Here is a 57,671-nt window from a genome sequence, read left to right as displayed (position 1 = left end):
TCCTCGGAACGGCGCCGCTCCTGCTATGGTTGGAGAAGCTGCCCCCCGGTTCCCTCCTCTCGGGGTGGTCGCGGCAGCTCTACGACTGGGTCGTCGTGCTCGTCCCCGTCGGTTCGGCGGTCGCTGTCGTCGTGGGTCGCTGATCGCTTGCCCCTCACGAATCGCACGGGCACGACTCGTACAATGTTCCCCCATGAACAACGAGTCCGTCACCCATGATGCGTCGATCCGTTTGCACGGCGTCCGTTCCCACAACCTGCGCGGGTTCGATCTCGACCTTCCGCTCGGCCAACTTATCGCGATTACCGGGGTGAGCGGATCGGGCAAGACGAGTCTCGCCTTCGACGTCCTGCATGCCGAGGGCCAACGCCGCTATATCGAGACCTTTCCCGCGTTCGTCAGGCAGTTTCTTCCGCGCCTGGAGAAGCCCAACGTCGACGCGATCGACAACGTTCCACCCGCCATCGGAGTTTCCCAACGGGCCGCGCCGGGGAAACGTCGACTCGTGGAAGCCGCCGGATTGGCGAGCTTGATCGAGGCGTTGTTCGCCCGAGCCTCGACGATCACCTGCCCGACGTGCGGCCGTCACATCGAGCGTGCTACTCCCGAAGGCATCGCCGAGGAGCTCGCGGGATTGGCTCCCGATGCCAGGATCACGATCGGTTTTCCCGTCGTGCGATCGGACGACGAGAGTTGGCTCGACACCACGGAGTCTCTCCGCGAAGCGGGCTATGTCCGTCTCGCGATCGGCGATACCATCGAGCGACTCGACCAAGCCACGATCACGGAACCCGCCCCTGAAACGCCGGCGCGTATCCTGATCGACCGTCTGCGGGCCAGAGACCTCAACGAGAACAACCGTCTCCTGCGAACCATCGAGTCGCTCGAGTCCGCGATGCACGAAAGCGACGGAACGGTCGCGATCGATGTCGACGGCAAGTGGAGCGAGCGAAGCGAACGCCTGCGATGCCCTGACTGCGCGATCGACTTTCCGCCGCCGATGCCGTCGCTCTTTTCTCTCGACAATGACGAGTCGCACTGCGATGCCTGTGGTGGCGGCGGTCACGAGATGGCTATCGACATTGACCGCGTCATCCCCGATCCGACGCGCACACTCCGGCAACGCGGTGTGGCTCCGTTCTGCTCGATCGACGATCCCGAGGCGTGGAGTAAGTTCCTCATCACCGCGAAAGAGAGTGGGCTTCCGATCGACTTGCCCCTTGGCGAGTTCGATGACTCCCAGCGGCGCCTCCTCGTCGAGGGCGTTGCCGATCGGGGGTTTGCGGGAGTCGTTGCCGCCGCGAATGAGCTCGATGAACGTCGTGGTCGTCGCCCCAAGTCCAAACTTGCCGACCAACTCCTCGCCCCCAAGCCCTGCCGACGTTGTCGAGGGCATTGTTTCCGGCCGGAAGTGCTCGCGTATCGCCTCGAGGGATGGAGCATCGGTGATGTCTTGACCCGCGAACTCGGTGAGCTGAACGAGCACCTTTCGAAAGCCTACCAACCGCCCCAGGCAGCCTCGTCGCTCGTCGGCCAGATCCTGCGTCGGCTCGACTACTTCTGCCGGGTTGGACTCGACTATCTTCCGCTCGCCAGGGATTGCGAAACCCTATCGACGGGAGAAGCGCGACGCGTGGCGCTATCGTCGGTCCTGGCATCGGGGATGTCTCGGCTCCTGTGCGTCCTCGACGAGCCGTCGGCGGGCCTCGACCCGACGCATACCGAAGCGCTGGTGGCGTGCCTTAAAGAGTTGAGAGATCAGGGAAACACGCTGCTTGTCGTCGAGCACGACCAACAGGTGATCGAGTCGGCCGATCACCTTGTCGACTTGGGTCCGGGGGCGGCGAAGCGGGGTGGCCGGATTCTCTACCAGGGATCTCCACATGAGCTCGGGGACTCCGAAGGAGGGCCGACGTCGGACTACTGGCTCCAGCCGGTGGACCTCAACGCGTCTCCCCGACCGCCAAGAGGCCAGGTGCGTCTGGAGGGGTGCCGGACTCACCACCTCCGCGACCTCTCGGTCGCCTTTCCGTTGGGAGGTCTGTGCGTCGTCATCGGCCCAAGCGGTTCCGGGAAGAGTTCGCTCGTGATCGACACGCTCGCCCCCGCCCTCTTGGAGAAGTTGGAAGGGTCTCCCCGAGAGGGAGCGATGTTTCGCCGGCTTCATGGCGCGGAACGGATCGACGAAGTGATCGTCTCCGATGCCCGGCCGGTCGGACGGACCTCGCGGAGCAACCCGGCGACGCTGATGAAGATCTTCGACGAGATTCGCAAGCTCTTCGCCCAGACTCTCGATGCGCGGACTCAAGGCATGGGGGCGAGTGATTTCAGCTTCAATGTCGCCGGAGGCCGCTGCGAACGCTGCGAAGGGACCGGCACACTGACGGTCGACATGCAGTTCCTTCCCGACGTCCACCTTCCGTGCCCCGAGTGCGGAGGAACTCGGTTCCAACAGCACGTGTTGAACGTGAAATATCGAGGAAGAAACATCGCGGAAGTGCTCGAACTCACCGCGAGCGATGCGTTTGGCTTCTTTCGCGAGCAGCCGAAGATCCAGGAACGACTCTCTCTCTTGCGGCAGGTCGGTCTCGACTACCTAACCCTCGGCCAATCGGCGACGACGCTCTCGGGTGGGGAATGGCAGCGAATCAAGCTGGCGTCCCATCTGAGTCTCAGCGCCGGCAAGCACCGCCTCTTCCTCTTTGATGAACCCGCCCTTGGGCTTCACCCGGCCGACGTCTCGACCCTCTTGCAGTGCTTCGATTCACTTCTGGACGCCGGCCATTCGATCATCGCGATCGACAACGGGCTCCGGCTCGCCGCGAGTGCCGACTACTTAATCGAACTCGGCCCAGGGGGGGGACGTCATGGAGGCCAAGTCGTGGGCGAGGGCGCCCCTGAACTCGTGGCGAGCCGATCGACGCCCATGGGGTTGGTCTTGCACCGACGGGCCCAAGTGTCGTGACTCAGATCGTCGCGTCACGCTCAGTCCTTGACCACGAACCCGACCTGGAGCAACACGTTGCCCACTTCGCCGGTGAAGGGAACACAAATCGGGGTGACGTCGCTGGGGAACTCGATGAGATGGTCCTCGCCTCGAATGATCGACGGCAAGGAAATGGACAAGTCGTACTCCTCGAGCTGGGCCTTCGCGTTGCCGGCGACCATGTTGACGACCTCGCCCATGCAGTCGACGACGTCTTCGTTGACTCCATCGATCTCCATCTGGAGGAATCGGGAGGTGATGGCAATAGCGGTCGGGTTGTCGACGACGATGGCGACCGTACCGATGGCGCGCCCGGAGAGACCGATAACACCGCTCAGCCCGGAGTGGGCCTGCTCGCGACGGTGCAAGTAGATCTGACCACGCTGAAGTTCCGTGGCTATCATCGTTTTGAAGACGTTGAGCGCGGCTCCCACGAAGGGATTGATGAATTCGACCCGCATCGTCGACATGAATTGGCTCCCGTGCCTCATTCTTCCTTGGCATTCAAGCATTCACCGTTGATTCTAGCTCGAAAACGGCGTCGATGCACAAAGAAGGCGTGATTCCAGGTTCGTCGGTCTTCCATCCCGTGACCCAGGACGCCTGTTTCACCGAAAGTGAAACGAACCCAAACACCTCCCGTCGGCCGACGGCATGGCAACGTCCCGCGATGGTCTTAGATAAATAGCGCACGAGACGCCCATTCCCCACACGGGTCCCGGACGAATCGGACGTGGCGGGCATCAGAGGGGGAAAGGAGAGGAAACGACAACCGTCGCCGGCAGTTGCGTGACGGAAGCGGTCGCCGGTGTCCGTGAAACGGGGCCGGCCTCCGTGAAGCCAGCCCCCAATCGGTCTCGAGATGGTTCCCGCACGGCCGATCTAAGGAAGCTGCGGCGGAGGAATGTTCGGAACCGGACCGCTGAGCCCCTCTTCCATGAAGATCACGAGATCCTTCATCTCATCGTCGGTCAAGTTGAGCTTCTTGATCCGCGGATGAAGATTGGTGTGCGGATGGCCGCCCTGGTTGTACCACTTGACGACATCCATGAGGGTCATCTGGCTCCCGTCGTGCATGTAGGGAGCCGTGTCCTTGATGTTCCGCAGCGAAGGCGTCTTGAACGCTCCCAACTCCTTGTCGTTCTTGCTGATGACCGAACGCCCCTCATCGGGTTTGTCCGCGTTCATCCCGACGCCGATGTTGTAGAAGAGCTCATCGGAGAGGTTGTAGCCGACGTGACACAGGCTGCACTCGGCCTTGCCGAAGTAGAGCTTACGCCCCCGCATCGCGGCCTCGCTCATCGGGTGGGCTTTGTGGTCCGCGAGCTTCTTCTTGATGCTGGCCTGAACGTCTTCGTCGAGTTCCTCGATCTCTTCCGGTTCGAGGCTCAGCCCCGGTTTCGCGGCCTCGTAGTAGTCGTTGGGGGACCCGCCAACCAGGACGGTTCGCTCGAACGCCGCGATCGCGTTGGCGATGTTGTCGGCGTTGATGTCCCCGTAGACCTTGTCGAAGAAGAGCTGATAGCCTTCGATCCCCTTGAGCCGCTCGACCGCCAGGTCGTGGGTGAAGCCCATCTCGATCGGGTTGGCGATCGGACCGAGCGACTGTTCCTCGAGCGACGCCGCCCGTCCATCCCAGAACTGGGTCTTGCCATAGAGGCGATTCATGACCGTCGGAGCACTGCGGCCCCCCTTCTGTCCCCCGATTCCCGTCGAGACGGGAGAGGCATCCGCCCAGCCCATCTCGGGATCGTGGCAGCTCGCGCAAGAGATGGTCTCGTCCTTGGAAAGCCGGGGATCGAAGTAGAGCAACCGTCCCAGTTCGACCTTGGCCCGAGTCAGCGGGCTCTCCTCGGGAATGTACTTCGCGGGATCGTCGAGTCCCACCGGAGCGGCGGGAATGATCGGCTGATGATTGGCGTCGTTGGCGAGAAACTGCTTGATCGCGGCCGCGTCGAGCTTGCTGCTCTTGTCGTCGGCCGCGGGCAGCGTGAAGATCTCCTCGATCTCCACCACCTCGGGTCCGGACGGCTCCGGCGTGGTCTCTTGCGACGCGGGCGCCGGCTCTTGCGTAGCTTTCTCGTCAGTCACTTTCGGCGCGGCGGACTTGCCACACCCAAACAATCCCAGCACCGCCAGGACCATGATCGGTTTGAGACGAACCATCGAATTCCCCACTCCTCGTTAGGCGTTGACCAGTTGTGGAAAGCAGAAACAAACCATTCGCGTGCGGTGGTGGGGGAGGAACCCGAGCGAACCCGTCGCCCTCGGCATCGGATCACGCCAGGTTGGCGGTATCTTGCTTCTCTTGGCATTCGGCACAGAGTCCGCGAAAATGCACCGACACATCCAAGACGCGAAAACTTCCGTCGAGGCCCTTCGGCACCGCGAGAGCATCGAGCTCGCTGGAATGCAAGTCGATCACCCGTTGGCACTTCAGACAAACCACGTGGTGATGGCGGTTCATGTTCGCGTCGTAGCGCGCCGTCGCACCAGGGTGACAGATTCGCTGAATCAGTCCAGCTTCGACCAGCGCCTCCAGCACCCGGTAGACCGTCGTTCGGGACAAACCCGGCAACCGATCCTGCACGGATTGGAAAATCTGGTCCGCCGTCGGGTGGTCGCTTCGCTGGGAGAGCTCCTCAAAGATGATCCGACGCTGGATCGTCAGCGGCATTCCGCACGCACGGAAGAGCTCCTCGCAGGAATCGACATGACGTTCGCTTCCCATTGCCACCTCTTTTGCAACTTTATTGCGAACGGTATTCATTGTCAAAGAATTTCGGATCGCACGGATCCGGCTGGGATCGCGACGAGCGATGGGGAACCCGGACGGATCCATCGCGGGAGCATGTCCGACGGGGTCGGCGCGGCCCTAACCAATGATGATAGCGTGCCGGCCCGATCAGCGAAGGATGGGAAGGAAAGGAGACGAGCGTCGTGGTGCTCTGTTCCGACTTGACGCTTGTGCTGGGGAAGACCTATCCCGTTGTCACTGGCCGACAAGCAGCCAGTGGCACCCGAAGATCTAGTCGGACCAGTGCGTTAGCAGGCCATGCTCGAGGGAGATTCATCCAGATGGCCCGCCACGGGCAAGACGTCGTCGGCGCCTTCCTCGATCAGCGCCCCCTGAACCAGACGCAGGACGCGATCGGTCCGCTTGGCCAACTCGGCGTCGTGAGTGACGAGCACGATCGACAGATTCTCGTCACGCGAGAGTTCACAGAGGAGCTGGATGATCCCTTCGCCCGTCTCGGCGTCGAGGTTGCCCGTCGGCTCGTCGGCGAGAAGGAGTTCCGGATCGCCCAGCAAGGAGCGCGCGATCGCGGCTCGCTGAAGTTCGCCACCGCTCAAGTGAGCCGGACGATGGTCCATGCGGTGACCGAGCCCCACCCGTTCCATCAATTCCTCGGCGCGTTTGCGGATTCCGCGGCGGCGCGTCCAGTAGGTAAAGATCGATTCACGAATGAGGGCCGGAAGCATGACGTTCTCAAGAGCGTTCAGTTCCGGCAGCAGGTGGTAGAACTGAAAGACGTAGCCCACCGACTCGTTGCGGAAGCGATCGCAAGCACGTCGCTTCCGGTGATCGATCTTCTTGCCCCGCCACCAAACTTCGCCCGCGTCGGGAACGTCGAGCGTCCCCATCACGTGCAACAACGTGCTCTTCCCGCAACCGGACGCTCCCACGATGGCGACCATCTCGCCACGCCGGACCTCGAGATCGACGCCACGCAGCACAGGAACCTCGGTGCCACGAAAGTAGCTCCGGCAGATGCCCTTGGTTTCCAGGATGACTTCGGCTTCGTTCGTTTCCGCATCACTCATAGCGCAGGGCCTCCACAGGTCGTAGCTTCGATGCACGAATCGCCGGCAGCACGCTCGCGGCCGCCGCGATAAAGAGGGCACCGGCCACGATCCAGACAACGGTCATCGGATCGAGTTGGGCCGGGATCTCCTTGAAGTAGTAGATGTCGGGGGGGAAGAGCTCAAGGCCTGTCCACTTGTAGATCGTCTCTTCGATCTCGTTGATGTTCAGCGTGATCGAGACGCCGAGAATCACCCCGAATACCGAGCCGACCAGCCCGAGAATGAAGCCGTAGCCGAGAAAGATGTTCATGACCCCGACGTTGGAAGCGCCGAGCGCCTTGAGGATGCCGATGTCCCGCGTCTTCTCGTAGACGATCATGTAGAAGATCGCGAGGATGCCGAAACCGGCCACCGCGATGATGAAAAAGAGGATGATGTTGAGGATGGCGGCCTCGACCTTGACGGCTTGCAGCAACGGGCCCTGCTTGTCCTCCCACGTTTGCACGTGGAAGAAGGTCGGCGGCAGCGCGGCTCGCAAGGCCCCCACCACCGCGGGCGAGTCGGCTTCATCCTTGAGTTTGATCTGGATCGCCGTCACCGCGTCGCCCATGCGGCGCCGTTCCTGAAGTTCCTTCAACGGCATGAAGACGTAGTTGCTGTCGTACTCGCTCATGTCACTGCGGAAGTGATCGACCACGACGAGACGATCGGAGACCGGCTCCGGCTTCCTTCCCGCGGTGACGGTCGTGATCACGACCTCCTGCCCCGGGCGAATCAGGAACTGGTCCTCGAACATGTTCGACCCGCGGAAGGTGGCGATTTGGTAACCGATGATCGATCCGGCCTTCGGAACGCCGAATTTCGGGTCGAAGAGATCGGCGTTTTTCTCGCGCCACTCCTTGCCGTCGGCGCGGAGTTCGAAGGAGGGATCCTTTGAATTGTCGGCGTTGAGCAGGTGATCGCCGAACTCCCCGACGGCCGCCCTACCCTTCGGATCGACGCCAACCAGCCGCACCGGCCGCGTGAAGGTCTGCCCAAGCCCATTGTTCTGGAAGTGGAGCATCCCGAAGACTTCGATCGCGGGTGTCATCGCCTCGATCTTGTCTCCGACCGCTGCGTTGATGCGACTCATGATCTCGTCGGGATGGCGAAACCCATCCATCGTCGTCGATTCGACGATGACGTCCGAGAGGATGCCGTGCAAGCGTTCGAGCATCCGTTGTCGAAACCCACCCATGACGCTGTTGACGACAATCATCGTCGTGACGCCGAGCATCACGCTGACGACCGAAAAGAGCGCGATATAGCGGGTTGTCAGGTAGCGTGAACACAGCAAGTGCTTGTACATCGGCTCCTCCATGAGCGTCTCCGAGACCTGTCGTCATCAACATGGCGACTCGGTGCTCGGGGTCTGTGTACGTGGCCGGGGCTCTCCCCGAGGTCGCGACCTAGTGTCCTGATTGGTTAGTTCATTGCCCAACGAACTCCTGGGTGCCATTCCCACGCTCGCCGTGGGCATTGCGGGACACGCTCGCCGTGGGCATTGCGGGATACGCTCGCCGTGGGCATTGCGGGATACGCTCGCCGTGGGCATTGCGGGATACGCCGGTGATTGGGCAAACTCCCGCACGATCTGAGGGCCAGGATTTCATGTCACGAACGAACCCATCAGGACTGCCAGTCGCTCTGTTCCAACCCAAAGCAGGTGGTGGTGTAACCCTCACCCTTGGCACTGGCTGACAACCAGCCAGTGGCACCCTGAAGTTCCGTTGGCCCGAAGCACTAGTCGCTCTCGTCGTCGAGAACTTCCCCGTCGCCGGCATGCTCTTCGGACGACTCCTTCCCACCCTGCCCGCGTTCGGGCCTCAGCAGCGGGAAGATGATGACATCGCGAATCGTCTGGCTGTTGGTCAGCAACATCACCAAGCGGTCGATGCCGATCCCAAGACCTCCCGCCGGCGGCATCCCATGCTTGAGCGCGGCGATGAAATCGTGATCCATCTTCGCCATCGAGTCCTCTTCCTCTTGCCCTTCGAGCTGCGTGCTGAAGAGCTGTTCCTGAAGAAGCGGATCGTTTAGTTCCGTATAGGCGTTGGCGACTTCCATCCCGTTGATGAAAAGCTCGAAGCGCTCGGCGACGCGTTCGTTGCCGGCTTTGCGTTTCGTCAACGGACAGATCGAAGCCGGATAGTCGATGACGAAGGTCGGAGCGACCAACTCATCCGAGACCCCTTCCTCGAACAGGGCGTCCATGATGACGTCGGGATGCTTTCCGTCGACCTCGATCTCTCGCTTGATCGCCTCGGCGCGTGCTTGTTCGGTATCGTCGAGTCCGAAGCCGTACTTCTCGCGAAGCAGTTCGTCGTACGTCGCCCGCCGCCAGGGGCGGGTCATGTCGATCTCGCGCTCGCCGTAGGGAAGCTTCAGCCCATTGCCCAGCGCTTCGGCCGCTCCGACGATGAGCGACTCGGTCAGCTCCATCATCGTTTCGTAGTCGCCGTATGCCTCGTAGAGTTCGAGCATCGTGAACTCGGGGTTGTGGCTGGCGTCGATTCCTTCGTTGCGCCAAACACGTCCGATCTCGTAAACCCGATCGACGCCCCCCACCAAGCATCTCTTGAGGGGAAGCTCAAGAGCGATTCGCATGAAGAGCTCGATATCGAGCGCGTTGTGATGCGTGACGAAGGGACGAGCCGCGGCGCCTCCGGCGATCGAGTGCATCGTCGGCGTTTCCACCTCGACGAACTCGCGCTGCCCCAGAAACTCGCGAATGAAGCGGACGATCTTCGCCCGGCTTTCGAAGCGAGCGAGGACTTCCGGGTTCTGAATCATGTCGAGATAGCGCCGCCGCAGTCGAATCTCGATGTCCTGGGCGCCATGGTACTTTTCGGGAGGATGGGCAATCGTCTTGGTGAGAAGGGTCAGCGATTCGACGAAGACGCTCGCCTCGCCGGTCTTCGTCCGCCCCAACTTCCCCTCGGCCCCGACCAGATCCCAAAGGTCGAGTAGGCCGACGATGTTCCAGTTCTCTTCCCCGACTTGTTTCTTGCCGATGAAGAGCTGAATGCGACCGGTCTTGTCCTGCAAGTCGATGAAGACGACGCGGCCCTTGTCGCGAAGTCCCAGGATGCGGCCGGCGACGCGAACCACGGTCTCGGTCGTCGTTCCCGGCTCCTCGGGAGCCTGCGACGCCACGTCGGCGATCGTTTGGCGATCGTCAAAGCGTCCCCCCCACGGGTCGAGCCCGAGCGCTCGGATCTTCTCGAGCTTGTCGATCCGGACCTGTTCGAGTTTGGATGCACCTTCGGTCAACGTGAATGCCTTTCCGATTTCAACTTCCTGATGCGTCGCGACGGCATCGTCAAGGACCGCCCAGATAACGGTGGTCCGGTTGACCTGCCCGGTCGGGCTCCACGCGAACGATAGAACTCGCTACCAAACCTGTCAATCGCAGCCGAATGACCCGACCTGACGATGCGACGCGATCTGCCTGTTTTACCATTTCCGCGTGGAAGCATCCCGTCCGAGCAACCGCGTGAAGGCCCATGCCGTGACGTGGAGCTGATTCGGCGACGCCATCGAGGCGGCGCCACGAGCGTGCCCCTACCTATCTTTCGCACTCGAACGCCGTGCCATCGAGCTGTCAACATGGCGTCACTTTGCCCAAATCGACGATCGAACTTTTTGTCGTTTGAGACGCTTGACAGGAAACCGGCGCGAATTAAGGTTTAGCCCGCTTGACGCTCGTCGGGCACGGGAAAGACGGTTCGGGGCCGTTCGTGCTGTTGTTCGGGAATCAATGCGGGGGATGTGCAGATAGGGAAATCTCGCACCGAAGAGGATCCGCATGAATCGAGGAAATATCCTTCTACGAGTTGATGGATCGGCTCACGAAGGTCTCGGGCGTGTCGCCCGCTGTTTGGCTTTGGCGAATGCCCTGCAACGCCGTCGCTATCAAATGACATTCATCTCGCAGATCGACAACCATAGTTGGCCCGATCGTGTTCGTCGCTTCCGCCACGCGGTCGTGCGAACCCAAACCGGCGCCGGCTCTCAAGACGATCGCGAACAACTGATGCGAGAGATCAACTCCCGCAATCCAGTCGTCGTCATCACCGACTCGCCGGACATCGATGAGTCGTATCTCGCCGAGGTTTCGTCTCGCGTTCCGTTGGTCATCAACTTGGATGACGCCGCGAAGCGATCCTTCTCCAGCGACGTGGTGATCAATCCGTTGATGGGGCACACCGTCGACGACTACCGGCTCGCGCCCGGCACCCAGCTCCTTTCGGGTCAGCGTTACGCGATGATCCGCTCGGAATTCCGCCGAGCTCGTAGCGTTCGCGGCACCGAACCGGGTGGTCCGACCCGGGCCCTGGTCGCCCTCGGCGCCGGGGAGGTCGTTCAAGACACGACCCGTGTCGCCAAAGCCCTTCTCAAGACCAAACAGATCGAGCGCGTCGACGCCGTCATCGGCACCGGCCAAGAGGGTCGCGACGAACTCAATGAACTGCTGGAACAGTTCCCCGATCGCTTACACATCGCTCCCGATGTTCGCGATCTGGGGATGCGGATGTCGAAGTCGCACTTGCTCGTCGCCGGGGGTGGCAACACCGCCCTGGAAGCTGCTTGTGTCGGCATTCCGATGATCCTCGTCAGCCGTCACGGCTATCACGCCGCCAACGCCGATGCTCTCGAAGACGTCGGGTGCGCCTATCACATGGGCGGCCACGACAAGTTCGAGCCGGGCCGCATCGCCGAGACGGCCATCATGATCCTCGAGGACAAATTCGAGCGAAAGACGATGAGCCGATCCGGCCGAATGCTCATCGACGGTCGCGGTCCCGATCGTCTCGTGACGGTGACCGAGATTCTGCTTCGTCGTTCGCGTCAGTACAAGCAGGTCCTCGCCGCCGCGGCGTAGTGCCTCCCACCTTTCGACTCTCCAAAGGGAGCGGCCAAGCGGTCGCTCCTTTCTTGTTTCGCGTCTCTTCTGTCTCAAAACATCCGGTACAATCCAAAGGGACAGACTGGTGTTGGCAGCGTCCTAGCCCTTCGTCACCGGCTGACAAGCAGCAAGTGGGGGCGAATTTGCAACAAGCGTTACGGCGCGGTTCCAACTTTCCGAATCACGGCATTGGCGCCGTGCTTGCTCAAACCAAAGCCGTCGACCAAGAACGCGACGACCTCTGGAACTTTGGGTTGGAACACTCTCTCGCCTTTCAGCGAAAAAAACGGTATTCGGAGGCCACCAACCAAACCCCGCTCCTCATCGAAGGTGTAGGTCACGTTTCCTAAAGAACTGCGACATAGCCACACCGACGGCTGACTCCGACCTCCAGACATATTGCGCCGAAGAATCGAAACGAGACCGCCATTCTCCAAAAACTCCTGGATCTCCACTTCGGTCAACCCAGTGACTGGCGTTGTGTCCTTCACGAGCTCGTCTTCCGCTCGCATAACGACGTCAGGCTCATCTGGGTCGTTCGGGATTTCCACCATGAACAGATGTCGCCCGCCAACCCCTATGGGACCGCGGTCCTCAATGACGACCCCTCCCACTACCCGGGTCCCCAGCGGAACTCTCACCTTTTGGCCAACGGTCACATTTGTCATGACTTGCTCACCATGGGGAATTTCCCGTCACATCAGCCAAATGGTCTCTCAAGATTCTATCAAACGCCCTCGCAAGTCCGCGGCAGGTGCTTCTCCACTCACGGACCTGCCGCAATGTCAGACTGCCTACCCCACCGACATTGGCGGGCGAAAAGTCATGGTGCGCGACCGCGTTTCGCCAACCGGTGAGAGATCGCAAACGATCATGCCACGTCTCGCCGTGCGCGAACTGTGTCCTAACCTCGTCCCAAAGGACGAGACCAAACCGATTAAAGTCACTGCCCACATTGCTCGGATTTGGATTGCCGTGCTGGAGTCTTCGACCTCTGACGCAAAGGTCGCGAACCGCTAGACGAACCGGTTGGCTCGGAATCGCCGCCACCCAATGATCACTGCATTCATCATGGAGGTCACGGCAGAACCCCTGAAACTCGGCTGACAAAACCACAACGTAGGTATGGTTGACCTGCTCGGTCGTGAACCGCCGACCCCTTCCTCCTCCACCGACACGCCAATGGAGTTCCTCCATGAAATCAAGCCTCTCCGCACGGGATTGAATCCAAACGGAGAGTGCATTTGACGACATCAGACAAGCTCGATTGGATTGGTGAGGAGACTTTTACGGCTCCCCCCATCCTACATTGATGATCCCATCAGCAAAGCGTTCTCACTCCACATTCGCAAGACAAGGCGCAAAAACGACCAAAGGCCCGCTCATCTTTCGACAAGCGGGCCTTTTGGATGAAAGCCGGCACAAACCTACTCTCGCACCGGTGGGCACTACCATCGGTTCCAAGGGCTTAACGACCGTGTTCGGAATGGGAACGGGTGTGGCCCCTTGGTGTTAAGCACCGGCAATACGGTGCGTCGCCAAGGTGGTGGCGACGTGACTTTTGGGTCAGTGTGTCAAAATGTTCGTAGTATCCTTGAGAGATGAATCAAAGTGGCCAAGCGGTCGACCGTTAGTACCGGTTAGCTAAGACTGTTACCAGCCTTACACACCCGGCCTATCAACCTGGTAGTCTTCCAGGGGTCTTCAGTTCCAATGGAACAAGGAAGCCTCATCTTGGGGTCGGCTTCGCGCTTATATGCCTTCAGCGCTTATCCGGTCCGGACTTCGCTACCCAGCGGTACCGCTAGCGCGATAACTGGGACACAAGAGGTCCGTCCATCCTAATCCTCTCGTACTAAGGACAGAGCCCCTTCAAGCTTCCTACGCCTACGACAGATAGGGACCGACCTGTCTCACGACGGTCTAAACCCAGCTCACGTAACGCTTTCATTGGCGAACAGCCAAACCCTTGGGACCTTCTCCAGCCCCAGGATGCGATGAGCCGACATCGAGGTGCCAAACCTCCCCGCCGCTATGGACGCTCGGGGGAGATCAGCCTGTTATCCCCGGAGTACCTTTTATCTGATGAGCGACGACCCTTCCATTCGGAATCGCCGGATCACTAGGACCAACTTTCGTTTCTGCTCGACTTATCAGTCTCGCAGTCAAGCACCCTTATACCCTTGCGCTCTTTGCCCGATTGCCAACCGGGCTGAGGGTACCTTTGTACTCCTCCGTTACTCTTTGGGAGGAGACCGCCCCAGTCAAACTGCCCAATTAGCACTGTTCCCCACCCGGCTTCACGGGATGGGGTTAGAACTCAAGTACGATCAGGGTGGTATTTCACCAGTGACTCCACGAAGACTGGCGTCTCCGCTTCATCGTCTCCCACCTATCCTACACAGACAGCACCTAAGCCCAATACTAACCTACAGTAAAGGTTCACGGGGTCTTTCCGTCTTGCCGCAGGTACGAGGTATCTTCACCTCGACTTCAGTTTCACCGAGTCCCTCGTGGAGACAGTGCACCAGTCGTTACGCGATTCATGCAGGTCGGAACTTACCCGACAAGGAACTTCGCTACCTTAGGACCGTCATAGTTACGGCCGCCGTTTACCGGGGCTTCGGTTATGAGCTTCATCCGAGGACTAACCCTTCCCCTTAACCTACCGGCACCGAGCACGCGTCACACCCTATACGTCCTCTTGCGAGTTCGCAGAGTGCTGTGTTTTTAGTAAACAGTCGCCAGTGCCACTTTTCTGAGACCCCCAGCAGCGCAAACCACCAGGGGCACCCCTTATCCCTAAGTTACGGGGTCATTTTGCCTAGTTCCTTCACGAGGGTTCTCTCGAGCGCCTTAGGATTCTCACCTAGCCTACCTGTGTCAGTTTTAGTACGGACGCGGTAACTTCCCTTTGGAAGCTTTTCTTGGTTGATCATCAAATGACTTCCGGATCATAAGCGCCGTCCACCTTGCGGTGCGTGGATTTCTAGCCCCACTGCTCACTATCCGATCAACGTCCCTTCCATCAGCATTTACCTACGGTGCAGGAATATTAACCTGCTGTCCATCGACTACGCCTTTCGGCCTCGTCTAAGGATCCGACTAACCCTGGGCGGAATTGCCTTCCCCAGGAAACCTTAGGCTTTCGGCGAACAGGATTCTCACCTGTTTTATCGTTACTCGTTCCGGCATGATCACTTGCACATCGTCCACGAGTCGTTGTCCGTCTCGCTTCAACCTAGCGTGCAACGCTCTCCTACCACCCATAAATGGGTCCGCGGCTTCGGCTTCTTGCTTAGTCCCGTTCATTATCGGCGCAGAAACGCTCGACCAGTAAGCTATTACGCACTTTTTAAATGATGGCTGCTTCTAAGCCAACATCCTGGCTGTCTCAGCATTTCAACTTCCTTTTGCACTGAGCAAGAATCTGGGACCTTAGCCGGCGGTCTGGGCTGTTTCCCTCTCGACCGTGAAGCTTATCCCCCACGGTCTCACTCCCGGAATAGTCGCCATGGTATTCGGAGTTTGGTTCGGATGGGTAGGCGGGTAGCCCCCCATTCCGATTCAGTCGCTCTACCCCCATGACGTAGTGGTCCGAGGCTAACCCTCAAGCTATTTCGGAGAGAACGAGCTATCACCTGGTTTGATTAGACTTTTACTCCTCCCCACAGGTCATCCCCCAATTTTTCAACATTGGTGGGTTCGGTCCTCCACGCGTTATCACACGCGCTTCAACCTGCCCATGGGTAGATCACCAGGTTTCGCGTCTACCGCCCCTGACTTTGCGCCCTATTCAGACTCGCTTTCGCTACGGCTCCGTGGCTTAACCACTTAACCTTGCCAGAAACGGTAACTCGCCGGATCATTATGCAAAAGGCACGCCGTCACCCTGGCCAATGGCCATAGGGCTCCGACAGCTTGTAAGCGTACGGTTTCAGGTTCAGTACCTCCCCTAATAGGGGTTCTTCTCATCTTTCAGTCGCCCTACTTGTGAGCTATCGGTCGCTAGAGAGTACTTAGCCTTGGAGGATGGTCCCCCCAGATTCAGACCACGTTTCACGTGCATGGTCCTACTCGGGTACCGAGCACCAACTTTCTTTCCTTCGCCTACGGGACTATCACCCTCTATGGTCGGCCTTTCCAGGCACGTATCGGCTAGATTCCAGTTGGTGTATGCTCGGCCCCACAACCCCGCCGGCACATGGCCGGCGGTTTGGGCTATTTCCCGTTCGCTCGCCGCTACTAAGGAAGTCGCTTTTGCTTTCCTTTCCTGGTGGTACTGAGATGTTTCACTTCCCACCGTTTGCCACGCCTACCTATGGATTCAGTAGACGCTAATTCGGGAACCCTGGATTCAACGCTTGTTTGACAGCTCAACCAGGATTTTCGCAGCCTTCCACGCCCTTCATCGCCTTCTAGCGCCAAGACATCCACCGTACGCCCTTAGTAGCTTGGCCACCTTGATTCATCCCTCCGACCAATGGCCGAACGAACTCTCTTGGCGGTCAACGCAGTATCACAGGCCCTTTTGCTTGCCCGTGACACCTATTGCCAATCCAACATCCTAAGGACACTACAGAACATTTACATTTGTGGGTGATCCCGCCTTTTGACGTCGCCATCCCCGAAGGAACAAACGACCCCTGCGACGGCGGCATCACCACCAGACACACCTAACCCAATTGTCAAAGATCAACTTGGCCTGCGGAACAATTGTCCCGGAACGCCATGCCAAACAGTGTTCAGCAGCGGAATTTCACGCGAGTGAAAACCCGCTGCCAGTCACTTAACTTGGCCGCCCCACTTCGTTTGCGGGAACTTTTCTTTCTAGGAGAGAAGCGATCCGAGTCAACCGAAGCGAAAGTTTTTTTAACTGTCCGTCTCGGCGGGCCGCTTCAGCCCCTCAAACCAACTCTCACCGCAACTCTTTCATACGAAACGAGTTGCGATCGTCCATGGAGAAGACCGGGATCGAACCGGCGACCTCTGCCTTGCAAAAGCAGCGCTCTCCCAGCTGAGCTACTTCCCCTCGAGCTTCGCTGTCTCAGTGGGCGTACTTGGATTCGAACCAAGGACCTCATCGTTATCAGCGATGCGCTCTAACCAACTGAGCTATACGCCCCGAGGATTCCCAGCGTTGGATGACCGTTGCGTTGGGCTCTCAAACTCAGTGAGCCGCACCAAGCAATGTCATCCGGAGCGTCATTTTCTATCTCGGGAGTGACCTGAGTCAACCAAGTCGATCCGATCGGACGTCCCGATTCGTCGCAACATATTGTGTGGAAAGGATGAACATTTGCGCGGAATCGTTCAGATCCCTCGCCCCGAGCCCTCGAATCCGGGTTTTGCGTGGGGGAGCAAGAGACGCTACCATGGCCTCCTTGGCCTACCGGCGACCATGCGAAAGGAATCCTCCGTGCGCATCCTGCTCTCGATTTGCTTGACCGTCCTCCTCCTTCTGCCACTCGAGAAGGCTCTCGGTGCCCCCGAGGGTGCCCCAAGACCGAACATTGTTCTGATCGTCGCCGACGATTTGGGCTACGGAGACCTCCAGTGCCAAGGCTCCAAGGACATCAAAACCCCGAATATTGACACGCTTGCCCGCGATGGGGTTCGCCTAACCCAGTTCTACGCCAACCATCCCGAGTGCACGCCGACACGCACCGCGTTGCTGACGGGACGCTACCAGCACCGCGTCGGGGGACTTGAGTGCGCCATCGGGACGGGGAACGCCGGACGCTACGACGACGCGATGCGTTTGGCGGCGAAGGGCGAACTTGGGCTACCGCCAAGCGAGACGGTCTTGCCGTCAGCCCTGACGAAGGTAGGCTATCGCGCGGCATCCATGGGCAAGTGGCATCTCGGCTATCCCGAGAAATTCCGCCCGCTCCAGCATGGGTTTGAGACCTCGTTCGGTCCATTGGGCGGCGGCGTCGACTACTTCCATCACACGGAGCCGGTGGGTAATTTCCTCGGCGACGACCTGCCCGGCGATCACGTCTTGGCCAAGGACGACAAGTCATTCGAGGAAGAGGGTTACCTGACCGACTTGATCAGCGCGCATGCCGTCGAATGGATTGAGCAGCAAGAGAAGGGCAAGCCGTTCTTCCTTTACGTTCCCTACACCGCGCCCCACACGCCCTACCAAGGTCCGGATGACTACCGTTCCGAGAAGCTCCAGGCGGAGGAATGGAACAAGGGAACCCGAGCCACATACGTCAAGATGGTCGAGGCGATGGACAGAGGCGTCGGCGAGATCCTCTCGGCCCTGAAACGAATGGGATTCGAGGACGACACGCTGGTGATCTTCTTTTCCGACAACGGCCCGACCAAGCTCGGCGACGCGGGAGATCTTCGCGGCAACAAGGGAAATGTCTTCGAAGGCGGCATTCGCGTCCCGTGCCTGATGAAGTACCCCGGCGTCATTCCTCCCGGCAGCGTCAACGACCAGCCGACGATGAACATGGACCTGACGCGTTCGATCGTTCGCCTCGCCGGCGGCTCCCCCCTGCCCGGCAAATCCTTCGATGGCATCGACTTGGTCGATCACGTGGTCTCGGGGAGCGAACCGTTTTCGCGCGATCTTTTCTGGCGAGCTCGCCGGGGCAACCGGACGCGATGGGCCGTGCGCAGCGGCAACCTCAAGTACATCCGCCTCAAGACAGGCGATCAGCAAGAGGAGTATCTTTTCGACCTGGCGTCGGATCCCTCCGAGTCGACCAACCTTGTCGCCGACCGGCCACGGGACGCGGACCGCTTGAAAAAACTCCTGAAGATGTGGGAGACCAAGGTCCAACACACGCGTGGCCGCGGCACCGAGACCGCGCGGCGCTGACGCGTCGTCGCCGTCCCAGCCGCGCCTTGTTGACGGCAAATCTCTCCGCGCCAAGCCCCCTCTTGGGATTCCTGGCAACCGGCTCCCGTTGGGCAGCACTCGTGAATGATGCTGGGTTATTGCCCGTACGACCGGCGTCGCTTCTCGGCCGCAATCGCCTGAACGCGACAAAGCTGTTCCTGGAGACTCGCGAGCATCTCCTCCGTCGAGGAGTTCGGATCACCTTTCCAGCGTTCGAAGTGAATCCAGATCGGTCCGGCCGTGGGAAACGTCCGGTGACGCGGCCAACACTCGAACGCCCCGGCGATACCGGCAATGACGACGGGCGCCTTCGACTTGCGAGCCAGCAGCAAGAATCCGGGCTTCAACGCTCCCACCGCCCCATCGCTCGTCCGAGTACCTTCCGGATAGAGAACGAGGGCTCGCTCCTTCCCCAGGCACGCAAGCGCGGTGCGAATCCCCGCCGTCGCGTTGCCGTCACGTTCGATCTTGATGGCGTTGAGGGCTTGAATGAGCCGGCCAAACAAGCGGTTCTTAAAGAGCGTGGCCCGCGCGAGATAGCGGATGGGCCGGTCGACACTCGTCCCCATCAGGACTGGATCGAGAAAGCTCTGGTGATTGGCGATGATCAGCAGCTTTCCCGAGTCAAGTACGCTATGGGTCCCACTGACGCGCAAGGGAAAGAAGATGCCCAAAATCACTCGGAACAGAGACTGAGTGGCTCGGTAGATCAACGGGTCGATGTATCGCTCGGCGTGCACCAACGGCTCTCCCATGACGAAAAATTGTCCTTGTTCCGATCGTTCCGAACATCCCACGATGTCGGCATGAGGGCGACTTGACTCTTCCGCCAAGCCAGGAGGACTGGATCCGGCACGATGAGCCTTGCATCGCGGAACGCCGCAACACGGGATCACCACCAGGTTTCTGCCCAATTCTCTGACATCCCCGCCTAGGTTGGTCGCAGTGTTCCTAAAAGGGCAATTCCAGCCCCTGTTAAAGCCGTCAACGCAACTCAAGCGACCTCATAGAGTTAGAAATATGCCATCGCGATACTTGTTTCGGCATATGGCTTGCTTCCCTTCCCTGTGTTTATAAGCAACCTGGGCGAGGTTCGTCGATGAAGGCTTTCCCACCCGGCGCGAGTAGGTCAATACGTTACCGATCGACTCAAGACTAAAGAAAGGGAACTGAGCAGTGACGCCTAGAGAGGTTCTTGCACTCATTCGGGAAAAAGAGGTCAAATCCGTCGACCTCCGATTCATGGACTTTCCTGGCATCTGGCAACACTTCGCCGTGCCTGCGGAGACCATTTCCGAGGAGACGTTCGAAGAGGGCCTCGGGTTCGACGGTTCCAGCATCCGTGGATGGCAAGCCATCAACGAGAGCGACATGCTCGTGATGCCCGACTCGCACACCGCGATCATTGATCCGTTCCTGAAACACACCACGGTCGCGATGATCTGCAACATCCAAGATCCGCTGACCAAGGAAGACTACACCCGCGACCCGCGCAACGTCGCTCGCAAGGCCGTCAACTACGCCAAGTCGACCGGCATCTGCGACACGGTCTACATGGGACCGGAGTCCGAGTTTTTCGTCTTCGACGACGTTCGCTTCGATCAGAACGAGCACGAAGGCTACTACCACCTCGACAGCGCCGAGGGTCAGTGGAACCGCGGTAAGATCGAGTCGCCGAACCTCGGCCACAAGATCCGCTACAAGGAAGGCTACTTCCCCGTTCCGCCGTCCGATTCGATGGCCGATCTCCGCACCGAAATGGTCTTGAAACTCATCGAGTGCGGCATCGAGGTCGAGGCCCAGCACCATGAGGTCGCGACCGCCGGCCAGATGGAAATCGACATGAAGTTCAACGAGCTGATCAAGATCTCCGATCAGCTCCTCTGGTACAAGTACGTCGTCAAGAACGTCGCCCGCTCCTACGGCAAGACGGCGACCTTCATGCCCAAGCCGGTCTTCATGGACAACGGCAGCGGCATGCACACGCACATGTCGCTTTGGAAGGGTGGCGACCCCCTCTTCGCCGGCAGCGGCTACGCGGGCCTCAGCGACATCGCGATGTACGCGATCGGCGGCATCCTCAAGCATGCCAAGGCGATCTGTGCGTTCACCAACCCGACGACCAACAGCTACAAGCGACTGGTGCCGGGCTACGAGGCTCCGGTCAACCTCGCTTACAGTCGCCGGAATCGTTCCGCGGCCGTGCGGATCCCGGTCTATTCGCCGAGCCCGAAGGCCAAGCGGCTCGAGTTCCGCTGCCCCGACAGCTCCTGCAACCCCTACCTGGCGTTCTCGGCTCTGCTGATGGCGGGCCTCGATGGAATCCAGAACAAGATCGACCCGGGCGAACCGCTCGACAAGGACATCTACGACCTGACGCCAGAGGAACTCAAGGAGGTGCCGCAAGCTCCCTCCTCTCTCGAGGAAGCTCTCGACAACCTCGAGAACGACCACGAGTTCCTCCTCAAGGGCGATGTCTTCACCGAGGACGTGCTCAGCACCTGGATCTGGTATAAGCGGGAGAAGGAAGCGGATGCGATCCGTCTTCGTCCGCATCCCTACGAGTTCTGCCTCTACTACGACATTTGATTCGCTTCCCCACGGCCTCGTGCCGTGGCGGGCTTATCGCAGTTTCCCAAGGGCCGGTTGTTCGCCGGCCCTTTCTTTTTGCGCGCTCCCGCGAAAACCACCTGTGCTTTCCCTCTTAGGTGCCTTGTTGCCCGTTTCTTGGGTGCCATGCTCACGCCTGCGTGAGCATGCAGAGAGGGCTCACGCCTGCGTGAGCATGCAGAGAGGGCTCACGCCTGCGTGAGCATGCAGAGAGGGCTCACGCCTGCGTGGGCATGCGAGGGCTCACGCCTGCGTGAGCATGCAGAGAGGTTAACCAGTCCAACCTTCAGAAGACCCGGCTAAAGAGTAGATACCGCAGCACCAACCCGTACCCGACGCCGATAGCAAAGGCCATCATGTTGTGCTGGGGAACCACGGCGAGGATCACCAACAAGACGATTGTCGCGATCACCAGCGCGACGAATTTCGTCTTGTCGAACGCCCGGGGAGCCTCCTTCGCACCACTCTCGCCCCCCGGTTTGAACGGATTGAACACGTTGCCCCCTTTTCGGATCCAATTCGCGGTCCGTTGAAGCCGTCGGCCTCGCTCCTCATAACGAATAGAAGAAGGATCGTTGGCGCCGACCTTCGACCGGTTTCCTTCCGAGACTAACCAAACACCCACTTGTTGAGTCACCCAGATGCCAGAATTCACCGACCAAGTCGCCTTGATCACCGGCGCAGCCCGAGGAATCGGAGCAGCCGCCGCGAAAATCTTCGCCCAAGCGGGCGCCGCGGTCGCGGTGACCGACATCGCCGATGCCTCGGATGTCGTCGCTGAGATCAAAAACGACGGGGGACGAGCCGCCTTTTTTCCCTGCGACGTGACCAAGCCGGACGACGTCGATGCGGTCGTCAAAAAAACGATTGAGGAATTTGGTAGACTCGACGTGGCGGTGGCAAACGCCGCCTTTAGCGATCGGGGGCCCTTTCTCGAGATGGCCCTGGAGGGCTTTCAACGCACGATCGACGTGACGATGTGGGGAGCTCTTCACACGGTCAGGGCGGTCTCACGATCCCTCGTCACTCAGGGCGAGGGCGGCGCAATCGTCGTCATCGGATCGAATCACGCGGAGATTCCCGACCCGGGGGCGATGGCTTACAACATGGCCAAAGCGGCCGTCGACAGCATGGCCCTCACCGCGGCGGCCGAGTTGTTCGACCACCGGATCCGCGTCAACATCATCCATCCGGGTTGGGTCGACACTCCCGGCGAACGAAAGTTCTACTCGGAAGCGGAACTGGAGAAAGGTGGAGCGGGACTCCCCGCGGGACGGCTCTGTCGGCCGGAAGAAATCGCTCGCGTGGCGCTCTTTCTCGCCGATCGCGCGTCCGAGGCGATCAACGGAGCGATCTACCACGTCGACGGCGGCATCAGGCTCCCTCACCAACCGCGCCATCGCTAGGCGACGCGCCAAGACCGCCCTCAAGGATCGTTTTGGAGCCGTTTTCGACCAAATTGCGCCGAAATCGCTTCAAATTCGTCAGAAAAGAGACCAAATCCCGCCTGTTTTCGTCGAAAGCCGACCAAATCAGGCAATATTCAGCTCAAGAACGTCCTCGTCGGCGTGTTCCTGCATCCGCCTGATGGCTTGCCGTTGGAGCTGACGAACGCGCTCCTTGCTCACCTTCAGATCGTCGCCGAGCGCTTCGAGCGATGTCGGCTTCTGCCCGTCGAGTCCGAACCGCCGAGTGACGACGAAGCGCTCTCGGCTGGGTAGCGACTCGAGCAGTTTCCCGATCGTGTTCTCAACTTCGTCCTTGTGATCGTAGTCGGCGACACTGTCCTCGATCGCGATCGGAATCGACCCCTCCATGTTGCCCCGATCGAGGCTGACGGTCGGATTGAGGACGTGCAGCAGTTGCTTGAGCGAGCGGGGCTTGCCCGGAACGCGCTCCTTGAGCTCGACGTTGCTGGGGGCCCGTTCGTGATGGTGGGTGAAAGCGGCTCGCTCGGCCTCGACGCGTCCCAGCAGCGTCTGATCGTGGGCCGACAACGACACCAAGTGCGATTGGCGAGCGCGGATCTGCTGCATCGCCTCGCGGATGTACCACGTCGCGTAAGTCATCAACCGCAAGCCGCGCGCGGCCTCGAAACGGTCGATCGCCTTGAGCAGTCCGCAGACCCCTTCCTGAAAGAGATCCTCCTCCGACACCGCGGATTGCCGCTGCGAACGGGCGAGTTTCGTCACCCAAGGCAGATTCGAGAGGACCAGCGTGTCGCGAATCCGGGTGTACTCGGTCAGATCGGTTTCGACCTTCTTGACGAGGGAGCGTTTCAGTGTGGAACGGACTCGGTAGAAGTAAGTCATGATCTGGTCGAAGTGATCGAGTTTGACATCCTCGGGTGCTTGCCGAAGGACGGGCGCGACGGTGCGCTCGATCCGAGCACGGATGACATCGATCCGAGCAACAAGTTCGGCCTCCTCGTCGGGAGTGAGAACGGCAATGCCCCCATTGAGGGCATAGGGGGAAGGCATCCGATCGTCGGCGATGGACAACTGTTGCGAAGGGAAGCTTTCGCGAGACCGCGCAGATCTCATGGCGACTCCTTGGCCGGAAGAGGAAGATTGATCCCTCAGGACTCCAGGACCACGCCCGCGGATGGCGTCTGGGCGTGACCCTTGGTCGTCGCCCAGCGAATCAGCATTAACTTTGTACTGATTCTAGACCCCGGAATGCGCCCGTCAATCGCTATTTGTGAAACTTTTCACAAACACCTGCCGGGCACCTTTCGACACGACTGCCTCACCCCGAATCCCTTGTGCCACCTTCGCACCGTTGACTCGAACCCTCCCCGCTCTGCCTAAAAAGAGGGCACGGTTCATCGATGATCTCCCGAGGCGTTCCTACTCCCCTTCAGAATCGCCCGATGACTCGAAACTCCATGATTCCAGCAGAATTTGCTGCCTTCGTCGGCGGGCGTCAAAGTCGAACGGACGTCCCGTCGACTTCACCCCCTCCTGAACTAAGTGGCATAACGTGTCGCGAAAGTACGACAGCAACTCCCGTTCCGTCAGTTTCCTGCCTGTCGCGTTGGCAATCGGAGCCAAGAACTCGACACGTGGGTGCTCGTCCGTGTTCAGCGTCCCCGCTGCGTCAAACGACCAATCCCCAATGAACAGATCCGCCAACGACGAACTCGATCGCAAGAGCGGATCGCGCTCGACGTGATCTCGACGGAAGTGCTCCAAGCGTTCATCGAGCCCCGCCGCGTCCAAGTGAATCACGTCATTCGATCCCACGAGGGCGATCACCGGCCACCTCCCATCGAAGTTGCCCCACCACAACGTCACGTGCGGAAAGACCGCCGCCATGCTGTTGGCGATCATCTCGAACTCGCGTTGGCTCACTTGCCACAAGGCGATCCACTGACAAAAGAGCCCCCCCGGAGCCAGTCGCGCCCGGGCGCTCCGGTAGTGCTCCACGGTGTAGAGGTAGCCGGTCTGGCTCTCCCAAGGCACGAAGAGGTCCGACACGATGACGTCGAACGTCTGGTCCGACAGGAGCAGGTGATGACGCGCGTCGTTGACGTGGACCTCGACCCGCTCGTTTTCAAGAAGGTCCCCGTTGGATCCAGCGAAATAGCCGGCCGCCTCGACCACCTCCGGAATGAGCTCGACCACCTCGAGCCGTTCGATTTCGGGATGACGCAGCCCCTCGCTGGCGGTGATTCCCGTCGCGAGCCCGAGGAAGAGCACCTTTCGCGGGCTGGGGTGAAGCAGCAGCGGGATACGCCCTTGCCGCGACTCGTCGGTGAAGCTTCCCGTCGAACCCATCGAGTAGAAGATGTTCTGCCGCAGCCGACGCGAACCGGTTTTCTCGTTGTCGACAACGTCGATCCAGCCATAGGGGCTTCGCCAGCCGCGCACGACGCGTTCGTGTTTCTCCACGATCTGGCCCCGTTCGGGAGCGAAGATCGCTACGAGAAGGACGCCCCCCGCGGCTCCCGCGACTCCCCATCGTGCCGGACGACTCCACGAGCCAAATCGGGTCGCCAAGCTCACGAAGAGAAACGCGACAACCAGGAACCCTCCCCACAGCCCGAGCCACGGGAGGATCACGAAACTCGCCGCCAGAGCGCCGAGGGCTCCCGCCAACGAGTTGATCGCGGTGGGACTCCCGATCGCCACTCCGAGACGCGAGTTGCCCCGATGCAGTGCCGACCAGCAAATCGGCAGCAGCATCCCCAGGAGCGTCGACGGCACCAGCACCACTGCCGCGACGACGCCGAGCACGCCGGTGGCGTAGACGACCAGCCCCCCGCGCGGAGCGACGTAGTCGAACCGAGTCACGAGCCAGAAGACCGCCAACGAGACGGGAATCGACACACCTGCCGCCAGGCAACACCAGCGGGCCAGCCGCTCGGCGACGACTCGCTCGAGTAAGCACGCGGCGAGAAAGGCTCCGACCGCCAGCCCCAGCAGAAAGACCGCGAGGATCGCGCCGAAGGTGTAGACGCTGTTGTGCAGGACCATCGCGAAAAGAGCCGTGTACGCCACCTCGAGGACCAACGCCCCGAATCCAGACGCCGCGACCAGCCACAGCCAGGGGCGCGAGTCATGCGAGGACGGCGTCGGATGAGGCTCGGCCACCGAGGCGACGGCAACGGGCTCATTCGCGGAAAGGAGCCAAGCCGCAACTCCGACGAGGGCCGATATCGTCGCGGCGAGGTAGCTGCTGGAGGTGACACCGATCCAGAGGATGAAGACGAAAGTCGCCAGCACGACACCGACGACAGCCCCCGCCGTGTTGGCGGAGTAAGCGATCGTCGGCAACCGCAAGCTCTCCTCCCGGCCACGCCGCCAAAGGTGCTCGGCCAAGAGCGGAAGCGTCGCCCCCAGCCCGATCGTCGCCGGCAGGAGGATCAACGACGCCGCGAGAAAACGAGCCGGTTCGCGCACCCACTCGGAGGAGTGGTGAATCAGCGGCACCACCGGCGAGCGAGAGATTCCCGCCAGCAGCAGCGGGACCAGGAGAGCCCAACCCGCGACGAGAAGTTCGACCCAGCCGTACCAACGGAGCGGACGCTTCAGTCGTGGGGCGAGTTGCCCCGCGAGGAGATAGCCGAACGTCAATCCGCAGAAGTAGCCGAAAAGAACCACCGCCGCCGCCCGGGCCGTATGCCCGAAGAGCAACCCGATCTGGCGTGCCCAGGAGATCTCGTAGATCAGCCCGGCCGCTCCCGACAGGAAAAAGAGCAGGCAGAGGAGCATCACTCGGAGAGGAGAAGAACTTGGCACCACGCTCTGCTCCGAAGATGATGCTTCCGAAGCAACACAATCGTTCGAGTTCGACAACGAATCAGGATCTCCGTGTACGCTTTAGTTCCCCTCTCCCCGTGGGAGAGGTCGCCATTTGTTCCCCTCTCCCCGTGGGAGAGTTCGCCACTTGTTCCCCTCTCCCGATGGGAGAGGGGTTAGGGGTGAGGGGATTCGTCTTTCAACGAACCACTTCGTTACCCAGATCATTTCGTCCCCTCACCCGGCTCGCTTCGCTCACCGACCTCTCCCACAGGGAGAGGTCAGGAAGAGGCGACGCTTCGAGATCCTTCAACCCGTAGGTCAGGCTACTGCCTGACACGCACGACGATCGACACTCTCTCTTGTTCCCCTCTCCCATCGGGAGAGGGGTTAGGGGTGAGGGGGCTCACTCCGCCGAATCGCCTTGCTTCGCCCGCCGTCGGGTCTCCTCTCGCCGACCGTGGCAGAAGACGGACCTGGCATGGGGACGAGGCCACGCTCGACGAGGAAATCGGCCACGAGCTGCCCCTGGCGATCAGCCCCGGCGGCATTCACGTGCCGACCGTCGCGCCAGAACGCGGGATCGACCGGCATCGCGCTGGCCAACTCGAGCAGCGGCGCGTTCCGCTCCCCGGCGACCAAGCGGATGACCTCGTTCGCCTCGACCACCCCGCGGCGATAGTGCGGCGTGGCGATGTAGTCGCCCTTGGCCGGACACGAGGCCCAGGTCGCAAGGACGATCTCGATCCCGTGAGCCCTGGCGACGCCGATCATCGATCGCAGGTTGCGATCGAAGTGGATGGGCGGATTGCGATCGAGGGCCCGCATCGGATCGCCGCCGATGCGCTCGCTCGGCCCCGATAGGCCCGGATCGCAGGTCGGCGCACGGACGTAGGAGTCGACCCCCGGCAAGCGCCACAAGCCGACGAAGTGTCCAACGACCCGCGCCAGGCACGAATACCGACAAAGTCGCGTCTCGATCGGCGGCGTCCAATGCTGGCGACGACCGCTGTTGTCCGCGGCGTAGGCGTCGGGTCGGACCAGCCGGCAGTGCACGTCGTTGACGCCGTGGTAGACGATCACGAGGTCGGGCTCGAGGTCGAGCACGCGATGCTGGAGGTTGCCCAACGACTCCCACGAGTTGTACCCCGGGCAACCCGCGTTGATCACCTCGATGTCACCGCGGCCGGTCCTTTCCCTCAGGTAGTGCTCCACTCTCGCGGGATAGGTCGCCTCGTCGCGGTCGATGAACTCGCCATAAGTCGTCGAACCTCCCAACGTCACGATGCGTAACGTACCCGGAGGTTTTGGCTGATTGATCTCCTTGCCGCGATAGCCCAAGGAGTTGTGCGACATCATCCCGCGGTGGTAGTTCGGCTGCGGCACATAACAGAGGTAGTGGTGCGGACGATACTTCGCGGCTTGCGGGAACTCGCTGGGGACGGCGAACTTCGGATAGTGCTCGGGACCGGCAACAGTGTAGAGCCATCCGCGCGCCAGCAGTTCGCCCAGGGCGAGCATTCCCAGGAGCGGAACGAAAGCGAAGACGACGCGGCGTTTCCAGGTGATCGGCATCCGGGGCTCCATCCCGAGTCGGGGCGTGAGAACGTCATCGTTGTCTCTACCTCAGGGGAGTCGATGACGCGAGCCCAAGTCGCCGTGGAGCGGCCGCGACGCCGGGCGCCGTCCCTTGATCAGCCCTGGGCTGGGTCTATCATTCACGGACGGACGACGGGAGAATCCAGCCGCGGAACTGGGTTTCTCCGCCCATTGATGAATACTTGGTGAACGCCGCGCCGAATCGTTGACTTCGGCTTGTTCGACTGATACGGTCGACGCGGTCCGCTGGGGCGGCTGCTCAGCTCGCTAAGCGGCGAAGCACATCAATTCCAGTCTTCGCGTCCACGCGTTCACGGGTCTGTTCTTTTGGCCAGGGGAGACACCATGAGCTATCAGTTTCCTGATGCACTCCAACGGATCGTCTCGAGCCGCATGAAGACCGGCAAGTATCGAGATGAAGACGAGTTGCTCCTTGACGCCTTCCGGGCCCTCTCCGACGAGGAGGAAGACATCGCCGCGATCAACGAAGCGATCGGTGACTGGTCGGCCGACAAACCCGGCAGCTCCCGTGGCAGCGTCTTTGAAGCAATGATCGAGGGACAGGACCTCGCGGAGGGATAAGTCGCGGCAAGCGGCCCTACTCGCGATCGACGTTCCCGCACACGGACGTCGCCCCCCTCTGGCCGTCGATAAGACGCGGCGGCCCTTGTCGCTCGCAATCTCCTACACTACCCGGAATGCCATTGGCTGCGTGTCAGCCATCGACGACGAGTGAGAACTCGCAAACTGCGGCACATCCCTTGTTCCCTGGCAAACACGCGAATGGACTCACGTCATGCCTCCCGAAATCATCTATCACGCGGCCAGCACGCTCGACGGCTTCATCGCCACCCCTACCGGTGGCGTCGACTGGCTCGGGCGGTTCGAGCAGCCCGGCGACGACAACGGCTTTAGCGACTTCTACGCCACCATCGACGCGATCGTCATGGGCAGCGCGTCGTATGAGTTCATGCTCAAACTCGACACGTGGCCAATGCCCGACCGTCCAAGTTGGGTACTCACCCGTCGCGAACTTCCCATTGCCGATCCGTCGGTGACACTCACCCGACAAGAACCCGACGAGTGGGTCGAGTCACTCGCCGACGAGCACGAGCGGATCTGGCTGATGGGCGGAGGGAAACTGGCGACCTCGTTCCAAAAGAAGGGACTCATCACCGAGTACGCGATCGCCGTGGTGCCGACCTTGCTCGGCGCGGGCATTCCCCTCGTCGACGCCGCCCATCCCCTCGAGGAACTGAAGCTCGTCGAGTCGAAGCCCTACCCCAGCGGCATCGTCTGGATGCGCTGCCGCCCGTTGGGAACACCCAGCGGTTCGTAGGCTTCCCATGGACTCGCGATGACAACGGCCAGCCGGTGCGCCGGGATCGGCCTAGGAAACGGGGTTCTCTCTCTTCAGCTCTCCTTGGGGGGAGGTCGGCGAGCGACGCGAGCCGGGTGAGGGAGTTTTCTTCCTGGGCGGTAGCCCCGCTAAACCACCATTCTCCGCATGCCCACGCGGGCGTGGTGCCTGGTGGTACCCGAAGTGACCATCAGCCGGAAACCGTGATTCGACCGAATCGCTCACTCGGCGTTGATCATAAAGTCGGCGGTGGGTGGGAAGAACTCGCGGAGCACCGCTTCGGCCTCGGGCGCGAGCTGGGCTTCCGCGAAGGCGTTGTCCATCAACTCGAGCCAACGCTCGCGGGCGGCGGGAGTCACCTTGAAGGGGAAATGCCGACGTCTCAACCGCGGATGACCCCGTTCGCGGATGTACTTGTCCGGGCCGCCGAAGCGATAGATGAGAAAGTCGCGGAGACGCTCCTCCGCCCCGTCGAGATCATTCGCCGGATACATCGGCCCGAGGAGATCGTCGCTTGGCACCTGCTTGTAGAAGGCCGCGATCAGCCGGCGAAACCCATCCTCGCCGATCATGTCGTAGACCGACTTGCCCGTTCTTTCTGACATCGCGTAAAGACGTTCCTAGAGGTTGCGGCGGAAGAGATCGACGGCGAGCATCATCCCGAGTTGCCCGACGGCGGGATCGTAGCGAGCCCCCTCGTCGCGCATGAAGGCATGGGCACAGTTGAACTCGTGCCAGGTGAAGTTCACCGCCGCGTTGTCGAGGGCCTCGTGGATCGTGCGGCGACCCTGCAGAGGGACGTGCGGGTCTTGACGGCCGAAGATCATCATCAGCTCGCCGCGAATATCACCGACCCGTGCGAGCGAGTCGTCGTTGTGTCCCTCGCCGAGGGTCCCGGTGTGGATGTCGGTGGGGTAGAAACAACACGCCGCCCGAACCTCGGGGAGAAAGGCCGCTCGAAACGCGAGGTGGCCGCCGATGCAAAAGCCGACCGCGCCGACGTGGCCGTTGCACTTGGGATGCTTGGGAAGCGCGTCGACGACGACCTTGGCATCGTTGTCGAAGGTCGAGAGCTTGGTGATCTGCTTGTAGCGGTTCCCCTTCTCTTTGTCGACATCGTCGTACTGGAGAACCGTTCCGGGCGGCTCGTGCTCGTGATAGATCTCCGGCACCGCCACGACGAAGCCGTGACTGGCGAACTGCACCGCCAGCCGAGCGATCGGGGGCGTGAGCTGAAAGATCTCCGAGTAGAGAACCAGCCCGGGGAATGTGCGGCGGTCGCTCTCGTCTCCCGGCATGTAGAAGGTCGTCCGCATCGGCCCCGTCGGGGTCTCGAGGTCGATGACGTCTTCGCGCACGATCATGGGTTCGCCCTATTCCAAGAGAGGATCCGTGCGGTCAGGATACGAAGGCCGCGGGGGAAACGAAGCGGCTCACGAGGCGTGCCCGCTCTTCGGATCGCGTCCGTCGATGGGTTTCGGGTGCCGCACGCCGCCCGTCAGCCAGTAAGAACCGCTTGGTCGTGCACCCGCCTGATTGGCGGAGATGCCAAGGGGTTCGGAACAATTCCCACGACTCTACGTCGAGGCCAGCGGCGCGACCAGCTCGCTCACGAATCCCGCGACCGAGGTGACACCCTCGGCATCGCCGGGAGCGACGTTGGCGACCTGGCGAACGATGGCGCTACCGACGATCACCCCATCGGCGATCCCACCAACATGGGCGACTTGATCGGGGCTGCTGATGCCGAAGCCGATACAGATCGGCAAGTCGGTGTGCGAGCGTAGGGTCTCGATGCGCTGCGCGAGGTCTTCGGGAAGTTGGGCTCGCTCGCCGGTGATGCCCGCCACGGAGAGGACGTAGACGAACCCCGAGGCGTGCTCGAGGATTCGCTTGGCCCGCTCCAGCGGCGTCGTGGGCGCGATGAGCTGCACGATGGCGAAATCGTTCTCCTTGCCGAAGCGCCAGACCTCTTCGGCCTCCTCGACGGGAAGGTCGGGGATAATTGCGCCGTCACCGCCGGCTTGTTGGATGCGGGAGAGAAAGGTCGTCCCGCCGTTGCGATGGACCAGACTGTAGGAGACCATCCCGACAATCGGGGCCTCGGTCGACGCCCGCAGCGTCGAGATCGTCTCGAGGACGTCGTCGATGTGCAGATCGCGATTGAGTGCCCGGGTGTACGCCGCCTGAATCGTCGCCCCATCGGCGATCGGATCGCTGTAGGGGAATCCGATCTCGAGCAGGACGGGAACGCCCTTGCTCTCGCAGGTCTCGATGACGTTCTTGGCGATGCTGGTCGCGGTGGGAACGTCGGGATCGCCCGCCGCGAGGAAGGGAACGAAGACCGCCTGTCCGTCACGTCGGGTCTCGGCGAATAGGGCCGCAATGCGTTTCATCAGTGCTCACTCTCATCGTCGATCGACTCGCCGAGAAGACGAGCGACTTCGAAACAGTCCTTGTCGCCGCGACCAGAGAAGTTGACGACCACAATCTCGTCAGCGGAACGCTCCGCGGCGATCTTCCCCGCCTGGGCGAGGGCATGCGATGTCTCCAGGGCCGGGATGATCCCCTCAAGCCGACTGCAAAGCTGGAAGGCTTCGAGGGCCTCGGCGTCGCCGGCGCGGACGTAGCTCGCCCTGCCCGCGTCCTTCCAGAAGCTGTGCTCGGGACCGACCCCGGGATAGTCGAGCCCCGCGGAGATCGAATGGACCGGCGAGGTTTGCCCATCGGAGTCGGCCAGGACGTAGCTGTAGCTGCCGTGCAGGACGCCGGGAGTTCCCTCCGAGAGGGTCGACGCATGCTCGCCCATGGAGCTGCCGCTGCCTCCCGCCTCGACGCCGACCAGCTCGACACGCTCATCGTCGACGAAGGGAGCGAAGATCCCGGCGGCATTGCTCCCGCCACCGACGCATGCGACGACGACGTCCGGGAGCCGACCGTTCTGGTCGAGGCACTGCTGCCGAGCCTCCTTGCCGATGACGGCCTGGAAGTCGCGAACGATCAAGGGAAAAGGATGCGGTCCCATGACGCTGCCAATGATGTAGTGAGTCGTTTCGACGCTCGCCATCCAGTCGCGCATCGCGTCGTTGATCGCGTCGCGGAGGGTACACGATCCACTCTCGACGCTGACGACGCGGGCACCGAGCTGGCGCATCTTGAAGACGTTGAGCTTCTGGCGACGAATGTCCTCGGAGCCCATGTAGACGTCGCACTCGAGTCCGAAAAGGGCCGCGGCGGTGGCGCTGGCGACGCCGTGCTGTCCGGCCCCGGTCTCGGCGATGATGCGCGGCTTGCCCATCCGCTTGGTCAGAAGCGCCTGGCCGAGGGTGTTGTTGATTTTGTGGGCGCCGGTGTGATTGAGATCCTCGCGTTTGAAGAAGACCCGGGCTCCCCCGAAATGTTCGGTGAATCGCTCGGCGAAGTAGAGTGGATTCGGACGTCCGGCGTAGCTTTGAAGGTAGTACGCGAAGGTCCGCTGGAACTCTTCGTCCTCCCGAGCCTCGGCGTACGCCCGCTCGAGCTGATCGAGGGCGTGCATCAAGGTCTCGGGAACATAGCGTCCGCCGTAGGGGCCGAAGCGGCCCGAGGCATCCGGCACGTGACTTAACGACGTCTCAACGGCCATGGTTGTCGCGATTCCTTTGCTCGTGGCACCGATTCCGCAAGCCTCTTTGGGAATTCCTCCACTCCACCGTTGTCGGAGGAGTCAGGGGTAGGGAGGTCATGAGGAGTCGCTGGCGTTTCCCGGGGAGCAGTAACACGCAAGTGTAGAAATACTCGTTTCCTCGGTCAAATCAGGCGGACAAGCCCCAGGAGGCAGGAGAGCGAGACGAGCGCCGAGGTTCGCTTACCGAAACGGCATCGAGTCCCTAAGATTCGATCGACTCGTCCCGAAGAATGCTCGGGATGTCCCTGGCACCGTGGAGGACGCGAAGGACCTCAATCCCGTCTTCGATCCGCCGGTAGACGATGACGTACTTTCCAACAACGGCCTGACGCATATCCCCGGGGAGGTCATCGCCGAGCATGTCGCAACCAGTACCGATCAACGCAGAGTTTGCTAGTTGGTCGAGAGCGGCTTCGATGCGATCGAGAAACCGAAAGGCCGAACGATGGCATTCACGAGCGATCTATTCGCCAATTCTGACCAGGTCGGATCGTGATTGCCGAGTTCGACTTACTCTTGGCATCTACGATGCATCTTGTTGCGCAATGCGCCGACGGAGTTCTTCTCGAATCCCCTCCATGTCGAGTTCGTCGACGCGGCCGGCGTCGACATCTGCTTGAGCTTCTTTGATCTTGGCGACGAAAGACTCCATCGTCGGCTCGGGATAGGGTAGACTTTCGATTCCTGCCTCAACGGCCTCCTCGGGCGAGGCATAGGCTCCCCGGGCGATGAGCTCCTTGATCTTTTGCTCGACGTGCGGTGAAATCTCGATCTGCATGAGCGTCCCTTCCTGCTCGGGCGACTACCCCAAGTTTACCACGAGCCAAGGCCACCACCACTCCAGCAGCCGCAACCTCCTTGCGCAAAAGAACTTAACGCAACCCTCACGCCGACACTCTTGGAGCGTCTACTCGACGAATCTGGAATTGGGGACGCGTTGACAAGCCGCAAACAAGAATCGAGAACTCCGATTTCAGTGCCCCCGAAAGTGGTCGATCTCCGCCAGGTGATCTCTTGACCGTTTCTCGCAGGTGCGATACGAGCGTCACGTCCAGCAATCCGGTCACGGAGTGAGACTCGGGTGATGGACGGTCTTTTCGGGTCGAGTCGGTTCGTTCGGCATCGTCGCTGAAGAGTGACCTGACTTGACACCCCCAAGGATGGCCCCATGGCACCGACCAATGTTCCGATGCTCGATCTCAAGGCCCAGTACGTCGAGATTGCCGATGAAATCCGCGACGTGATCGAGCGTGTCGTTGAATCGCAAATGTTCATTCTCGGACCCGAAGTTGCCGCCCTCGAGGAGGAAGTCGCCGAGTACTGTCAGTCGGAATACTGCATTGGCGTCTCGTCCGGCTCCGACGCGCTGATCGCCACCCTGATGGCGATGGACATCGGCCAGGGCGACGAAGTGATCACCAGCCCCTACACCTTCTTCGCGACCGGTGGCGCGATCTCCCGCGTCGGCGCCACCCCGGTCTTCGTCGACATCGAGCCCGAGTCGTACAACATCGACCCGGCCCGCGTCGCCGACGCGCTGACGCGTCGAACGCGGGCGATCATGCCGGTCCACCTCTATGGTCAGTGTGCCGACATGGATCCGATCAACGACATCGCCGAGCAGTTCGGCCTGGCGGTGATCGAGGACGCCTGCCAAGCGATCGGCGCCGAGTACGAAGGAAAGCGGACCGGCTCGCTGGGGACCGCGGGCTGCTTCTCGTTCTTCCCGTCGAAGAACCTCGGTGGCTTCGGCGACGGCGGCGCCATCACGACCGACGATCCCGAACTGGCCGAGAAGATCCGCGTCCTTCGCATGCACGGGCAGACATCCGAGTACCAGCATCGCTACGTCGGCGGTAACTTCCGTCTCGACGCGCTGCAGGCGGCGATCCTTCGCGTCAAGCTCCGCCACCTCGACAAGTGGAGCTCGCTTCGCAACGAAAACGCACGGCACTACACCCAACTCTTCACCGAAAGCGGTCTCACCTCGAAGGTGACCCTTCCCGCGACGGTTCGAAGCAATCACGTCTTCAATCAGTACGTTATCCGCGTTTCAGAACGCGACGCGGTACAAGCTCACTTGGGCGAGATGGGAATCGGGACGAAAGTCTACTACCACACGCCGCTGCATCAGCAGGCCTGTTTCCGCGGACTGGGCTACCTCGATGGAGAACTTCCCGAGTCGGAACGGGCGGCGGCCGAAACCTTGGCCTTGCCGATCTACCCGGAAATGCCGGCGGAACACCGGGAGCGGATTGTTGGCAGCATCGCGAACTACTTCGAGCAGTCCGGTTCCTCGACCGTTCGCAAAGCGGCGTAGTACCTTGTCAGGCAATAGCCTGACCTACGCCTTGAAGCAAAGCGGCGCGGTGGCTTGTCAGGCAATAGCCTGACCTACGCCTTGAAGTTCCCCTCTCCCGTTGGGAGAGGCATTCTCATGTTCCCCTCTCCCGCTGGGAGAGGCATTCTCATGTTCCCCTCTCCCGTTGGGAGAGGGGTTAGGGGTGAGGGGGCTTCTTCTCACAAGAATCCGCTGTTCTGCCGAGATGCTCATCCCCGCGCCCGGCCTCGCGACGGCTCAGAGATCCCGTCCGTCGCGAGCAGTCTTGGCGAGCTCGATCTTCACCTTGATGATCTGACGATCCTTCCCGCCACGCTCGATGGTCAACGTCACCGACTCGCCCGGACGACGACCGTGGAGCATCCGCTCGACATCATCATGACAGTCGACATCCTTGCCATCGATCTCGTGGAGAATGTCTCCGCAATGCCACTGCCCATCCTCGCTGGTGCGCTCGTTCAACCCGAGGATGCCCGATCGTTGGGCCGGTGAGTTGGCGAAGACTCGCTTGATCACGATGCCGTCGTCGATGCCGCGTTGCCGGGCGTACTCGACGGGATCGAGCACCATGCCGAGGTCGACGCGGTCCCCTTCCGCCTTGTTGATGATCTGAGGCACCGCCCGATTGACGATGTCGGAGGGCACCGCGAAGCCGATGTTTTGGGCGTCGCCTTGAATCTTCGTGTTGAGCCCGATCATGCGGCCGGCACTGTCGAGAAGCGGTCCACCGGAGTTGCCGGGGTTGATCGCCGCGTCGGTCTGGATGATCCCGTGAATCAGGTGCCCCGACATCGACGTGATGGTTCGGCCCAGCGCGCTGACGATTCCCGACGTGAAGGTGTGCCCCAATCCAAGCGGGTTGCCGATGACGTAGACCGATTGCCCCACCTTCAAATCCGACGATTCCCCGAGCGGGATCGGTTTCAGCACTGACGCGGGAGCATCGATTTTGAGCACCGCGATGTCGTCGTCCTGGTCGACCCCGACGATCGATGCGTGGTAGCGTTTGCCGTCGAGCAACTCGACTTCGCAGAAGCCGTTGCCGTTGAGCGTTTTGTAGATGACGTGAAAGTTGGTGACGATGTGGCCCTCTTTGTCCCAAACCAAGCCACTTCCCGTCCCCTCGGCGACGTAGGTGTACTCGCGTCGGTAGGCCTGCTGGTATCCCTTCTGCCGGGCGAGAGTCGTCACGTAGACCACGCTGGGCGAGACGTCCTCGAAGATTCGGACCGCCATCCGTTCGTTCTCGGCCATGGGGCCGCGCAGTTCCACCGCCCGCGGTTGGGAGACGCCCCCGGAAAACCAGCTCGCGGCCCCTCCGAAGAGTGTCTCGCGATTGAAGTAGCCCAACACCAGCAGGGTCAACGCGATCAAGCCAAAACGCAACGTACGATCGGCGTGGTGGTGCCAGGATGCTCCAGGTTCGTTCATGTCGAGATAGTCCCTCTCTTCGTAACGCTTGCGAGTTTGGCGATGGTGGATCGTTAGTAATCCCCCAGTTTAACCAATTTCCCGCCAATCTCGCCAACGCTTCTTCGACGGTTCAATGTTGGATAGTTCACGCCAGCGCCCCAATACACCGGCGACGATGACGCCAAGTCCCGTTCACATACGATGCCCCTCAAAAGGCGAAGAGCAAGCAGATCCCGGCTGCCGATGGCTTCTTCGCCTCGCCCCCAACCCAAAGGGAGTCGCGGCATGACTAGTCAAAACGTCCTGGACATCGAGATCACCCGCCAGCGACTCGCCGACGCGGGCATCGACGGCTGGCTCTTTCGCGACTTTCGGGGAACCGACACGATCGGCAACAGCCTCTTGGGACTCGCCAAGGATGGCCACCGAACCAGACAGTTCTTCTACTACATCCCGGCCCAAGGGGAGCCGGTGAAGATCGTTCACCGCATCGAGCCGCGCGCCCTCGAACCACTTCCCGGCCAGACGCGAACCTTCTCGCGCTGGCAAGAGCTCGATGCCGTCCTCGGCGAGGTCCTCGGCGGCGCCCAACGGATCGCGATGCAGTACTCACCCCTCGGCGCCATTCCCTACATCAGCCGAATTGACGCCGGCACCGTGGAACGCGTCCGCTCGCTCGGGGTCGAGATCGTCTCCTCCGCGGACCTGGTTCAAGAGTTTCAAGCCACACTCAACGAACGGCAGTGGCATCTTCATCGAACGGCCGCGGACAAGCTTCACCGCTTGATCAATCTCGTCTTCTCGGAGATAAGCCATCGCTTGGACAAGGGGCACCGAACGACCGAGTACGACATCCAACGGTTCATGCTGGAATACTACCGGCAAGAGGGGCTCGTTTCCGACTACCCACCGATTGTCGCGGTCGGGGCCAACTCCTCCGACCCGCACTACATGCCGAGCGAGAAGCATCACGCGGAGATCGTGCCCGATCGGGTCGTCCAGATCGACACGTGGGCCAAGTGCAACAAGGACGACGGCATCTACGCCGATATCTCCTGGGTCGGCTACACCGGCGCGAAGGTCCCCGCGGAAGTCGCCCAAGTCTTCGCAACGATCGCCAAGGCCCGCGACGCGGGGGTCGATGCCATCAAGACCGCTCGCTCCAAGGGCGAAACCCTTCGCGGCTGCGACGTCGACGACGTCTGTCGCGGCATCATCGAGGAGGCTGGCCACGGCGAGCATTTCGTCCACCGCACCGGCCACTCCCTCTACGACGTCCCACACGGCAACGGGGCCAACATCGATAACTACGAGACGCACGACGATCGTCTCTTGAGACCCCGGTGCCTCTTCACGATCGAGCCGGGGATCTACATCCCCGAACAGTTCGGTCTTCGGACGGAAATCAACGTCTATCTCCCCGACGAAGGCGATCCGATCGTGACCGGCTCGGGGGCCCAGCCCGAGGTCGCCCTCCTCGGGTAGCAGTGAGAAGGGGAGGTCGGTCCTATGATTTAGTGTTCGTTCACTCGAGTAGCCTTTCGGACGTCCACTTCGTCTCCGCATGCCCACGTGAACGTAGCCATGGCACCCGGCGCGAAGAGTTCGAGTTTGCCGGCTACTCCCTTTTTGACGGTTGTGCTGGCTGGGGTCGTCGACCTTGAGGTTCCTACCGGCACGGGAGGCCGATATCCGGCAACATCGGAGAAACCGCGAAGGTTCCCGATCAAGTCGCCTCGGGGTCATCCCGATGAAGGAGACTGATAGCCCATCGGATCACTCGCATGGAGGCGAAAGGAACGCGATGAGGTTTCCTCTTCGACCAATCGTCATGACCGCCGTCACCTGCTTCTGGCTGGCCGCGAGCGCCACGTATGCTGGCGAGCGCGCCCCGGGACGCTACCAGGAGGCGGATGCCCCCATCCTGCTTCCACCACCCTCTGGGCCGTTGACTCCCGCGAAATACGTCCCGCGGTCGATTCCCAAGGCGGAGGCCGAGCAACTCTCCGTGCCGGAAACGACGCCGAAGGTGAAGCCCCCGCGGTCGCTCGCCGAGCACGTGCTTCACTCGATCGGCCAGGAATCGTTGCTGCGGGAACCGGAACCGGCCTACGAGGACGACAGTCATCTGACGCAAACCTCGGCGACGACTCACGTCGAGTCCGACTACGCGTGCGAGACGTGCCCCGATGGGGGATGCCCGCTCTATTATCGTCGGCGCCCGCGAGCCCTCAAGCAGAAGGTCCGCCGTCGCATCAAGCTCGACAATCGCCTCAACGAGCCGTCGTGGTATCGCACCTATCGCTGCGAGTACTACGGACACTACCCGACGCAGTGGAAGGCGTGGCCGCCGGGCTGGCTCCAGTGCCGTTACCCGCATCCCGGGCCGCATCCCTACGACATGAAGCCGCCGATGGTGCCCACCTCCGCATCAACGCCGGCTCCCTCGAGACACGACGCGGCGGGCGTCTATGACGAGGCCCCCGTCGAGCTTCGCCCAGCAATCGGCCTGACGTTGCCCGAGCCGATGCTTCGTTAGCTCTCGCCAGGTGAGCCAACGCGCGTCCTACTCTTCGTAGGCCTGACACGCACGACGATCGGCACTCATCGTAGGGCACAGGACCAACCGACTTGCTCTCCCAGTCAGTGAGTAAGTCAGTGAGTAAGTGGGTGAGCCAGTCAGCGAGCGAGCCTCCTTCTGGTTCCCCTCTCCCCGTGGGAGAGGGGTTAGGGGTGAGGGGGTTCGTCCTCCAACGATCCGCTTCATTTCCCAACACTTTTCGTCCCCTCACCCGTCTCGCTTCGCTCGCCGACCTCTCCCACAGGGAGAGGTCAGGAAGAGCCGCCGCTTTGAAATCGCCCAACCCGTAGGTCAGGCGATGGCCTGACACGCATACCGGCGACACCACCCACTTCGAATTCCTCCGTCGACCAGCTCCACGATTCCCGACTCGCCGACGCCTCGAGTGCAGGACAATCGAATGTCCTGGTCCGTTCGAGACATGCGGAAAGCAAGTCTTATTCCTTCCCGTTTGCCGACGCCTTGTGCCCCCCGTAGAATCGCCCCCACGCGGTCATCGGCCCTGTCAACGGGCGCGGAAGTCGGCCGTGTCCATGAACGCGGAAGTTCGCCGCGTCAAAGGGGAACCGGATCTCACGGAGTTAGCAGGTGGCGTCCAAACGGAATCTCGTGGTGGCCCAAAGTGGTGGGCCCTCTCCAGTCATCAACAATAGCCTTCGCGGAATCGTCGAGACGGCGCGCGAGATGTCCGAGATTGGGACGGTCTACGGCGGCTGGCACGGCATCGAAGGCATTCTCAAGGAAGAACTCCTCGATCTCTCGGCCCAGTGTCCCGAGGAAATCGCCCTGCTGCGGGTCACTCCCGCGGCCGGCTCGATCGGCACCTGCCGCTACAAGCTCCGCGCCGAGCAGGAAGAGGATTTCAAGCGCGCCATCGAGGTCTTCAAGGCCCACGACGTCGGCTACTTCTTCTACATCGGCGGCAACGACTCGATGGACACCGCCAACAAAGTCGCCCAACTCGCGGCCAAGGAAGGGCTCGATTTGGTCGCCGTCGGCGTGCCGAAGACCATTGACAACGACGTCGGAGACAGCGAATTCAAGCTCATCGACCACACGCCCGGCTACGGCTCGGTCGCGAAGTTCTGGACCCACATGATCCAGAACGCCAACGAGGAAAACGGCGGCAGTAGCCCCGCCGACCCGGTGCTGGTGATGCAGGCGATGGGCCGCAAAATCGGCTTCATCCCCGCCGCCGCCCGGCTCGCCGACCCGAACCGGGAGATGCCGCTCGAGATCATTCTGGCCGAAAGCGATCTGACCTTTGACGATGTCGCCGACGCGGTCAACGATCGGCTCAAGAAGGACGGCCGCTGTCTCGTCGTCGTCAGCGAGGGATTCAACGTCGGCTCGCTCGGCGAGCGGAAGGACTCCTTCGGTCACACGATGTTCAGTGCCTCGCAGACCACTGTCGCCCAAGTCGTGGTCAACGCCCTCAACGAGAAGGGGTTGGCCACCCGTGGCTCGGCTCGTGGCAACGTCCCGGGTACCGACCAGCGTCATGCGATGGTCTACGCCTCGACGGTCGACCTCGAGGAAGCTTACCGAGTCGGTCAGAAGGCGGTCGAACTGGCCGCGGCCGGTGAGAGTGGCTACATGGCGACCATCCTGCGTCAGCCCGGCGACATTTACAACGTCTACTACGACAAAGTTCCGCTCGAGAAGGTCGCCAACTCCGAGCGTACCTTCAGCAAGGATTGGATCCTGCCCGGCGGCCGGGATGTCAGCGACGACTTCGTCCGCTATGCCCGTCCACTGATCGGCGACGACATGGTCTCGATTCCGATGGTGGATGGCCGGCAACGCCTGGCTCGACTGAAGCCGATCTTCGCCGAGCAGAAGCTTCCCAAGTACGAACTCCAAGCTCTTCGCAAGTAAGGCCGTTGATGATCGATTTTGAACCGAAGCACGAGTTTCTCGTCGGCATTGATTCGGATGGCTGTGCCTTCGACACGATGGAAGTGAAGCACAAGGAGTGCTTCATCCCGAACATCATCCGCTATTACGACTTGGCGTCGGTGAGCAAGTACGCTCGCGAGGCCGCCGAGTTCGTCAATCTCTACTCGAAGTGGCGCGGGATCAATCGCTTCCCCGCCCTCTTGATGGCGTTCGATCTTCTCCGCGAGCGTCCGGAAGTGCAGCGCCGCGGCGTCAAGGTTCCGACCCTCCCCAAGGTTCTCGAATGGACCGAGAAGGAGACGAAGCTCGGCAACCCCGCCCTGAAGAAGGCGGTCGACGAATCGGGCGATCCCGAACTCAAGCATTGCTTGGAGTGGTCCGAGGCGGTCAATCAGACCGTCGGCGATGTCGTCCACCACGTCCCTCCCTTCCCGAACGTGAAGGAATGCTTGGAGCGTCTGGCGGAAGTCGCGGACATCCTCGTCGTCTCCGCCACACCCAATGAGGCGCTCGAGCGGGAGTGGACCGAGCACGGGCTCGACAAATACATCCAGCGGATCTGCGGCCAAGAGGCCGGCACGAAGAAGGAGACGCTGGAGCTGGCCAAGAAGTATCCCAAGGGCAACGCCATCATGTTGGGCGACGCCCCCGGCGATGCCAAAGCCGCCGAGGCCAACAACGTCCTGTTCTTCCCGATACTGCCGGGACAGGAAGAGGAGAGTTGGCAGCGGTTCCATCTCGAAGGAATTAGCCGTTTCCTCGACGGTTCCTACGCGGGTGGATACGAAGAGAAGCTGTTCGCCGAATTTGATGCTTGCCTACCGGATTCACCTCCTTGGAACTGAAAGGTCCAGCCATGGCTGATTGTGATATCGGACTCATCGGTCTTGCCGTGATGGGGCAAAACCTCGTTCTCAACATGGCCGACCACGGGTTCAACGTGGCGGTCTTTAACCGCACGACGAGCAAGGTCGACGAGTTCGTCAACGGCTCGGCCAAGGGCAAGTCGATCACCGGCTGCCACACGGTCGAGGACTTCGTCAAGAACCTCAAGCGGCCACGTCGCGCGATGATCATGGTCAAGGCCGGACCGGCTGTCGACGCGGTCATCAACGAACTCGTTCCTCTTCTCGAAGAGGGCGACATCATCATCGACGGCGGCAACTCCTACTACATGGACACCGAGCGTCGCCTCAAGGAACTCGGCGAGAAGGGCCTCCTCTTCAGCGGTACCGGCGTCTCCGGTGGCGAAGAGGGCGCTCGCTTCGGACCGAGCATGATGCCCGGCGGCGCCCCCGACGCGTGGCCGCACCTCAAGCCGATCCTGCAGTCGATCGCCGCGAAGGTCGGACCGAATAACGATATCCCGTGCTGCGACTGGATCGGCCAGGGTGGTTCCGGCCACTACGTCAAGATGGTCCACAACGGCATCGAATACGGCGACATGCAGCTCATCTGCGAGGCCTACAGCCTGCTCAAGCACGCCGCCGGCCTGACCAACGACGAGTTGCACGACGTCTTCGAGGAGTGGAACACCGGCGACCTCGATAGCTTCCTCATCGAGATCACCCGCGATATCTTCACCGTCAAGGACCCCGACACCGGCAACGACCTGGTCGACATGGTCCTCGACAAGGCCGGGCAGAAAGGTACCGGCAAGTGGACGAGCCAATTGGCGCTCGACCTCGGCGTGCCGACCACCCTCGTCACCGAGGCGGTCTTCGCCCGTTGCCTCTCCTCGCAGAAAGACGCTCGCGTCCGCGCCAGCAAGATCCTCAAGGGACCGGAAGGCGCCATTGAGGAGTTCCGCAAGGGACTCGATCGCAAGAAGTTCATCGAGGAGGTGCGCCACGCCCTCTACGCCTCGAAGGTCGTCAGCTACGCCCAAGGCTTCGTCCAGCTTGAAGCGGCCGCCGCCGAGCATGGCTGGGAGTTGAAGTACGGCGACATCGCGATGCTGTGGCGGGGTGGCTGTATCATTCGGGCCAAGTTCCTCCAGCGCATCAAGGACGCGTTCGATCGCGAGCCGCAGCTCGAGAATCTCTTGCTCGATCCGTACTTCCACGACGTCGTCGAGTCGCACCAAGCGGCTTGGCGTGACGTGGTCGCGACGGCCGCCAAGCTCGGTGTTCCGGTGCCGGCCTTCAGCACCGCGCTGGCCTACTACGACGGCTACCGCAGCGCCACGTTGCCCGCCAACCTCTTGCAATCGCAGCGTGACTACTTCGGGGCTCACACCTACGAGCGCACGGACAAGGAAGGAACCTTCCACTCCGATTGGCTCCGGATGCGTCGCGAACCGAAAGCGTAAGTGGCGGCGGTCATCGAGACCGCGAACCGCCCAAACTTTCCGAAGTCGGGTGCCATGCCCACGCTTTCCGGCGTGGGCATGCTACTTTGCGGGCATCGCATCTGGGCAACACCGTCGCCTGAGCCCCGACAGCGGATCGTCGACCAGCGACGTGCTCGGACGTCTTCCGGTGGTGGGTCACAGGCCCACGCCGTTGAACTTGAGGGTAGCCCAGGTTGCTCCGCTACCTGGGCGTGCGAAGCACGCAAGAGGTCTCCGGGAAGATCTCCGTGCCACAAGGTCGCCTGAGCCCCGACAGCGGATCGTCGACCAGCGAACTGCTCGGACGTCTTTCGGGTGGTGGGTCACTGGCCCACGCCGTTGAACTTGAGGGTAGCCCAGGTTGCTCCGCTACCTGGGCGTGCGAAGCACGCAAGAGGTCTCCGGGAAGATCTCCGTGCCACAAAGTCGCCTGAGCCCCGACAGCGGATCGTCGACCAGCGACGTGCTCGGACGTCTTCCGGTGGTGGGTCACAGGCCCACGCTACTGACTAATTTCCGTCGATCTCGAACCGCGAGGCTGGGGCGACGATCGTCCAAACCTGTGTTTCCTTTCCTTGACTGTGCGAACAATGGGGAGTCGTGCGTTGTCCGACTATTTGAACGAGCTGTTCGGCCTGAAGGACCAAGTCGCCGTGGTGATCGGCGGCACAGGAGTGCTCTGCGGCCGGATGGCGCACGCGCTGGCCGGGGCCGGAGCATTTGTCGTCGTTGCTGGCCGAAACGGGGAGAAAGGCAAGGAGCGGGTCGAGGCGATCGAGGCCGAAGGGGGCAAGGCCACCTTCCTCGCCGTCGACGCGTCGAGCCGCGAGTCGATCGCCAAGCTTTGCGAATCGGTCGAGTCGGCCCACGGCCCCGTCGACATCCTGATCAACGGCGCGGGCGTCAACAGCGCGACCCCGTACTTCGAGATCCCCGACGACGAGTGGGACAAGATCCTAGGCACCAATCTGCGGGCCCTTCACCAGGCTTGTCAGATCTTCGGCGAGAAGATGACCGCTCGCGGCAAAGGGAGCATCATCAACGTCGGCTCGGTGACGACCGATCGGCCCCTGTCGAAGGTCTTCGCGTACGCCGCGAGCAAGGCGGCAGTGCTGAACTATAGTCAGAATGTCGCGCGCGAATTCGGCTCCAAGGGCGTGCGGGTCAACTGTGTTTCCCCGGGGTTCTTTCCGGCCGAACAAAACCGGAAGATCCTCAGCCCCGAACGGGTCGCGAAGATCCTCGAACGGACCCCGATGGGACGGTTCGGCGAACCGCACGAACTCGATGGAGCGGTCTTGCTCCTGGCGTCCGACAAGGCCGGAGCATTCGTCAACGGCGCGAACATCTTCGTTGACGGCGGCTTCACCGCGATGTCGATCTAGCCGGGTCGCGCCGGGTCGACGGAGCTATTCGTTCCGGGGTCGATCTTTCGTATAACATGCGGTTTGGGGAAAGTCTCTTGACTTGCCCCCGCGAATGCGAGATTCTCTTCGCTTCGATGCCGAAGTAGCTCAGTGGTAGAGCACAGCTTTCGTAAAGCTGGGGTCGTGGGTTCGAATCCCACCTTCGGCTCTCTTCTCCCCCATCACCATCATCGAACCGCCGCGACCACCCCCCATTCCAGGCCACTCCACCACGTGAAGTCGGGATGGTGGGTCAAGACCCATCCTACTTACATCCAAGGGATCTCTCTTGCTCACCCTTGTCGAGCCAGGGGCGCCAAGCCAACCCGGCGGGCCTTGGCTTGGGAGTTGGAGGGGTCCCCGAGCGATGCGCCGAAGGCGACCGCTACTTCTTCGGCATCATCCAGAGGTTGCGATACTCAACCGGGTTGCCGTGATCTTGCAACATCACGCCGCCGGGCTGGTCCATCTTGTTGTCGGCCGCACCATTGGTTGTCTTGGTCAACTCGACGTCCTCGTGGATCACCACGCCGTTGTGACGAACCGTGATCTTCCCCGGCGCCACCATTTTGCCGCCTTCGAACTTCGGAGCCTCGAAGTCGACGTCATAGGTCTGCCACTCGCCGGGCGGGTAGCTGGCATTCACCTTGGGAACCGACACCTTATAGATCCCGCCCGCCTCGTTGTCGCGCGGCGGCTGGCCGAAGCTGTCGAGCACCTGCACTTCGTAGCGGCCCTGGAAGTAGACGCCACTGTTTCCCCTGGCCTGTCCCCGACTCTCGGGCATGAAGGGCGTCTTGAACTCGATATGGTAGTGGCCGTCGCCGAGAGGCTGCTTGCTCTGGACACTACCCGACTTGGGAACGACCTGCATCGCGCCGTCGACCACCTTCCAGCCGGCCGGAGCGTTCTTGCTTCTCGCCTTCTTCCAAGCATTGAGACTCTTTCCATCAAAGAGGACAATCGCGCCTTCCGGAGCCTTCTTGCCCGCGGTCGGCGACTTGAGCTTCTCACGGGTCAACGCGAAGGTCCCCTTCTCCTCGGGTGCGTCGAAACTCCCGGTGAAACTCCCCTCGGAGATCGTTCCGGAGACCTTAACCGGCTCGCCCTTCATCTCGCTGCTGCCGGTGACCGTCACCGCCGAACCTTTCGTCTCGACCTCGAAGGAGATCGGTGCCTCGTGAACGTCGCCCTTGGGATCGGTGACATGGACGATCCCGCCGTACTTGTTGCCGCCGAGCGCGGCGATCTTCGCGACGACCTTCGACTGATGACCATTCCCCGCGACCGTCGTGGTTCCCTTCCATTGCCCTTGAATCTCGTCGGATTCCAACGCGGCCAGCGGGGCGAGGGCGATCACCCCCGTGAGCAAGATGGCGTTCATTCTCTTTTCGGCTCCTCGACTTCGCTCGATACGATGTTTCAGCGTGTTTGCCCGATTGACGCGACGGACCAGGCTTTTCGCTCTTGGTTGGTGCCCCACATCGTAGCGAAGGATCGGCGACGATGAAACCATTGACCCAGTCGATGTGGAGCGGCTCACTACAATTGGCTGTTCGGCGAGGGAATGGCCCCAGCGAGGAGCCCCATGCAGCTCTACCATGACGACTATTTGGTCGGCGTCCGACTCTTTAATCGCGGCGATTGGTTCGAAAGCCACGACGCGTGGGAGGAACTCTGGCACAACACGGCGGGTGGCGACCGGGACTTTTACCAGGGGCTCATTCAAGTCGCGGTCGGCCTTTGCCACCTCTACAACGGCAATGACGAGGGTGCCCGCCGGATGTATTCGCGTGCCACCGGCTACTTGCAACGATTTCTACCACACCACCAAGGGCTCGACCTCGACCAGTTCCTCGTGACCCTGGAACGCTGTTTCGCTCCGGTCCTCGAGGACGATGCGAGCGAGCGAAGGCCTTGGGACGACGCTCTGGTCCCGGTCATCGAACTCGATCCGGCCCCGACGCGTTGGCCGGAGATCCCGACAACTTTTGACGAGGGGTCGCCGGCGTGAGCGATCGTAGCGACCAATTTCCCGGTATCGAGACCGTTCGACTCTTCCCCCTGCCCAATGTCGTGCTTTTGCCTAACGGGCTCTTGCCGCTGCAGATCTTCGAACCGCGCTACAAGCAGATGATGGAGGACGTGCTCGCCGACGACCGGCGGATGGCGATAGTGCTGATCAAGGAACCGGGTCCCCCCGAGCCGACCCCGATTCACCCGGTCGCTTGCGTCGGGGAGGTCTTCAACGAGCGGCGGCTGCCCGACGGCCGTTTTCTCTTCGTGCTCCGCGGCCAAGCACGGGTCCGGATCGACCACGAGATCGAGACTGAGCGACTCTACCGGACCGCGAAGGTCGATGTCCTCGAGGACGAACTCCTCCCCCAAGGCGACATGGGGCGCAAGCTCTTCCAGGCCGAGATCCTCCGTTGCTTGCGGATTCTTCTGGCCAATGATGACGACGCCGACGCGTTCATGGGCTTTCTCTCCCAAGAATGCCGCCCTGGGCCCTTCAGCGACATCGTCGCCTACACCGCCCGGCTCTCGCCCGCCACGAAACAGCGACTGCTCGAAACCACGAGCGTCGACGATCGGCTCCAGCAGCTCCAAGAGCATCTGCAAGAGGTCACCCAAGGCGCCGATGACGCCGATCCCAACGATCCCCGTCACTTCAGCAAGAACTGAGTTCGCCCTCCCCCTCGAATGAAGAAGAAATCAACCTCCGAGGAGACAGCAAGCTCGGCGGAGAAGGCCTACCGACAGCATTCACCCCAACCACCACATCGCCGACGCCCGGAGAGGGAATTTAACCACAGAGGACACAGAGAGCGCGGAGGAAGAGTTCAAACGTCAACTGATGACAGCACTCCCCCCGACCACCCATTCATCTTGACCGAGAGCGCCCAGACACCCTCTCCCCCCCCCTCCGCGCTCTCCGCGGCCTCTGTGGTTCCCTTCTTCCTTCTTCCCTCTTCCCTCTTCCCTCTTCCCCTCTTCCCTTCTCCCCTTCATCCTTCCTCCTGCTCCCCGGCTCCGATCCCCCCGGCGCCGGGAATTGAAGCTTCTGCCAGGGGCGGGGCAAACCTCTATCATGACCTGTCTGGTGCAACGCATGCTTTCATGGCTCCGCCATGGGAAGCACTTCGTGCCGCCAGGGTAGACGCGAACGGCGTCTTCTCGGGGGCCGAGGGTTCATCCGAAGAGGATTTCATGGCGAATATCAACGGGTCGATCGCGGACGAACACGACGCGACCCCTTCCGAAGAGGACCTTCCCGACACCAAAGTCGATCACGATCGGCTGCGAAAGGCCATTCGCGAGATCTTGATCGCGGTGGGCGAAGACCCCGATCGCGAGGGATTGCTCGAGACCCCCGACCGGGTCGCGCGGATGTATCAGGAGATGTTCCGTGGCCTGCACGCCAATCCCGCGGTCCATCTCAAGCGGGTCTTCACGCAGAAGTACGATGAGATCGTGCTGGTGCGCGACATCTCTTTCGAGAGCGTTTGCGAGCACCATTTGCTGCCGTTTTTCGGCCGTGCTCACATTGGCTATCTTCCCAACGGGAAGGTCGTGGGACTCAGCAAGCTGGCTCGCGTCGTGGAAGAAGTCACCCACCGTCCCCAAATTCAGGAAGGAATTACTGAAACGCTCGCGGATCTGATCATGCAGGAATTGGAGCCGCGGGGGGTCGGGGTCGTGGTCGAGGCAGAGCACACCTGCATGACGATTCGCGGGGTTCGCAAGCGAGGAAGCTGCTGCATCACCAGCGCGATGCGAGGGATCTTCAAGCACAATCCGACGACGCGGGCCGAATTCATGGCCTTGCTCGGAGCGGAAAATTCCTCAAGCTAACGAGACAGGAGCGCGGCGTGCCCCGAGTTCGGAACCTCCACGAGGTGCGAATCGGCCCCAGCGGTAATGAGGTTGAGCCGCTGGGAGACAAGGACTACACTACGCTGTTTGCGGGTCGCGGGAGCAGTACCGGCGGAGCCGCGGAGAGGATCGCCTTACTCCAAGGGATTACCGGCGAATGAGTTACGACCCGACGAACCCCCTCATTGTCCAAAGCGATCGAACAATTTTGGTGGAGGTGGACAATGAGAAGTACCAGGCCGCTCGCGATGCGCTCGCCCCATTCGCGGAACTGGAAAAGAGCCCGGAACACATCCACACCTACCGATTAACCGATCTCTCGCTGTGGAACGCGGCCGCGGCCGGCATGACCGCCCAAGAGATGATCGAGGTCCTCGATCAGAACAGCAAGTTCCCACTCCCCGCGAATATCGGGGCCGACATCGAGGATCGCGTCAGCCGCTACGGACGTCTCCAACTCGTTCGGGTCAACAAACAACTGCGGCTGATCTGCCCCGATCGTCCGCTCCTGGAAGAACTCTCGCGTCAGAAGACGGTGAGCAAGTACCTCGGCGAGCCGCTCGGTGAGGCCGCCTACGTCGTCAACGAAGCCCATCGCGGCGTGCTCAAGCAGTCGCTGATCGGTTGCGGCTACCCCGCCGAAGACCTCGCCGGCTACGCGGAGGGGACCAACCTCAAGATCGCCGCCCGGGAGATCACCCGAGCGGGCGTGCCCTTCAACGTCCGCGACTACCAACAGGACGCCGCCGATGTCTTCCATGCCGGCGGCGACGTCCGCGGCGGCAGCGGCGTCATCGTTTTGCCCTGCGGCGCCGGCAAGACCATTGTCGGCATCGCCGCGATCACCCGGCTGCAAAAGTCGACGCTCGTCTTGACCACCAGCATCACGTCGGTCAAGCAGTGGTATCGCGAGATCATCGATAAGACCGACATCGAACCCGACGCCGTCGGCGAGTTCACCGGCGAGGAAAAGAAAGTCCGTCCGATCACCATCGCGACGTACCAGATCGTCACCTATCGCCCCAACAAGGACGAGGACTTTCCGCACTTTTCGATCTTCGGCGAACGGGACTGGGGACTAATCATCTACGACGAGGTTCACCTCCTGCCCGCTCCGGTCTTCCGGGTCACGGCCGACATCCAAGCCCGTCGACGGCTCGGCCTGACCGCGACCCTGGTGCGCGAGGATGGTCGCGAATCGGACGTCTTCACCCTGATCGGTCCGAAGAAATACGACGTGCCTTGGCGGGCTCTCGAACAGAAAGGGTGGATCGCGGAGGCTAACTGCACCGAGATTCGTTGCTCGCTCCCCGAGCAGAACCGGATGGAATACGCCGTCGCCCCCTGGCGGCAAAAGTTCCGGCTCGCCAGCGAGAACCCGGTCAAGGCTGACCTGTGCGAGGAGATCATCGAGCGCTATCCCAACGCGCGGATCTTACTGATCGGCCAGTATTTGCAACAGTTACGCGATCTGGCTAAACGCTTCGACATTCCGCTGATCACGGGGCAGACGAGCCAGTCCGATCGCGAAGCGCTCTACGAGCAGTTTCGCTCGGGTCGGATCAAGCAGCTTGTCCTCTCGAAGGTGGGCAACTTCGCGCTCGACTTGCCGGACGCCAACGTCCTGGTGCAAGTGTCGGGAACGTTCGGGTCGCGCCAGGAGGAAGCTCAACGATTGGGGCGCATCTTGCGACCGAAGGCCGATCGCCAGAGTGCCCACTTCTACACGCTGGTCACCCGCGATACCAAGGAGCTCGACTTCGCCCACCATCGGCAGCTCTTCCTGACCGAACAGGGATACAGCTACGAGATCTTGGACGAGACCAACTTCTTCGACGACGAGGAAGAAAACGGCGACGACCAAGAGAACTCTTCGGACGCGGAGGACTCGGTCGATTCGGTCGCGAGTACCAGCGGCAAGAATTGAGCGCCACGCGTTCGGGAGCCGGTCCGCGTCACGGTCGATGGATGCGGCGTGTCGTCGACCGCGGAATCGTGGTCAACGTCGATTCCCTAGCGCGTTTGGGAACCGGAACAGACAAATTTCTCGTTTAGTTGCGAGGCGACTCTCGGCATGAGTGATTGGAGCGGAGGCTACGGTTCAGGGAAGCGACCCGCGGGCGCGCGGATCCCCGTCAAGGTGCATCGCCATGTCTCGCTGATCCAGCTTGGCGATCCCATCCTCGCCGAGGAACTACTCGCTCGAGCTCGCCTTAGCCAAATGATCATCGGACGGCTCACCGACGAAGTGCTCCTCATCGAACCGGGCAAGGCCCAAGAGGTCGTCGAGGAACTCAAGCGGATGGGTCACACCTCCAATGTCATGGGAGCTTCATGATCGCTGCCAAAAGCGACGACCACCGCCCTTGGCTCCAGCGTTACTCCTCCGATCTACTGGAGCGGACCGCTGAACGAGCCGCCCGCTTCTCCCGTTCGAAGAAGGCCAAGGAATCGTCGGACCGCTTGGTCCAAGCCCTCGCGAGCAAGCGTTCGGTCGGCAAGATCATCGACGAACTCGACGAGGCCGCGCAAGAGGCGCTGGCGATTTTTCGCCGATCGCCCCTGATCGAGTGGCGCTGGGATCACGCGATGCGCTTGCTGGGGGCCTGTTCGATCCGGTCTCCCTACCGCGCGGTGCAATCGCTGCTGACCGACGGCTTGTTGTGGATGCGCCCCTCGCGTCCCGGCGAGGAACTGACCCGGTTCGAGGTCAACGACGGGTTGCCGATCGAGGCCCTGCCGGTCATCACCCTGGCCGCACCCCTCTCGGAATCGCTTCCCGACCAGGCCAGTCCCGTCAAGGGGCTGGTGGGGACGGAGGCCTCGGGATCGTGGCGTGCCGCCGACGGCTGGGAATACCCGATGCGACTGGCGCTCTTGTGGCGCCTGGCGACGCGCTTGCCGATTCGCCGTACCCAGCAAAACATCCTCTTCAAACGCGACCAGGAACGGATCGGACAAAATAGTCTCCTCGAGGCACCTTTCGTCGACACGCCCGAGGCGTGCGACCAGCTCGGGATGCTGACGTACGCTCTGGCGGTGCAGGGAGGCATGCTCGATCGGTTTTGCGACGAGCAGTTCCCGACCGAGTCACTCGCCGACCATTGGCCGGCCGATCGCAACGAGCTCTTGCTCAAGTGTCTTGGCGACTTGATTGGCGTCGAGAACTGGAATGAGCTGGGCGAGGAGACCCCGACCGGCCCGTTCGCCTCGGAGATGGCCTCGGCCCGCTTTCTCGTGCTGTATTGGCTCGGCAGCCTACCGCCCGAACAGGGGGCCAGCGTCGAGCAGCTCGCGAGCAAGCTCGAACAATGTCACCCGCCTTGGACGGAGACCGGCGAACGAATCGGCCCCTTGCGTCAGGAAGAGACGCGGGCCCGTCTCGCCCGCAAGTGGATCCGCAAGTTCGTCTTTGGCTCGCTCTATCAGACGGGGGCGGTCGAGATCCTCCAAACCGGCGACGGCGAGGACCTCGCTCGTCTCAGTCCCTGGGGCAAGCGGTTTCTCGGGGAAGAGGTCGAGCTCCCGGAACTGCCGGCGTTTCCCGGCACGTTGCTCGCCCAGCCGAATCACGAAGTGGTCGTCTATCGCCAAGGCCTGTCGGTCGAACTGCTGCGCCGGCTCGCGGTCTTCTGCGAACCGAAGACGCTCGGAGCGGCCCTGACGTACGAGATCTCCGCCGATTCGGTCTACATCGGCCTCGAGGCGGGGCTCAGCGCCGACACGATGATCGAGACGCTCGAACAGTATGGAGGCCGAGAGATCCCGACGGGACTCTCGACCTCGATCCGAACCTGGGCGGAACGGCGCGAGCGGATCCGCGTCTTCCCACGCTGTTCGCTCTACGAGTTTTCGAGCAAAAGCGACCTCGACGACGCCGTCGAACGGGGGCTCGAGGGGACCGCGATCACCGATCGGATCTTGCTCGTGGCCGGCGACGCGGGGGCGACGCTCAAGAACTTGCGGATCACCTCCTCGCGGAACTACTCGGTCGGGTCCGAACCGTGCGTCAACGTCGATGCCGACGGGATCACGTTGCACATCGACCTAGCCAAGTCGGACCTCCTGCTCGAGACCGAACTTCGCCGCTTCGCCGACTCGGTCGAGAGAGAGAGCGGCGAGGGACCGAAAACCTTCCGCCTCACGTCCAAGTCGCTGGGGCGGGCGCTCGACCAAGGGCTTTCGATCAGTTTTCTCGAGGAATGGTTTCGGCGCCGCACCGGGGAGAGCCCCCCGCCGAGCGCTCAGCTTCTCTTCCGCTGCGCCGCGCGGGCGGAGGTCGAGATCAAGTCGCTCGTGGTCCTACGGACCGATGACGAGATGCTCGCCGACGGGCTCTTGCAGCATCCGGCGACCGCGGCGTGCTTCCAATCGCGCCTCGGCCCCAAAGCCCTCGTGGTCGAGCCCGAGAAGAGCGCGGAACTGACCGGCGCCCTGGAAGCCCTCGGCGTCGACATCTCCGGCGAAGGACGGCTCGTCCGCGGCGGACTTCCAAGCGACTCCGAATCGACCGCCTGAATGAACGATGAGTCCCCCTCCCAGGCATGAAATGGGTCCGTTTTTGACGAAAATGGATCCAAAACGGACCAACGACGATCGAACTTGTCGCCGAAACGGGCCTCTTTAGAGACAGAATCGTCTCGATTCCGACCGGTCGGCGTCCCCCGAACCATCAGCGGAGACTGTTGCGGTGAAAAAGATCCCCCCCGTCAAATACATGCGGGACTTCTATCCGGAGCTCATGCGGCAACGGCTCGAGATCGAGTCGGCCTGGAGAGCCGTCAGCGAACGGGCCGGCTTCGAGCCCTGGGACGCCCCCATCGTCGAGCACCTCGATCTCTTCACCCGCAAGTCGGGCGAGGAGATCGTCACCCAGCTCTACACCCTGACCGATCGCGGCGACCGGGAGCTGGCGATTCGTCCCGAGATGACGCCCTCCCTGGCCCGGCTGATCACGCAGCGCCAATCGGCCCTGCCCCGTCCAATCAAATGGTACTGCAGCGCCCGGATGTGCCGCTATGAGCGCGGTCAGCGAGGACGCCTACGCGAATTCTGGCAGTGGAACATCGACCTGCTCGGCGTCGCGGACGTCACCGCCGACGCGGAGGTGATGAGCGTCGCGCTGGACGGCTTGGAGGAGTTTGGGCTCGGTCCCGCCGATGTCGCCCTGAGGCTCAACTCGCGCGATCTGCTCGCGGCGCTGCTCGGCGCCCTGGGCATTCCCGAGGAGCACCACGCCGCCGTCTATGCCGTCACCGACAAACGGGGCAAGGTCCCCGACGAGACACTGACGAAACTCTACGAGGAGCTCGGGCTCGACAAAGCGACGCTGGAGAAACTGCTCGCGGTGATGTCGTGTTCGACTCTCGAGGAACTCGATCGGGCCGCGCGTGGCGCGGGGCTCGTCGGATTCGAGGCGGAAGTCGAGAAACTACAGCGGCTCATCGGCTATCTCGAGGCGCTCGGCAAGGGGGACTACGTCGTCTTCGATATCGGGATCGTCCGCGGACTGGCCTACTATACCGGACCGGTCTTCGAGATTTTCGACCGCAACGCGGAGCTGCGGGCGATCTGTGGTGGCGGGCGTTACGACCGGTTGATGGAGACGATGGGTGGTCAGCCGATGCCGGCGGTCGGGTTCGGCATGGGTGATGTCGTCCTTGGCGAACTCCTCACCGAGAAGGGTCTCTGGGGCACCGCGCCGGCGAATGTGGTGGCCCAGGCCGTCCCTCTTGCAGACGAGCGGATCGCCGACGCGATGCGGCTGGTGGCGTCGCTGCGGGCAGGCGGCATGATGGCGGACTACGTGATGAAGTCCGGTGGGTTGGGAAAAGTGCTCAAGCGTGCCGGGGAGTCGGGCGTTCGCTGGGTCATTTTTGTCGGCGGCGACGAGTGGGACTCGGGGCAGGTGCGGGTGAAGGAGCTGGCGACGGGAGAGGAGCGGCTCGTCGGGACCGACGGCAAGGAGTTGCTCGCGTTGATCGCGAAGACGGCGCTGTGAGGGAACGTCGACTTTCCTCCATCGCGGAGCGACAAAGTCAGTCCATTGGCCTCCATCGCGGAGCGACAAAGTCAGTCCATTGGCCTCCATCGCGGAGCGATGGAGGAGACAGCCGCCCGGTCCCTTTTAGGGGCGGGGGGTTTGGGGGGTTGGGATTTCTTTCCTCTTCCTGAAGCGACGCCGTAGGCGTTAGCCAGTCACGTCTCCCAATGGACGTCCATGCGACCTTCGGGCTCTTGTGGCTGCGCCACCCCGATTGGCAAGCAATCGGGGCCACCCAGGAGAGTTTTTTCGCCTTTCTCCCCTAGCAACGAGGGAGGTTCTCCCCCGCCCCCTCTTCTGCTAAGCTATTTCTACCATGGCGAGTCTCAACCGCTACGAACGCGCTCTGCACGCCTATCTTGGCCGACACGGCATCCCCTATTGTCCGGTCAAGGAGACGAAGCGCGCGATTTGGGACGACGAGCCGCTCAAGAATTTTGATCTAGTGGCGTATCCGGCCGGCGATCGGCAGCTCCTGATCGACGTCAAGGGTCGACGGACCACGGCCAAGCGTCCCTACCTCGAGAACTGGGTCACCCAGGACGATCTCGAGAGTCTCGATCGTTGGCAGTCGCTCTTTGGCCCTGGGGCGGCCGGTCTCTTCGTCTTCGCTTATGAGCTCTCCTCCGGGGTACGGGAGGCTTTCATCGATCGGCAATCGTTCGCGGAGCGTCGCTACGGCTATCTCGGGATTGGTGTCGACGACTACCGTCGTCATGCTCGGAGGCGTTCGCCGCGTTGGCGGACGCTGAGTCTCCCGCGGGCTCTCTTCCGCGAGTGCGCCCGCCCGCTGTCTTGTTGGCTCACGGTCGACCCGGCGGAACCGCGACGTGGTGACGCGGTCCTTGCCGACGATTCGGTCCAGGTGTCCTTCAAAGGAACCGTTTGATGCTGATGCGTGTGATTCGCCGTCGCTTGGTGGCGGGCTTTGTCCTGATGGGTGTTGTCTGGATGCTCATGGCGCCGCTGGCGGCGGTTGCCCAGGAGGAGGAGTCGTCGTCCTCGGGCTATTCGGACATCACGACGTACATCATCGCCGGGGTGCTGATGGGGGGCACGCTTTGGTGCGTGCTTCGGTCGAGCGGCCGGAGTTGGTCACGGTAGGAGCGAGTCCATTGGCCTCCATCGCGGAGCGATGGAGGAGAAAGCCCCCCGGTCCCTTTTAGGGGCGGGGGGTTGGGGGGCTGGGGTTTCTTTCCTCTTCCTCTGACGCGACGCCGCAGACGTTGCCCCGTCACCTTTTGCCGTGGGCCTTCGCCCCCCTTGGGGCTCTTGTGGCTGCGCCACCCCGATTGGCAAGCAATCGGGGCCACCCAACACGGACGATCGCCTTCTTGCGGACTTTCGTGTCCCCCATTTGTCCGTTCGCGCCAATTCATCCACGAGGCGTACTTCTTTCGGCGTCCGCAGCACTTCCCGAACACGACCCTCTGGCTCGTTGTTCCAGGGATGCTTGCCTCAGGTTCAACCTCCTCGGCACCGCGTCGGTGCGGGGGATCGCCTGCTCGGACGCCAACGCTTATGGAGATCGAACCGATGATGCTTCGTACTTGGGTCCTCGCGGGTCTGTCGTCCGTCCTCCTGGCCGGTGCGGTCGTGTCGGCGGCCCCTGATCGCCAACTCTTCCCCCAGCAGGTCCGTGAGTTCGTCATGGGCCGGGTCGGCCGGGCGCTGCTCCTGCGTTCGGAAATCGACCTCACGCCCGAGCAGCGTGGCGCGATCGCCAACGTGCTGAACGACGATCGCCAGACGCGGTTGCGGCGGATGGAGACGCTGATCGTCGAAGCCCGCAAGCTGCGTGAAGCCGTCCTGGCCGAAGCGCCGGACGACCAGGCGATTCGTAAGGCCGCCGACCGCGTGGGAACGGCCCTGGGAGACGCCGGGGTGGAGTGGTCCCAAGTTGCGCGGAAGGTCCGCCCGATCCTGAAGCCCGAGCAACGCGAGAAGATCGAGGCATTTCGGGCCAAGAACGAGAAAGCGACCGATGAGTTTCTTGGGTCGTTGATCGGGAAGTAACTCGAAGCGCGGGAACATCTGGCCCCTGGAGGAAGAAGGGGAGGTTGTGAACCACAGAGGTCGCGGAGAGCGCAGAGGGGGAAAGAGGAGAGTTGGGAGCGATCCCGAAGAGCCGCGATGGGGACGAGCCGATCTTGTCTCGCCAGCGGGCGTCGCCTTGCATTGAGCAAGGACCAAGGGAACCACGGAGAACACAGAGGAAACCGGCGGAAAGAGAAAGCAGCCATCGAGCGGCGGATCGTCGGACGAGCACGAGGGATGAAGCAAATGGTCTTGAGCAATTCAAACCCCATCCCGGTTACTGCTTTCGTCTTCTGCTCACCTACATCGTCGACCTCTGGCCCACCCTCCATCCTGAGCCCTCCCCCCCTCTGCGACCTCCGCGGCCTCTGTGGTGAGTTCCTCTTCTTCTCCCCTCTTGCTTCCCCTTCTCCCTCTCCTCTCCAACAGTCATCGAAATGGCGAGCCGCCGGACCACCCTCCATCCTGAGCCCTCCCCCCTCTGCGACCTCCGCGGCCTCTGTGGTAAGTTCCTCTTCTTCTCCCCTCTTGCTTCCCCTTCTCCCTCTCCTCTCCAACAACCACCCGACGAGTACGGGCTTGTCAGTTTTCTGTCGGGGACGTCATCAAAATGGTGGCGAATCTCCCGCCTTGAGCCCTTTTCGACGATTTTCGGCCCTTCGAG

At 61.6% G+C, this 57,671-nt stretch carries 45 protein-coding genes, 3 tRNA genes and 2 rRNA genes (1 of these 50 only partly in view); 26 read left to right on the top strand and 24 right to left on the bottom strand.

Annotation, left to right across the window (positions count from 1 at the left end):
* Both Pan216_RS06815 and uvrA read left to right on the top strand, forming a co-directional pair.
* Nucleotides 1-143, top strand: the 3' portion of a protein-coding gene (locus tag Pan216_RS06815; protein ID WP_145256629.1) for a hypothetical protein. The gene continues 685 nt to the left of window position 1, outside the view; the window shows 143 of its 828 coding nt (coding positions 686-828); the start codon falls outside the window, past its left edge; its stop codon occupies nucleotides 141-143.
* 50 nt (nucleotides 144-193) lie between these two features.
* On the top strand, nucleotides 194-2,965 hold the full coding sequence (uvrA, locus tag Pan216_RS06810; RefSeq protein ID WP_419193344.1) for an excinuclease ABC subunit UvrA: 2,772 nt from the start codon (nucleotides 194-196) through the stop codon (nucleotides 2,963-2,965).
* A 20-nt stretch (nucleotides 2,966-2,985) separates the two neighbouring features.
* Here uvrA and Pan216_RS06805 read toward each other — a convergent pair whose 3' ends face one another.
* From Pan216_RS06805 to lysS, 6 genes are all read right to left on the bottom strand, one after another.
* Nucleotides 2,986-3,456 carry a chemotaxis protein CheX gene (locus tag Pan216_RS06805; RefSeq protein WP_419193343.1) on the bottom strand — a complete coding sequence of 157 codons (471 nt, stop codon included), beginning with the start codon at nucleotides 3,454-3,456 and terminating at the stop codon, nucleotides 2,986-2,988.
* 412 nt (nucleotides 3,457-3,868) lie between these two features.
* On the bottom strand, nucleotides 3,869-5,152 hold the full coding sequence (locus tag Pan216_RS06800) for a cytochrome-c peroxidase (RefSeq protein ID WP_145256623.1): 1,284 nt from the start codon (nucleotides 5,150-5,152) through the stop codon (nucleotides 3,869-3,871).
* A 112-nt stretch (nucleotides 5,153-5,264) separates the two neighbouring features.
* On the bottom strand, nucleotides 5,265-5,717 hold the full coding sequence (locus tag Pan216_RS06795) for a Fur family transcriptional regulator (protein ID WP_419193342.1): 453 nt from the start codon (nucleotides 5,715-5,717) through the stop codon (nucleotides 5,265-5,267).
* 314 nt (nucleotides 5,718-6,031) lie between these two features.
* Nucleotides 6,032-6,811, bottom strand: a complete 780-nt coding sequence (locus tag Pan216_RS06790) for an ABC transporter ATP-binding protein (RefSeq protein ID WP_145256617.1) — start codon at nucleotides 6,809-6,811, stop codon at nucleotides 6,032-6,034.
* The gene (locus tag Pan216_RS06785) at nucleotides 6,804-8,141 is read right to left on the bottom strand and encodes an ABC transporter permease (RefSeq protein WP_145256614.1); all 1,338 of its coding nucleotides are present in this window, start codon (nucleotides 8,139-8,141) and stop codon (nucleotides 6,804-6,806) included. Before Pan216_RS06785 ends, Pan216_RS06790 begins: the two co-directional genes overlap by 8 nt.
* A gap of 434 nt (nucleotides 8,142-8,575) precedes the next feature.
* A complete protein-coding gene (gene lysS, locus Pan216_RS06780) occupies nucleotides 8,576-10,105 on the bottom strand; it encodes a lysine--tRNA ligase (RefSeq protein WP_145256611.1) in 1,530 nt (509 codons plus the stop codon).
* A 535-nt stretch (nucleotides 10,106-10,640) separates the two neighbouring features.
* On the opposite strand from lysS, the gene Pan216_RS06775 reads away from it, so the two are divergent.
* The gene (locus Pan216_RS06775) at nucleotides 10,641-11,717 is read left to right on the top strand and encodes a PseG/SpsG family protein (RefSeq protein ID WP_145256608.1); all 1,077 of its coding nucleotides are present in this window, start codon (nucleotides 10,641-10,643) and stop codon (nucleotides 11,715-11,717) included.
* Between the two features lie 179 nt (nucleotides 11,718-11,896).
* Here the strand turns inward: Pan216_RS06775 and Pan216_RS06770 are convergent, their stop codons facing one another.
* The 5 genes from Pan216_RS06770 to Pan216_RS06750 all read right to left on the bottom strand — a co-directional run bounded on the left by Pan216_RS06770 (nucleotide 11,897) and on the right by Pan216_RS06750 (nucleotide 16,866).
* On the bottom strand, nucleotides 11,897-12,409 hold the full coding sequence (locus Pan216_RS06770; RefSeq protein ID WP_145256606.1) for a hypothetical protein: 513 nt from the start codon (nucleotides 12,407-12,409) through the stop codon (nucleotides 11,897-11,899).
* A gap of 746 nt (nucleotides 12,410-13,155) precedes the next feature.
* Nucleotides 13,156-13,265: ribosomal RNA gene (gene rrf, locus Pan216_RS06765) — 5S ribosomal RNA — on the bottom strand.
* 87 nt (nucleotides 13,266-13,352) lie between these two features.
* Nucleotides 13,353-16,201: ribosomal RNA gene (locus Pan216_RS06760) — 23S ribosomal RNA — on the bottom strand.
* Between the two features lie 499 nt (nucleotides 16,202-16,700).
* Nucleotides 16,701-16,773 (bottom strand) — tRNA-Ala (locus Pan216_RS06755).
* Between the two features lie 19 nt (nucleotides 16,774-16,792).
* A tRNA-Ile gene (locus Pan216_RS06750) sits at nucleotides 16,793-16,866 on the bottom strand.
* Nucleotides 16,867-17,160: 294 nt separating this feature from the next.
* On the opposite strand from Pan216_RS06750, the gene Pan216_RS06745 reads away from it, so the two are divergent.
* The gene (locus Pan216_RS06745) at nucleotides 17,161-18,579 is read left to right on the top strand and encodes a sulfatase-like hydrolase/transferase (RefSeq protein WP_419193341.1); all 1,419 of its coding nucleotides are present in this window, start codon (nucleotides 17,161-17,163) and stop codon (nucleotides 18,577-18,579) included.
* A gap of 116 nt (nucleotides 18,580-18,695) precedes the next feature.
* Here the strand turns inward: Pan216_RS06745 and Pan216_RS06740 are convergent, their stop codons facing one another.
* Nucleotides 18,696-19,355: a lysophospholipid acyltransferase family protein gene (locus Pan216_RS06740; RefSeq protein WP_145256602.1), complete on the bottom strand. Its 660-nt coding sequence runs from the start codon at nucleotides 19,353-19,355 to the stop codon at nucleotides 18,696-18,698.
* Nucleotides 19,356-19,776: 421 nt separating this feature from the next.
* On the opposite strand from Pan216_RS06740, the gene glnA reads away from it, so the two are divergent.
* Nucleotides 19,777-21,189, top strand: a complete 1,413-nt coding sequence (glnA, locus tag Pan216_RS06735; RefSeq protein ID WP_145256600.1) for a type I glutamate--ammonia ligase — start codon at nucleotides 19,777-19,779, stop codon at nucleotides 21,187-21,189.
* Nucleotides 21,190-21,496: 307 nt separating this feature from the next.
* Here glnA and Pan216_RS06730 read toward each other — a convergent pair whose 3' ends face one another.
* A complete protein-coding gene (locus Pan216_RS06730; RefSeq protein WP_145256599.1) occupies nucleotides 21,497-21,706 on the bottom strand; it encodes a hypothetical protein in 210 nt (69 codons plus the stop codon).
* Nucleotides 21,707-21,851: 145 nt separating this feature from the next.
* On the opposite strand from Pan216_RS06730, the gene Pan216_RS06725 reads away from it, so the two are divergent.
* The gene (locus Pan216_RS06725; protein ID WP_145256597.1) at nucleotides 21,852-22,616 is read left to right on the top strand and encodes an SDR family NAD(P)-dependent oxidoreductase; all 765 of its coding nucleotides are present in this window, start codon (nucleotides 21,852-21,854) and stop codon (nucleotides 22,614-22,616) included.
* 126 nt (nucleotides 22,617-22,742) lie between these two features.
* On the opposite strand, the gene Pan216_RS06720 is transcribed toward Pan216_RS06725, so the two are convergent.
* The 3 genes from Pan216_RS06720 to Pan216_RS06710 form a co-directional block, all read right to left on the bottom strand.
* Nucleotides 22,743-23,753: a sigma-70 family RNA polymerase sigma factor gene (locus Pan216_RS06720; RefSeq protein WP_145256594.1), complete on the bottom strand. Its 1,011-nt coding sequence runs from the start codon at nucleotides 23,751-23,753 to the stop codon at nucleotides 22,743-22,745.
* A 306-nt stretch (nucleotides 23,754-24,059) separates the two neighbouring features.
* Nucleotides 24,060-26,456: a fused MFS/spermidine synthase gene (locus Pan216_RS06715; RefSeq protein WP_145256591.1), complete on the bottom strand. Its 2,397-nt coding sequence runs from the start codon at nucleotides 26,454-26,456 to the stop codon at nucleotides 24,060-24,062.
* 387 nt (nucleotides 26,457-26,843) lie between these two features.
* On the bottom strand, nucleotides 26,844-28,028 hold the full coding sequence (locus Pan216_RS06710; protein WP_419193340.1) for an SGNH/GDSL hydrolase family protein: 1,185 nt from the start codon (nucleotides 28,026-28,028) through the stop codon (nucleotides 26,844-26,846).
* Between the two features lie 369 nt (nucleotides 28,029-28,397).
* On the opposite strand from Pan216_RS06710, the gene Pan216_RS06705 reads away from it, so the two are divergent.
* The gene (locus Pan216_RS06705) at nucleotides 28,398-28,634 is read left to right on the top strand and encodes a hypothetical protein (RefSeq protein ID WP_145256586.1); all 237 of its coding nucleotides are present in this window, start codon (nucleotides 28,398-28,400) and stop codon (nucleotides 28,632-28,634) included.
* A 214-nt stretch (nucleotides 28,635-28,848) separates the two neighbouring features.
* The gene (locus Pan216_RS06700) at nucleotides 28,849-29,391 is read left to right on the top strand and encodes a dihydrofolate reductase family protein (RefSeq protein ID WP_145256583.1); all 543 of its coding nucleotides are present in this window, start codon (nucleotides 28,849-28,851) and stop codon (nucleotides 29,389-29,391) included.
* 242 nt (nucleotides 29,392-29,633) lie between these two features.
* On the opposite strand, the gene Pan216_RS06695 is transcribed toward Pan216_RS06700, so the two are convergent.
* The 6 genes from Pan216_RS06695 to Pan216_RS06670 all read right to left on the bottom strand — a co-directional run bounded on the left by Pan216_RS06695 (nucleotide 29,634) and on the right by Pan216_RS06670 (nucleotide 33,857).
* Nucleotides 29,634-30,017, bottom strand: a complete 384-nt coding sequence (locus Pan216_RS06695) for a globin domain-containing protein (RefSeq protein ID WP_145256581.1) — start codon at nucleotides 30,015-30,017, stop codon at nucleotides 29,634-29,636.
* Between the two features lie 15 nt (nucleotides 30,018-30,032).
* Nucleotides 30,033-30,776, bottom strand: coding sequence for a dienelactone hydrolase family protein (locus Pan216_RS06690; protein ID WP_145256577.1), 744 nt, complete (start codon nucleotides 30,774-30,776; stop codon nucleotides 30,033-30,035).
* Between the two features lie 213 nt (nucleotides 30,777-30,989).
* Nucleotides 30,990-31,808, bottom strand: coding sequence for a tryptophan synthase subunit alpha (gene trpA, locus Pan216_RS06685; protein ID WP_145256574.1), 819 nt, complete (start codon nucleotides 31,806-31,808; stop codon nucleotides 30,990-30,992).
* On the bottom strand, nucleotides 31,808-33,049 hold the full coding sequence (gene trpB / locus Pan216_RS06680) for a tryptophan synthase subunit beta (protein ID WP_419193656.1): 1,242 nt from the start codon (nucleotides 33,047-33,049) through the stop codon (nucleotides 31,808-31,810). The genes trpA and trpB overlap by 1 nt, the downstream gene beginning before the upstream one ends.
* Nucleotides 33,050-33,281: 232 nt before the next feature.
* Nucleotides 33,282-33,542, bottom strand: coding sequence for a type II toxin-antitoxin system RelE/ParE family toxin (locus Pan216_RS06675; protein WP_145256568.1), 261 nt, complete (start codon nucleotides 33,540-33,542; stop codon nucleotides 33,282-33,284).
* Nucleotides 33,543-33,602: 60 nt separating this feature from the next.
* Nucleotides 33,603-33,857, bottom strand: coding sequence for a hypothetical protein (locus Pan216_RS06670; RefSeq protein ID WP_145256565.1), 255 nt, complete (start codon nucleotides 33,855-33,857; stop codon nucleotides 33,603-33,605).
* A gap of 390 nt (nucleotides 33,858-34,247) precedes the next feature.
* On the opposite strand from Pan216_RS06670, the gene Pan216_RS06665 reads away from it, so the two are divergent.
* A complete protein-coding gene (locus tag Pan216_RS06665; RefSeq protein WP_145256561.1) occupies nucleotides 34,248-35,399 on the top strand; it encodes a DegT/DnrJ/EryC1/StrS family aminotransferase in 1,152 nt (383 codons plus the stop codon).
* Nucleotides 35,400-35,657: 258 nt separating this feature from the next.
* Here Pan216_RS06665 and Pan216_RS06660 read toward each other — a convergent pair whose 3' ends face one another.
* Nucleotides 35,658-36,851, bottom strand: coding sequence for a S1C family serine protease (locus Pan216_RS06660; protein ID WP_145256558.1), 1,194 nt, complete (start codon nucleotides 36,849-36,851; stop codon nucleotides 35,658-35,660).
* A gap of 267 nt (nucleotides 36,852-37,118) precedes the next feature.
* On the opposite strand from Pan216_RS06660, the gene Pan216_RS06655 reads away from it, so the two are divergent.
* The 7 genes from Pan216_RS06655 to Pan216_RS06625 all read left to right on the top strand — a co-directional run bounded on the left by Pan216_RS06655 (nucleotide 37,119) and on the right by Pan216_RS06625 (nucleotide 45,220).
* A complete protein-coding gene (locus tag Pan216_RS06655) occupies nucleotides 37,119-38,318 on the top strand; it encodes a M24 family metallopeptidase (RefSeq protein WP_419193339.1) in 1,200 nt (399 codons plus the stop codon).
* Between the two features lie 319 nt (nucleotides 38,319-38,637).
* The gene (locus Pan216_RS06650) at nucleotides 38,638-39,372 is read left to right on the top strand and encodes a hypothetical protein (RefSeq protein WP_145256552.1); all 735 of its coding nucleotides are present in this window, start codon (nucleotides 38,638-38,640) and stop codon (nucleotides 39,370-39,372) included.
* 630 nt (nucleotides 39,373-40,002) lie between these two features.
* Entirely contained in the window at nucleotides 40,003-41,292 is a 1,290-nt protein-coding gene (locus Pan216_RS06645) for a diphosphate--fructose-6-phosphate 1-phosphotransferase (protein WP_145256549.1), read from the top strand.
* A gap of 8 nt (nucleotides 41,293-41,300) precedes the next feature.
* Nucleotides 41,301-42,158, top strand: a complete 858-nt coding sequence (locus tag Pan216_RS06640) for an HAD family hydrolase (RefSeq protein WP_145256546.1) — start codon at nucleotides 41,301-41,303, stop codon at nucleotides 42,156-42,158.
* Nucleotides 42,159-42,169: 11 nt separating this feature from the next.
* The gene (gnd, locus tag Pan216_RS06635) at nucleotides 42,170-43,624 is read left to right on the top strand and encodes a decarboxylating NADP(+)-dependent phosphogluconate dehydrogenase (protein WP_145256543.1); all 1,455 of its coding nucleotides are present in this window, start codon (nucleotides 42,170-42,172) and stop codon (nucleotides 43,622-43,624) included.
* 626 nt (nucleotides 43,625-44,250) lie between these two features.
* Nucleotides 44,251-45,030 carry an SDR family oxidoreductase gene (locus Pan216_RS06630; protein ID WP_419193338.1) on the top strand — a complete coding sequence of 260 codons (780 nt, stop codon included), beginning with the start codon at nucleotides 44,251-44,253 and terminating at the stop codon, nucleotides 45,028-45,030.
* Nucleotides 45,031-45,148: 118 nt separating this feature from the next.
* A tRNA-Thr gene (locus Pan216_RS06625) sits at nucleotides 45,149-45,220 on the top strand.
* 216 nt (nucleotides 45,221-45,436) lie between these two features.
* On the opposite strand, the gene Pan216_RS06620 is transcribed toward Pan216_RS06625, so the two are convergent.
* On the bottom strand, nucleotides 45,437-46,435 hold the full coding sequence (locus Pan216_RS06620) for a 3-keto-disaccharide hydrolase (RefSeq protein WP_419193337.1): 999 nt from the start codon (nucleotides 46,433-46,435) through the stop codon (nucleotides 45,437-45,439).
* Nucleotides 46,436-46,639: 204 nt separating this feature from the next.
* Between Pan216_RS06620 and Pan216_RS06615 the strand changes: the two genes are divergently transcribed.
* From Pan216_RS06615 to Pan216_RS06570, 10 genes are all read left to right on the top strand, one after another.
* Entirely contained in the window at nucleotides 46,640-47,065 is a 426-nt protein-coding gene (locus Pan216_RS06615) for a DUF309 domain-containing protein (RefSeq protein ID WP_145256534.1), read from the top strand.
* Nucleotides 47,062-47,736 carry an LON peptidase substrate-binding domain-containing protein gene (locus tag Pan216_RS06610; RefSeq protein WP_145256531.1) on the top strand — a complete coding sequence of 225 codons (675 nt, stop codon included), beginning with the start codon at nucleotides 47,062-47,064 and terminating at the stop codon, nucleotides 47,734-47,736. Before Pan216_RS06615 ends, Pan216_RS06610 begins: the two co-directional genes overlap by 4 nt.
* Nucleotides 47,737-48,261: 525 nt before the next feature.
* Nucleotides 48,262-48,906 carry a GTP cyclohydrolase I FolE gene (gene folE / locus Pan216_RS06605; RefSeq protein WP_145256527.1) on the top strand — a complete coding sequence of 215 codons (645 nt, stop codon included), beginning with the start codon at nucleotides 48,262-48,264 and terminating at the stop codon, nucleotides 48,904-48,906.
* Nucleotides 48,907-49,084: 178 nt separating this feature from the next.
* A complete protein-coding gene (locus tag Pan216_RS06600; protein ID WP_145256524.1) occupies nucleotides 49,085-50,854 on the top strand; it encodes a DNA repair helicase XPB in 1,770 nt (589 codons plus the stop codon).
* Between the two features lie 147 nt (nucleotides 50,855-51,001).
* Nucleotides 51,002-51,265 (top strand): hypothetical protein, encoded by a 264-nt coding sequence (locus Pan216_RS06595; RefSeq protein WP_145256520.1) that lies wholly within the window; start codon nucleotides 51,002-51,004, stop codon nucleotides 51,263-51,265.
* Complete coding sequence (locus Pan216_RS06590) at nucleotides 51,262-53,445, top strand: helicase-associated domain-containing protein (protein WP_145256517.1); 2,184 nt, start codon at nucleotides 51,262-51,264, stop codon at nucleotides 53,443-53,445. Before Pan216_RS06595 ends, Pan216_RS06590 begins: the two co-directional genes overlap by 4 nt.
* A 172-nt stretch (nucleotides 53,446-53,617) precedes the next feature.
* Nucleotides 53,618-54,928 (top strand): histidine--tRNA ligase, encoded by a 1,311-nt coding sequence (gene hisS / locus Pan216_RS06585; RefSeq protein ID WP_145256514.1) that lies wholly within the window; start codon nucleotides 53,618-53,620, stop codon nucleotides 54,926-54,928.
* 358 nt (nucleotides 54,929-55,286) lie between these two features.
* Nucleotides 55,287-55,859, top strand: coding sequence for an HYExAFE family protein (locus Pan216_RS06580; RefSeq protein WP_145256510.1), 573 nt, complete (start codon nucleotides 55,287-55,289; stop codon nucleotides 55,857-55,859).
* A complete protein-coding gene (locus tag Pan216_RS06575; RefSeq protein ID WP_145256507.1) occupies nucleotides 55,859-56,074 on the top strand; it encodes a hypothetical protein in 216 nt (71 codons plus the stop codon). Before Pan216_RS06580 ends, Pan216_RS06575 begins: the two co-directional genes overlap by 1 nt.
* Before the next feature lie 432 nt (nucleotides 56,075-56,506).
* The gene (locus tag Pan216_RS06570; protein ID WP_419193336.1) at nucleotides 56,507-56,986 is read left to right on the top strand and encodes a Spy/CpxP family protein refolding chaperone; all 480 of its coding nucleotides are present in this window, start codon (nucleotides 56,507-56,509) and stop codon (nucleotides 56,984-56,986) included.
* The last annotated feature ends 685 nt before the right edge of the window (nucleotides 56,987-57,671 follow it).

It is taken from the genome of Kolteria novifilia (assembly GCA_007748055.1).
Lineage (GTDB): Bacteria > Planctomycetota > Planctomycetia > Kolteriales > Kolteriaceae > Kolteria > Kolteria novifilia.
This window is presented reverse-complemented; position numbering and strand designations above follow the sequence as displayed.

What these genes read in the sequence shown, in the direction of transcription:
- Pan216_RS06665 (WP_145256561.1), top strand. Translation starts at nt 34,248, where the DNA reads ATGGCACCGACCAATGTTCCGATGCTCGATCTCAAGGCCCAGTACGTC.
- Pan216_RS06570 (WP_419193336.1), top strand. Translation starts at nt 56,507, where the DNA reads ATGATGCTTCGTACTTGGGTCCTCGCGGGTCTGTCGTCCGTCCTCCTG.
- Pan216_RS06785 (WP_145256614.1), bottom strand. Translation starts at nt 8,141, where the DNA reads ATGTACAAGCACTTGCTGTGTTCACGCTACCTGACAACCCGCTATATC.
- trpA (WP_145256574.1), bottom strand. Translation starts at nt 31,808, where the DNA reads ATGAAACGCATTGCGGCCCTATTCGCCGAGACCCGACGTGACGGACAG.
- Pan216_RS06725 (WP_145256597.1), top strand. Translation starts at nt 21,852, where the DNA reads ATGCCAGAATTCACCGACCAAGTCGCCTTGATCACCGGCGCAGCCCGA.
- Pan216_RS06600 (WP_145256524.1), top strand. Translation starts at nt 49,085, where the DNA reads ATGAGTTACGACCCGACGAACCCCCTCATTGTCCAAAGCGATCGAACA.
- Pan216_RS06595 (WP_145256520.1), top strand. Translation starts at nt 51,002, where the DNA reads ATGAGTGATTGGAGCGGAGGCTACGGTTCAGGGAAGCGACCCGCGGGC.
- Pan216_RS06580 (WP_145256510.1), top strand. Translation starts at nt 55,287, where the DNA reads ATGGCGAGTCTCAACCGCTACGAACGCGCTCTGCACGCCTATCTTGGC.
- Pan216_RS06710 (WP_419193340.1), bottom strand. Translation starts at nt 28,028, where the DNA reads ATGCCGATCACCTGGAAACGCCGCGTCGTCTTCGCTTTCGTTCCGCTC.
- Pan216_RS06575 (WP_145256507.1), top strand. Translation starts at nt 55,859, where the DNA reads ATGCTGATGCGTGTGATTCGCCGTCGCTTGGTGGCGGGCTTTGTCCTG.
- Pan216_RS06690 (WP_145256577.1), bottom strand. Translation starts at nt 30,776, where the DNA reads ATGATCGTGCGCGAAGACGTCATCGACCTCGAGACCCCGACGGGGCCG.
- Pan216_RS06620 (WP_419193337.1), bottom strand. Translation starts at nt 46,435, where the DNA reads ATGAACGCCATCTTGCTCACGGGGGTGATCGCCCTCGCCCCGCTGGCC.
- Pan216_RS06670 (WP_145256565.1), bottom strand. Translation starts at nt 33,857, where the DNA reads ATGCAGATCGAGATTTCACCGCACGTCGAGCAAAAGATCAAGGAGCTC.
- Pan216_RS06805 (WP_419193343.1), bottom strand. Translation starts at nt 3,456, where the DNA reads ATGTCGACGATGCGGGTCGAATTCATCAATCCCTTCGTGGGAGCCGCG.
- folE (WP_145256527.1), top strand. Translation starts at nt 48,262, where the DNA reads ATGGCGAATATCAACGGGTCGATCGCGGACGAACACGACGCGACCCCT.
- uvrA (WP_419193344.1), top strand. Translation starts at nt 194, where the DNA reads ATGAACAACGAGTCCGTCACCCATGATGCGTCGATCCGTTTGCACGGC.
- Pan216_RS06590 (WP_145256517.1), top strand. Translation starts at nt 51,262, where the DNA reads ATGATCGCTGCCAAAAGCGACGACCACCGCCCTTGGCTCCAGCGTTAC.
- Pan216_RS06800 (WP_145256623.1), bottom strand. Translation starts at nt 5,152, where the DNA reads ATGGTTCGTCTCAAACCGATCATGGTCCTGGCGGTGCTGGGATTGTTT.
- Pan216_RS06695 (WP_145256581.1), bottom strand. Translation starts at nt 30,017, where the DNA reads ATGTCAGAAAGAACGGGCAAGTCGGTCTACGACATGATCGGCGAGGAT.
- Pan216_RS06790 (WP_145256617.1), bottom strand. Translation starts at nt 6,811, where the DNA reads ATGAGTGATGCGGAAACGAACGAAGCCGAAGTCATCCTGGAAACCAAG.
- Pan216_RS06655 (WP_419193339.1), top strand. Translation starts at nt 37,119, where the DNA reads ATGACTAGTCAAAACGTCCTGGACATCGAGATCACCCGCCAGCGACTC.
- Pan216_RS06775 (WP_145256608.1), top strand. Translation starts at nt 10,641, where the DNA reads ATGAATCGAGGAAATATCCTTCTACGAGTTGATGGATCGGCTCACGAA.
- Pan216_RS06700 (WP_145256583.1), top strand. Translation starts at nt 28,849, where the DNA reads ATGCCTCCCGAAATCATCTATCACGCGGCCAGCACGCTCGACGGCTTC.
- Pan216_RS06640 (WP_145256546.1), top strand. Translation starts at nt 41,301, where the DNA reads ATGATCGATTTTGAACCGAAGCACGAGTTTCTCGTCGGCATTGATTCG.
- Pan216_RS06660 (WP_145256558.1), bottom strand. Translation starts at nt 36,851, where the DNA reads ATGAACGAACCTGGAGCATCCTGGCACCACCACGCCGATCGTACGTTG.
- gnd (WP_145256543.1), top strand. Translation starts at nt 42,170, where the DNA reads ATGGCTGATTGTGATATCGGACTCATCGGTCTTGCCGTGATGGGGCAA.
- Pan216_RS06740 (WP_145256602.1), bottom strand. Translation starts at nt 19,355, where the DNA reads ATGGGAGAGCCGTTGGTGCACGCCGAGCGATACATCGACCCGTTGATC.
- Pan216_RS06650 (WP_145256552.1), top strand. Translation starts at nt 38,638, where the DNA reads ATGAGGTTTCCTCTTCGACCAATCGTCATGACCGCCGTCACCTGCTTC.
- Pan216_RS06720 (WP_145256594.1), bottom strand. Translation starts at nt 23,753, where the DNA reads ATGAGATCTGCGCGGTCTCGCGAAAGCTTCCCTTCGCAACAGTTGTCC.
- Pan216_RS06615 (WP_145256534.1), top strand. Translation starts at nt 46,640, where the DNA reads ATGCAGCTCTACCATGACGACTATTTGGTCGGCGTCCGACTCTTTAAT.
- Pan216_RS06770 (WP_145256606.1), bottom strand. Translation starts at nt 12,409, where the DNA reads ATGACAAATGTGACCGTTGGCCAAAAGGTGAGAGTTCCGCTGGGGACC.
- Pan216_RS06705 (WP_145256586.1), top strand. Translation starts at nt 28,398, where the DNA reads ATGAGCTATCAGTTTCCTGATGCACTCCAACGGATCGTCTCGAGCCGC.
- Pan216_RS06795 (WP_419193342.1), bottom strand. Translation starts at nt 5,717, where the DNA reads ATGGGAAGCGAACGTCATGTCGATTCCTGCGAGGAGCTCTTCCGTGCG.